We start from the raw sequence: 57671 nt of genomic DNA on the forward strand, positions 1-57671 counted from the left end.
TTTTACCCAATTTAGTTTTCGGTAGCATACCGCGTACCGCTTTCTCGATTACACGTTGAGGGTGTTTCGCCATTAACTCCTTAGGAGAAATAAAACGTTGACCACCTGGATAACCAGTATAAGAAACATATTGCTTTTCGCTGAATTTGTTTCCTGTCAATTTAACCTTGTCTGCATTAATAACGATAACGTTATCTCCGCAATCTACGTGTGGGGTGTACTCAGGCTTGTTTTTACCACGGATGATCATAGCGATCTTCGATGACAAGCGCCCCAAAATCTCGCCTTGCGCATCAACAACAATCCACTGTTTGTTAACAGTTTTCGCATTGGCCGAGACAGTTTTGTAACTTAACGTATTCACTTGCTTGTATTTAATTTATTAAACAATTTATTATTCCCATTAAATTTGGGACTGCAAAGATAGATAGAATACTTTTATTATCAAATAGTTGAAGAGAAAAATTTTGATATAAAAATATCGTCATTGCGAAGAGCGCAGTGATGTGGCCATCTAATTGTTGCTATTTGTAAAGCGCAACTTGTAGTTCTTGGGGTGGTTCCAGTCGGGCTTTACGCTAAATCTTTTTTGTTTTTTTAAGCTTTAACAAATTTCTTGCCTAGGTGCTATTAATTTGTCAAGGCAAAAAACAAAAAAGGATATCGCTGCAATCCCGTTTAAAACTCCGGGCTAGTACAATTATTAAAGGTTAGGAGTAAAGTGCATAGATATTTACTACTATCTATTACAAATCATCAGGCATATAACCAATCCTTTTTCTTGGTCCAATTTTTTTATCAATGAGTTTATCCAGATAGGTAAAAACCAATTCGATGTTTTTATCGTGATTATTTAGCTTCTTTTTAATCTCTTCGATTTCAAGTTTGAGCTCGCCATTATCAATAATAAATTGACGGATACGAGATAAAATCCTTACAATTTGAATATTCACTTGAATCGCTTGCTTACTATTTAATACACTCGAAAGCATCAGTATGCCATGTTCGGTAAAAACAAACGGAGGTTTTCTTCTTCCTCCCCAACTTGAAGTCGCAAATTGCGACTTCAAGTTTAACCATTCCTCATCAGTAAGTTGAAACATGAAATCTTCGGGAAATCTATCTGGATTTCTGCCAACTTGCTCATTGAGGCGTTTAGTCTCTACACCATAAAGCGCTGCCAGATCACTATCGAGCATCACTTTAAGACCTCTTAGCTCGTAAATTTTATTAACTACAATATTGTCAGGGATGATAGGAAGCACTTTTTTAGCTGTCATATCATTTTTGGATTTAAATTGAAGATACAAAAAATAGATTCTTTAAACCAAAATTGAATCTATAATCTTTTTGATCTTTTCTTCCCGCTCTCTATAATTGCCACTGATTTGAATGTAATTTATTCCACGTTTTTCTAGCTCTGCCTTAAAAAGCTTAAACATTTCCGGGCGCCTGTCTCCAAAATCACGGAGATGATCGGCTACCCATTCTACATCAATATCTAACAGGAAATATAAATCGTATTTGATTTCATTTTCAAGATCGTTTAGGATATCCGGAATCTCATTTAAATAGTATAGTGAGTATATTTTTGTAGTAATTAGATCAGTATCACAAAAAATGATCTTATTCGCAACATTGGTTTTTTCTTTTACCCTTTCAGTTTGTGCTCTCCCGATTTTGATAATGTCATCGACAGTAATATCGTTCGAGGTAATTAATTCGCGTGCAACTTCAGGTACAAAAGTAGTATGATAATGCAAAGCCATTTTCTCTGCCATTGTCGATTTTCCTGTGCTTTCTGGTCCGTAGAGGCAAATCTTCTTTACAAAATATGGCCGGACTTCTTTTGGGATAAATTCCCAATGTTGAAACGGATGGTTTCTGATTAGGGTTGCTGAAACGGGGGTGGATTTCCGCTGCTCGTCAAATAAGATGTGTTCAGCTTGTAAATTGAAGGCAAATGGTTCTCCATAAAACTCGGAGCTAAAAAGAATATCAATTTTTGGATATACCTCCCGCATCCTGATCGCCCAAATATTTGTCCGATTATTTAAAGCGAGTGTTTCATCATCAAAATCATCAGCAATGATAGCTGGTTTGATGCCGGGCCGATCCTTAAAAATCTCTTTGATCCATTCAAAACGTAAAACCGGATCAATCTTGTCGTCAGGAGTAAAACTCATTGATACAATCAGCTCATCACACTGCGAAGCTGCAAAATCAATAAGTGCAATATGCCCATTATGAATAGGCATAAATTTGCCAATCACTAAACCTCTTTTCATGCCGTTTTAGCGTAGCTTTTATATTCTTTTATCCAATGCCACAATGCAAAAGCAGCAATAATGGTGAAGATGAAATATTCTACCCCCATAAACTTGATGCCTTTTAAAAAGTACAGGTAAGTAGCCACTACATCAATGAGCAGCCAGATAATCCAACATTCTACTCTTTTCTGGATCATCAGAAAAGTGGTGATTACACTCATTACAAAAATAAATGAATCGACAAAAGGATAAGCACTTGGCAGGTTGAAGAGTAGCGGAAGCCAATTGTGGAGCTGACTAGCCAGGGTACCCATTAGCAATGTACCAACAATACCTATAGCCAGTAAGATTAAAAACTGCCTTACAGGCATAAAACTGATTTTAAGTTCTTTGTTTTTGTCTTCTTCTTCTGGTTTTGGATTCGTCCATCGCCACCAGCCCATAATGTTGGTTATAAAAAAGAAAGCCATCAAAAACATATCGGGGTAAAGCTGGTTTTGGTAATATAAAAAGGCCGATAGAAATACATTAACAATGCCAGCAGGCCAGCTCCAAACGCTGGCTTTTGCTGAAAGAATAACTGAAATAATCCCCGTAATTACCGCGAAGAATTCCAGATAGCTCATTTTATATTCAAGAACCGTGAAAAATATACTTTTGGCATCGAAAAAATCCATCTTTTCTTTTTTGAAAATCTACAAAATGCTAATGTAAATAATTTATTTGCGGCTCTTGGTTTTCTGTTGGCAAACAATCCAAAAATCTAGCTGTTATAAGAATATCCATTGGCTGATCGCCGTATTTATTAACCACAAATTTCGTTTATGCAGTATATCGACCAGATTTTCGGTTATCCCATCCCTTTATTTCTTAAGAACCTGATCATTGGCTTAATAGCGGTATCTCTTGGTATTTTAATCAAGTTTATCATTCATAAAACTTTCATCCTGCTTTCGCGTTGGTGGGATTTTATCATTATAAAATCGACAGTAAAGCATTTGAGGAGACCTGTAGCTATTTTTATTCCCTTATTGTTCCTTAATTTCTCGTTAACGCTGATGGAGATGGCGCCAACATATCGTCTTCCAATAACGAAAATATTAGAAATTGCCCTGACGATTACTTTTGCACTTATTTTGGTGAGAACAATTAACGTTTTGGAAGATTATTTCTACCTGAAATATGATCTAAACAAAGAAAATAATCTAAAAGAACGTAAAATCAGAACACAGTTACAGTTTGTTCGAAAGTTTATTATTTCGCTTATTATTTTAATTACTGCTGCTATTATTTTATTGAGTTTTGAAAGTATGCGCAAAATCGGAGCAGGGCTGCTTACCGGTGTTGGCATCGGTGGAATTATTATAGGCTTTGCCGCGCAGAAATCGCTTGGAAATTTATTAGCCGGCTTTCAGATTGCCTTTACCCAACCAATCAGGATTGATGATGTTTTGATTGTGGAAGGCGAATGGGGTAAAGTAGAAGAGATCACCTTAACCTATGTGGTGGTTAATATTTGGGATCAACGGCGGTTAATCTTGCCAATTACCTATTTCATCGAAAAGCCTTTTCAAAACTGGACCCGTGTTTCTGCCGACCTGCTCGGAACGGTTTTTTTATACCTGGATTATACGATCCCTATTGAACCAATGCGGCAAGAATTATCCAGGTTATTGGATGCTAATCCACTTTGGGACAAGCGCGTAAATGTAGTACAGGTTACCGATAGTACAAAAGATGGCGTCATTGAAGTCCGATTTCTGATGAGTGCTTCTAATTCTTCAAGGGCTTTCGATCTACGCTGCCATGTTAGGGAAGCTATGATTGCTTTTATCCAGAATAATTATCCTGATAGTTTACCTAAAACAAGATTAGAACATCGGGATAAGTTTGTGGGTTTGTAGTTTTTACAATCTAAGATAACTGTAGAACTTTCTGAAAACTGATCACCCGGATGTTGCGATAAAGGAATTTGTGTCGCAGATATAGGCCCCTTAAAAGGATAATTTTAGCACACCAGCTTTCAAAAACAAATAAAGTATTCTAAAACTACCTAAAAATAGGTAGTTCTTTTTACCTGAAATATAGTATTTTGAGTATAGCCACAGGTTTTGGCATTTTCTTTGGTCCCTGTAATAATAAAACAACTAAAAATCTATGAAAAAAGGATCAAAATTATTATCTCTTGCGCTTGTTCTAACGTTATTATTTTCTTGTAAAAAAGATTCAGAGGGTACTCCTGCAACAAGTGGCAAAACTGCAAAATTTACTATCACAGCAAACGGCGTGAATTCATCTGATGACTATGTTTCTTTCGTGATTGTAGGTGGTGATACTAAAGGCACTAAAACCATCTGGAAGGTAAATGGTGTGACCAGAAATAATGAAGCTGCTATTTCTTTAGGGAAAGACGATTTCACTGGAAGTACGAAAACCTATGTAATTGAGACTGTATTGCCAGTTGATGTAATTACTACCAGCGTGCAGTGCATTAACTTTAATGCCAGTTATCAGATCAGTTATAAAGCAGAGATAGATGGTAAAGTGATTACTAATGATGATGGTGTTACAATAGATGTTAATAAAGATTACACCCATCAATTCGACTATTAATCGCTCATAATTAAATCCCCGTACTGAACGGCACAGGCCAGGCTTTGTGTCGTTCAGTACTATGGAATTACTATTTGAACATCCCCTTCAGTTTTGCTAATTTCTCTTGTAAATCGCCATCCGCATCTTTTGGTTCATTACGAGGCTTGAAGTTTTGTTTACTGTTGTTCGATTTGAAATCCGGCTTAGGTTTCTGCTCCTTAGTCTCCCGACTGCGGACTTCCGACTTCGGATTAACTTCTGTTTTCATCGATAAGGAAATCCGTTTGCGGGCAGCATCAACTTCCATTACCGTTACTTCTACTTTTTGATGTACTTTAACGATGTCATTTGGATTCGCTACAAAACGATTTGCAAGTTGACTGGTATGCACCAGACCATCCTGATGGACACCAATATCTACAAAGGCACCGAAATTGGTAATGTTGGTTACAATTCCAGGAAGTTTCATACCCACTCTTAAATCTGAAACTTCGTTCACACCATCTGTAAAGCTAAAAGCTTCAAATTGTTCACGTGGATCGCGGCCAGGTTTTGCCAGTTCTTTTAAAATATCTGTAAGTGTTGGCAAACCGATTTCATCCGTTACATATTGTTGTGGTTTAATCTGCTTTTGCAGTTGCGTATCTTTCATTAGGGCAGAAACAGTAGTACCCAAATCTTTTGCCATTTTATCTACTACGGCATAACGCTCAGGGTGTACACCACTGGTATCCAAAACATTTTCCGCATTGCGGATGCGCAAGAAACCTGCTGCCTGCTCGTAAGCTTTATCGCCCAAACGAGGTACTTTTTTCAAGCTTTCACGGTTTTTAAATGCTCCATGCGTATTCCTGTAGTCTACAATATTCTGTGCCAAAGTTGGCCCCAAGCCAGAAACATAGGCTAAAATCTGCTTTGAGGCGGTGTTTAATTCAACACCAACAGCATTTACCGCACTGATTACCGTATCATCCAAACTTGCCTGTAATTTATTCTGATCAACATCATGTTGGTATTGACCAACACCGATAGATTTTGGATCTATTTTTACCAATTCTGCTAATGGATCCATTAAACGGCGACCGATAGAAACTGCTCCACGTACGGTAATGTCCTGTGTAGGGAATTCTTCTCTGGCCACTTCCGATGCTGAATAAATCGAAGCGCCACTTTCGTTAACCATTACTATTGTAATGTGTGGTAAATTCAATGCTCTAACAAAAGCTTCAGTTTCTCTTCCTGCAGTACCATTACCAATGGCAATGGCTTCAATATTATGTTTTTCACAAAGTTGTTGAATGGTAAATTCGGCATTTTTCACATTCCCTTGTCCGGTATGTGGATAAATGGCTGTATTCTCTAACAGCTGACCTTGTTTATCTAAACAAACCACTTTACAACCGGTACGGAAACCAGGATCGATTGCCAGTACATTTTTTTGCCCCATTGGAGCTGCCAATAACAGTTGACGTGCATTTTCGGCAAAAACCCGGATGGCTTCCTCATCTGCTTTTTGTTTGGTGAAAACCCGAAGTTCGGTTTCCATTGCCGGTTCCAGCAAACGTTTGTAGCCATCTTCCAAAGCCTGCTGAACCTGCTTTGAAGCCGCGTTATTGCCTAAAATAAACTGGTTCTCTAAAATGGCAATGGCATCTTCTGCTGGTGGAAGGGCGTCTAATCTCAAAATAAGCTCCTTTTCGCCACGGCGCATAGCCAGAACACGATGTGATGCAGCTGTTTTAACCGGTTCGCTCCATTCGAAGTAATCTTTATATTTAATGCCTTCTTCTTCTTTTCCTTTGATCACCTCTGATTTAAAAACAGCTTTTTCCTGAAAATAAGTGCGCATTTTGGTCCGCGCCTCCACATTTTCAGAAATCATTTCGGCAATGATATCCCTTGCGCCTGCTAAAGCTTCGTCAAGTGAATTTACACCTTTCTCAGCATCGATAAATTTATCAGCTGATGCCTCTAAATCAAAAGCATTTTGCTCAAATATCTGCAAGGCCAAAGGTTCTAATCCTTTCTCTTTTGCAACTGATGCCCGGGTTTTACGCTTAGGTTTAAATGGCAGGTAAATGTCTTCTAAAAGTGAAATGGTTTCGGCTTCGTTGATCTTTTTTTCCAGTTCGGGAGTTAATTTGCCAAGCTCGGTCATTGATTTCAAAATCGCTTCCCGGCGCTTGTCTAAATCGCGCAACTGCAAAACCCGATCACGGATTGCGGCTACTTCAACCTCATCTAAACTGCCTGTGGCCTCTTTGCGGTAACGCGAAATAAAGGGTACAGTTGCACCTTCATCTAACAGATTTATGGTTGCTGTTACTTGTTTTTCTGCAACTTTTAATTCGGCTGCAATTATTTTATGGTGGGTTAACATATCCTAAAGGTAAAAATTAAAGGAAGCAAAGCTAATCAGGATTTGCGGGATTTCAGGATTTTTAAAATGAAGTTTTCCACCGAAATTTGTGAGTAAGTTTTTGAAAAAAGTAACAACTATATTTATCAGCGATCGACCATTTTTCCATTTATAATTAGCCAGTTGTCGGGGAACAGTTTTGCAAGCCTTTGCTTTTCAGTATCTGTAATCTTTCCGGTAAGCTCTAGTCTTCTAATTGGAACTTTACCCAGTTCATCGGGTATAACAATATTTTTAGTGAATTTGATCCTCAGTGTGCCTATGCTTTTTAATGCATACAGTTCTTTTGGGATCTCGCTAATGTTACTCATTGAAAGATCATCGGCACTGGTTCTATTGTCGAAAACAGAGGTTTTGGATGGTGCGCCATCTTTATTTACAATAGCCCAGCTCATTTCCGGTTTCATAGTGAAATCTTTGTTGTTTTGGGATAAACCAATAAACCCTGCCCAGATTTCCATATTGTGCTTTATATGGTGCTGCTCGTCTTCCAAAATAAAAGGAACTTTTACAATTTCAGAAGCCAAACTGTTTACGCTCGTAATCGGCTTTGAACCTGTTTTATTTCCTTCTTTGGTATAAGGAAAGAACTTTACAATCCAACCGTCGATTGTGTTTACCGTTCCATATTTCTTTTCGGTATGGTATTTTACCATATTCATCCAGAAATCTTTATTCACTTTTCCTTTTTTAGCTGCTATGATTTCTTCGATAATCGGGATGAGCTCATTTGTCCACCACTCTAATTTATACTGAGAGAGATGTTTTGTTTTCTCCAGTAATTTTTTCCAATCATGGATGGTACCTTCTATGGTGATTTTCGGAATTCCACAACCAATCATAATCACCTTAAATTCGAAATAAGATTTTACAGCTTCCATAATCGTAACCTGGCTCACAATTTTTGAAGTTGGTGTAGTTGTAGTAAAATCGGAAGTTAAAATGCCAACCAATTTTTTGCCGGTATAATCGTTAATCTGCTCGTTAAACTGAGGGAAAATTGAAGCCCAATCGGATTTGGGATCACCAAGCTGAATTTTATCTGAAATAATAGTCAAGGTTTTTCTGCCCTCAAAGTTTACCATCTGCGGCCTGAGTTCTTCTGCATTTTGAGTGATATGTCTCGCAAACCCCTGACTAATCAGTAACCAGAGAATATCGGGAGAGATCACAAACGGCCTGTGATCTATGTATGAATTTAAAATGCCCGTTAGGAAAGGGTGCTCACCATAATAAACTAAACTGTCGGGTAGATTTTCAACGTTTTTTTCTACATCAGCTTTCAACACTTTGAGTATTTCAGATGTAGGAACAACAGGAATAAGTTTTGCTGGTTTCGAAAGTGTTTCAATTTCTACTACTGTTGTTTTCTGGCAAAATGATTTGGTAGAGATAAAGAGGACTAGAAGTAAAAGTATTTTTTTCATCTGGTTGGCGTCGATTTAGTAAGATTTTACTAAACAGATGCTTTTTTGAACTGTTTTCCATAATTTACACCTCCATTTTCCCAGATAGGAAATCAGAAAATATTATGATTTCTTCTTTTTGGCTTTCTCCAAATCTCTTTCTGCTTTAAACTTGGTGATTCTGGTAATCAGATCCAAAGGCAAAGGTTTATTTAAAGGAAACTGTACAGCTCCTTTACTCCATTTATACTGGGCAAATTCTTCTTTAAATGCTTCAATTCCTGAACCGGTTGGATAAAAGCCAATGTGTTTAGCATAACCAGCAAAATAAATCAGCACCGTGTTTTGTTTAAAGGCGGGCATGCCATAACTGATTACTTCTTTGGCTTCTGGTACGGCTTTGTGTATAGTTTCACGGATTTGCTGTAATAGCTTTTGTGTTTCTATTGGGAAATTAGCAATGTATTGATCAATGTTTTCTGGTTTCGGTTGTTCCATAACTGAGGATTTGTAAAATAAAATTACAAAAAATCTGAAAAACCTATTTACTGATCTGGATGTCGTATTTGTGTAATTAGTCATGCAAATTCAGATTTTGAAGCTCTTGCTATTTCTTGTACAGGCCATAGTTAGCTAAACCCGAGAGCAATGGAAATATTTTTTGTTGCTTTCTACGGGAAAAGAATGCTTCGACTTTCCTCTCGCAATGACGATAAATGGAGTAGGTAACATGCAAAAAAGATTGAATGGCGGGGCTGATGAAACCGAAGAATTATTGAAGTTGATTTTCAAATTTTTATTAATACAGCTATCTCTGGAAGGTATAGCAGAATGTTACTAATACACCCCGTCCTGCGGACAGCCCTCTGAAAGAGGGGAATAAAAAAAATCCCCCAAATTGCTTTGGAGGATTTATATGTTTTAGTCTTCGACTAACTCAGACTGACAATTTATTTTTTAACGTACATTACTTCTTTTACCGCTTTAACCACGCGTTCAGCATTTGGTAAACTTGCTGCGATTAAAGTTGGTGAGTATGGAAGTGGAACGTCGGCACAGGTGATACGTAAAACCGGTGCATCTAAATAATCGAATGCATGTTTCTGTACCATGAAAGCAATCTCTCCAGAAAGAGATGCCAAAGGCCATGCCTCTTCTACAACAACCAAACGGTTTGTTTTCTTAACAGAAGCGATAATGGTATCATAATCGATAGGACGTACAGTACGTAAATCGATCACTTCAACATTGATTCCTTCTTTTGTTAATTCTTCTACAGCTGGGTTTACAACGCGGGTTAACATTTTACCAAAGGTTACGATGGTTACATCAGTACCTTGTTTGGTTACGTTTGCTTTTCCTAATTCGATATAATACTCTTCTGCAGGAACATCGCCTTTATCGCCATACATCACTTCAGATTCCATGAAAATAACTGGATCCTGATCTATAATTGATTGCTTTAATAAGCCTTTTGCATCGTAAGGAGTAGCTGGAACTACCACTTTTAATCCTGGAGTATTTGCAAACCAGTTTTCGAAGTTTTGAGAGTGTTGTGCCCCTAATTGACCTGCGTTACCTGTTGGGCCACGAAAAACCATAGGGCATGAGAACTGACCACCACTCATTGATAAAATTTTAGCAGCACCGTTGATAATCTGATCGATAGCTACTAATGAGAAGTTAAAAGTCATAAATTCCACAATCGGAATAAGGCCTGCTGTTGCTGCACCAGTTGCAATACCTGCGAAACCTAGTTCGGCAATCGGGGTATCGATAATGCGTTTCGCACCAAATTCATCAAGCATACCCTGACTTACTTTGTACGCACCGTTATATTCTGCTACTTCTTCACCTAATAAAAAAACGCGGTCATCTTTACGCATTTCTTCGCTCATGGCTTCGCGTAGTGCTTCTCTAAATTGGATTTCTCTCATTGTAAATTTTAATAACGGTGGCAAATATAATTATTAATCGCTTTGAAACCAAAGGCTAAAATGCCTATGTTTTGTAATAATTATAGGCAATCTGCCTAATTATTCAGCCTTTTTGAAGCTGTATTTTTTGTTTATCTGTTAAAAGAAGAAATAATATTGGGCAATTGTGTTTTTGATTAGCTTAATGTATCAAAGCTTATGCTTTTTCCAAAATATCTACTTAAAAATGAATAATATCCATCTCCATACTTAAAAAATAAGGTGGGGTTCATCTTTACTGGATAATATTCAAGGCTTAATGCTTTGGGTTTATTAAACCATAAATTTCGCTATCCAGAAACTGGCCCCTAAAATAATAATCTTGTTTAAAATGTGCTTCTTTTACAAATCCGTGTTTAATCAGCATTTGCCTTGAGGCATCGTTTTCGACATTAATATTGGCGCTGATGGTATGTAGATTAACCTCTTCAAAGCCAAATGCAACTGATTTCTTTAATGCTTCCGAAATAATTCCTTTTCTCCAATAATCGGGATGGAGCATGTAGCCAATTTCAGCCCTGTGGTTGGCAAAATCAGTGCGCCAATAACCTACAGATCCGATCATTTGTTCAGGGTTTTCTTTTAAGGCAATTACCCAGGCCAGGTTATCGCCATTTTCGTAGCCATTTCTAAAACGTGAGATGAAATCTTTGATCTCAAAAATATCTTTGGGCCTTTCTCTGTCAATATATTTCATTACCGTTTCATTGGTACGCATGGCAAAAAGTGCTTCGGCATCAGCAAGATCGTGCTCACGGAGAATTAAACGTTCAGTTTCGAGTATGGGGAATTTTGTGAAATTTAAGGTTAGCATTTTTAAATTTAAGAGATTAACCGCAAAGCACGCAAAGTTTTTTGCAAAGAACACAAAGTTTTGTTTTACCACAGAGCACACGGAGATTTTCACGGAGAACACGAAGTTGATATTTTTCAATCCAGCTCTGGGTACTCTGCGGCTTACTTTGTGTGCTCTGTGGTTAGTTTACTAAGCACTTGGAGCTCTTTGCGATTTACTTTATTTCTTTGCGGTTGAAACTACTTTCCAAACAAGGTTTTATAAATAGAATATTTATAATTATCCTCAATGGCACTGGCAACAAAATAAGGCGCTTCGAAAAGTTCGGTTAACTTTTTTCTTAACTCAGCAAGAAATTCCGGTTTAATTTCTTCTAAATAAGCTCCAGATAGGTTTTGCCTGCCTGACTTAAACCAAACGCCGTCTACGCTCATTGTTTTTACTACATAAAGATTGGGCTCTACAAAAGTTCTGCCCGAGAATTGTTCGTAAGCATAGGTGTACAAAAGCGTTTGGATTAAAGCTTTGTTGATATGTTTACCATCAGAATTGAATAATTCAGGGATGTCTTTAAAGGTTAACTTATCACTTCCGGTTTTGTAATCAATAATTTTAGTTATCCCATCTTTTACATCAACACGGTCTATAAAACCAAATATTTTAACGCTGGCTTCTCTTCCCTTAAGCGGGAAACTGATTTCAGCTTCTACTTTTTGCTCTAGGCTGATGATCGTAAACGGCGTTTGGGCTTCGTCTTGATTTAAAATGATGTTTACATAAGCATCAACAATTGATAAAATTACCTTTTGCATCCCCTTATATTCCATTACTGTGTCGGGGTTTTTAAACATCACGGCGTTAAAACCTTTTTGTATCAGCGTTGGAATCTGTTTCCGTTTCTCTTTAATCCGCTCTGCCGTAATTTCAGCCGACCTTAAATCCTCGTAAAAATACTCCATCACTTTGTGTAAAATCGAACCTATTTCGTTGGCTTCTACCACTGCACTGATCTCTTTAGGCTCTTTAATCCCTGCAATGTAATTGAAAAAGAAATCTATCGGGTTGGAGATATACTGGGTAAGTGCCGATGGCGAAAGTATCTTCTTTTTATCGAGGTATTTCTGAAGTGTTTCCTGGATAAAGGCATTATTGGTTTTCTCGATCTTTACTTCCTTAAAAGGCTCGGTTTTTACCTCCAGATTAAGTTCATTATATGCAAAATCGAAACCGCTTTCGTACTCAAGCTGTTTTAAGATTCTGCTGGCTTCGCCTGAAGTCGACTCGTCGGTTAAGCTATTATAGACAAAATTGATATTCTTAGCCCTATGTAATAGACGGTATACCATATAAGCGGAAATGGCATCAAGATTTTCGAGAACCGGAAGGCCGTAAACACGACGTATAGAATCGGGAATAAAACTGTTACCAATGGATGATTTTGGAATAATACCTTCATTAAAACCTAAAATCACCACTTTATCGAAATTTAAGTTCCGGGTTTCGAGTAATCCCATTACTTGTATCCCATTTAACGGATCGCCTGAAAGCGGTACGGCGATGGCCTGAAGCGATTTTTGAACGAGGTAAATTACAAAAGGAATTTCCTCTTTACCGATGTGGTTGCTAAAAGTATCGTGTAGTCTATTTAGCTCCTGTATGGTTTTTACAAACAGTTCTGCGTCGATTTTTTTTAATGTTTTCGCATTCGATAATCTTGTTAACACATAATCCAATACATCGAGTAAATTGGTTACTACATGTTGTGGATCATCGATTTTTTTATAAAAAGTTTCAAACAGCCCACTTTGGCGTAATAATCGTTTATGATCAATCTCTACCTGGTTTTCTTCCAACAATGCGGTTAAAATTTTATCCCGCATTTTTTGGGTAAGGCCTGTTAAGGGATGGGTTAAAAAAGCTTCTACATTTTTATAGCTTACTTTATCCCGCTGTAAAATCTCCAACTGGCTGCCTAGCCATAAATCGACCAAGCCAAAAATGCTTGATGTTGACAGCGCAAAACCCATCGTTACATTAAGATCGATTTCTTTCCCGTTAAATGTAGTTGGAATCGTCTGTAAAGTTGGGATCAACAGACTCTCATCTGCTAAAACCACTACTGTTTTGCCAACAGTTTCAGTATCTGTATAATCTTCTTCTAAAATATTATTCAGAATTTTGGCCTGGGCCGATTGCCCCTGAACTTTGAAAACATTCACTTGGTGTTCTGCAGATTTCATTAAACTTTTCTGCTCAGCAAATACATTTTTTAAGCCTAACTGATTGATGTTTTTGCGTAAAAACAAACCGGCTTCCTGCGATACATCATCTAAATAATAGGTATCGGCATCAAAATAAAACAATGCTTTATCGGCTTCTTGTAGCTGGGTAAATATTTTGGCTTCAGCACTACTCAGAGCATTAAAACCCACAAAAATGATCTTACCCTTATCAAAATTCGAAATAAACTGCTGGTGATTGGTAATGTCATCGGCAAGGTGGCGATAAACAGAGCCATTGGTTAAATATCCCTGTTCTTTAAGGGTTGCGTGGAATTTATGGTAAAGCTTGGGCATCCTGCGCCACATCCTGATGAACAGTTCCTGCTGTTTTTTGTGTTTTCCCTCAGAATAGGATGTCCAGAACTGGGAAAGAAACTCGTACTGCTCTGGACTTAAATAATCGAAATCTTTATTGATAACCGAAATATCTTCCAGATCGCGGTATAGTTTCTCTGCATCAACCAGGTCGGCATCAATCTGATTAAAATCGCTTAAAATGATCTTGGCCAATGGAAAAAACTTATGGCTGTAAATGCTTTCCAGTTGCTCTTCGGCAAGCAGTTGGTTATAAATACGGTGTAAAGTAAAAAACTGGAGGTAAAAATCGGCTATTTTATAACTTGTAGAACTGGCGAAAAATTCTTGTATGGTAAAAAATGAGGGGCTGAAAAAAGGCTTGCCAATGATATCGGCGAAGTGTTTCTGTAAATAGGACGATGGCCGTTTGTTGTTAAAAACAATGGCACAGTTTTCAAGCTGATTTCCAAATCTGGTAACTAAATCTTCGGCAACTTCCTGTAAAAATGGTTTCATGTATTGCGTTTTAATCGTTGCCCTGGTTTTTTAATTGCAATTCAATAATTGCTTTATCGTTTTCAAGCCACTCTGCTAACTGTTTCTCTGTGGGTAAATACATTTGATATTTTGAAGCGAACAATTGTTTGCTATCCTTCAACATAGAATATTTAACGACTGTTTCTTCTTTGTCGGTGCAAAGAATTATTCCGATTGTTGGATTATCGTTTTCCTGTTTTTTTAAATCATCAAACATTTTGATATACATATCCATTTGGCCAACATCCTGATGGGTAAGCTTATTGGTTTTTAAATCAAATAGGACAAAACACTTTAGGATATAGTTGTAGAACACCAGATCAATATAAAAATGACTGGTTTCGGTGCTTATTCTAAATTGTCTGCCTACAAAAGAAAATCCTTTCCCTAGTTCTAATAAAAACTGCTGTAGGTGATTAATTATCTTGGTCTCTATTTCTTTCTCGTTTAATATTGAAGGCTGCTCGATTTTTAGAAACTCTAAAACGTACGGATCTTTAATAAAGGTTTCAGAAAACCGCATGCTATTTTCAGATGTGGCTATTTCTTTTTGTTTTGATAATAATCTTTGAAAATACGATGAATTAATATTTCTTTCCAGTTCTCTTGAACTCCATTGTTGACTTTCTGCTTCACTTAAATAGTATGCCCTTGCATGCATATCATCAACTCTCATTATTAATCGGTGGTGTGTCCAGCTTAAATTGCTACGCAGTGCGTACGATATTTCATTTGATTGATCGCCAGTTGTTTGAGAAATGCTACGCAGTGCGTAGCAAATTTGCTCATCCGGATAAGTCAGATAAAATTGACGGAAATTTCTCAGGTTAGAATAAGAAAAGCCCTTGCCAAATTCAACTGTTAGTTTTTTGGATAGTGATTGTAAAATCTCATCTCCGTACGACGCCTTTACATTCCCTCCCTGTTCGTTTTCAATTATTTCTTTGCCAATCTGCCAATATGAAACTACCATAGCAGTGTTAATTGCTTTGTAAGCATTAGTTCTGTACTTTTTGAGTATGCTTAAAACAGTACTGTATAGATCATTTTTCACTTTCATATTATACTAATTTCAACTTGCCTTTAACTGCGTAGAAAAGATAGGTTCTGATATTTTGATAACCCATTTCAGTAAGCAATATTCTGTAAATATTTACCTGCTCGATGTGCTTGTCGCTTTCTTCCAAGGTAAATTTATAATCCAGAATAATTACCTCATTGGCATTGATCAAAACCCGATCTGGCCGATGAAGCTTACCATGGGCATCAATAATATTTTTTTCTACGATGCTTTCGCTTGCTTTATCCAAAATGGCCTTAAGTTCGGGATTGTTTAATACTTCAAGTGCCGAATCGATTAATTTCTGCTTTTCTTCTTCCTTGATGATGCCTTGCAAAACCAGATTGCCTGTATAATCATTTACCTCTTTTGAAGTACTTGCACTGGCCAGGATATCATGTAACAACGAACCTTTTCTTCCTGATTTTTCAATATTGACCAAATGCTTTAAATGTTTGTCTTCTGAAGGGATGTATAGCGCTGATAATCGGGTTGTGGTTGGATAACTATTTAAATCGATAAAATTCGAATCCTCTGATTTGCTTTCAACGGATACATAATCAACAATTTCGTACACGCCATTTTCATCAAACTGCTCATCGAAAGTAAAATTAATTACATCGCCCATATTGGACAACTTTAGCTCTTTTTTTGCCATGGTGGCGATGTACAAATAATCTTTTGAACGTGTGGTAGCAACATAAAGCATATTCAACGCATCCATATTATTATAAAGTAACTCCTCATAATATGCTTTCGCGATCGCCGAATCGGCCAGGGCTTCATTGTATTTTAATGGAATGCCCTTAAGTTCTTTGTATACTGTTTCTTCAGAAGAGACCCAGAAAGTGCCATTCGGTTTACCTTTAATTTCCCAGTTGCAAAATGGTACAAAAACAGCCCTAAAGGCCAGTCCTTTAGATTTATGTATGGTGATAATCTGTATGGCATCTGCGCCCTCTGGCGACGGTAGTGATTTTTTGATACCATCTTCTTCCCACCAGGTTAAAAAGGAAATAATACCTTTTTCGCCAAGTTTTCCGGCAGAAGCGGTGAGATCTCTAAAAGCCAACAAATAGGGTAAATTGGCGGTCAGGTTTTTTAGCCCATAGCTTTCAATTAAAATTTCAACCAGCTCAGCCAGGGGAAGCTGTAACCAGCTTTGCCAATTCTCGCATAAAGCTACAGGTAAAACTTCCGTGAGTGTGTTTAAAGGCTTATTGTTAAGGTTTAAATAATAATTGGCGTTAATCTCTTTCTCATGCAAGGAATGATACAGCGCAATACAATTGGCTTTGTATAATGCTGTTTGCGATTCTAAACCGATGAGCACTTTCAAGGTGTTGATGATGAGCTGTATAGCCGAGTTGTTCGAAATTAATAAAGCATCGCCCGATAAAACGGGTAAATTATGCCCCATTAATTTCTTAACCGTTAGTAAGGCTTCACTATTCGAACGAACCAAAATGGCAATATCTTTTAGTGCGTACTGCTGTTCGTTTTTGAGGTGCTTTATTTCCTCAACGATATCGTCTAAAGCAATATCCCTGAAAACGGTTTCGGTAAAACGCGCTTCATTGGGTGCATGATCTTTGCCGAACTTTTTAATTTTGATGGTTCCGCCCTTTAAGGTATTGGTGGCAAAGTTCTGGGTTGAGCCACTATAAATATCGGTAATAATCTGCTGGTATTGCTGTTCCTGCCACCATTTAGAGATGCTTTCAGGTTTGCTTGCCAGGTTTTCGTTCAGTTCGTTCTGCAGCGTTAAAGGGATAGCCTTGTAAAGGAAGTTGTTAAAAGTGATGATGTTTTCGGCACTTCTGTAATTTTCTTCTAAACTTTCCTCCAATACATTTTCTGCACCAACATCCAGCTTGGCATGTTTATGCAGGATGTTCCAATCGCCGTTGCGCCAGCGATAAATAGATTGTTTGGTATCGCCAACAATCAGGTGATCGATCAGATCCTGACTAGGCGTGGCCATCGCGTTTGTTAAGAGCGATTTAAAACTTCCCCATTGGCTGGTAGAGGTATCCTGAAATTCGTCGAATAAAAAATTACGGTAGCGGTTGCCAACTTTTTCCCAGATAAAAGAAGGATTATCGCCTGCATCTTCGGTAATACCGGAGATCAGTTTTTGTGCATCGCTAATGAGCAGGTTGTCATTTTCAGCCCGGTACGCTTTCAATAGTACGGCAATTTCCTGCATCAACCTTAAATAGTAAAGATTTTTATTAAAAGCGATGGCCAGGCTGTAATTTGGTAAATGCGCTAAATAATGCGTTTTTAATTTCTGGAGGATCGGATTTACCGTATCGTAAGCCTCTGGAAAATTCGCATTTTTTTGAAACCACTCATCGGGTTCGTCAATTAAATTGAAAAGCGGCTCAATCTTAGAAAAATCGCCTCTGGCGACCAAAATAATTTTAGCGAGCGGACTTCTTGATTTTCCTTTGAGGTGTTCGGTTTCTACACCGATTACATTTAAGGCTTCATTCGCTTCGGTTGCTAATGCAACCAGCTCTTCTTCAAAATTTTTAATTTCTGCCTTGGTAACACTGATATATTTTTTAAATAATTCGTCGATGTTTTCCAAACCGAGGGTGCTTACTGCATCTTCGAAAATCTGAAAACGTTCAGAAAAAATCTCTCCAATTAAATTATAAAGTTCGAATTTATAGTTCCAGCTTTTATTGTCACTAATGCGTTCGATAGCCAGATCGATGATCCATTGTAAGAGCTGTTTATTATGGTCTAAAGCCTCGTCTAGTTTATTTACGAGATCATCCTTTACCTTGTCATAATTCATTTCTAAATTATAATCGGCATTTAGTCCCAATTCGAAAGCAAACCCACGGATTACTTTTTGCACAAAACCATCAATGGTGCTTACCGAAAAACGGCTGTAATCGTGCAAAATTTTCCGATAAATCTTATCTGCTTTAAACTGTAATTCCTGTGGGCTTAATATCGGATAGGCGAGTAAAATGAGTTTCCGATAGTCTTCTATTTTTTTCGATGGATTGCCTTTTGCCAGCCCGAGCAACACCTCGAGAATCCTGGTTTTCATTTCCTCTGTAGCCTTGTTGGTAAAGGTGACCGCTAAAATTTCCCGGTATTTGTTCTCTCCGCTAAAAAGTAGCGTAAGGTAATGAGCGGTAAGACTGAATGTTTTACCGGAACCTGCGGAGGCCTGAAGAATTTTGAGGGGTTGGGGCATAATATGATTTCTCTGGAATTTTAAACTTACAACAATTTAAAATTTTCTCGAAATCATGATATCAACAATTCATTAGGCTTTTTTACTTTTCCGTTTATTGAGTGTTTTGTGACTGATCCTTGCAGGACGTTCGGCCATTTCGATTGGCAGGCCAAGCAGATCGCGGATTACAACCGATGCACACGCACCGCCAAATGCTGCAGGTAGGTAAGAAACTGTACCATAAGCGGAGCGCTTGAAATTACTTCCATCAGTCATGATCATTGAGTTTTTATCCATTTCTTCGGTTGAGAAAACAGCTTTTATTTTTGCTGCATTGGTAAGTTTATTAAGCCTTTTACGCACATAACTGGCAAAAACGCATTGATAAGTATCAGGAAGCAATGTAATCCTTATTCTGGTAGGATCCATTTTACCACCTGCACCCATTGAGCTAACAATAGGGATATTCTTTTCAAGAGCAGTTCCCAATAAAGTGATTTTTGGCATTACACTGTCAATGCAATCCATAATGTAATCAAAGCCAGATTCTAAAATTTCCCTGCATTTCTCGGGGGTAAGAAAAGTATTTACCACATGAAGTTTTAATTCGGGATTAATGGCCAATAAACGCTCTTGCATTATTTCTGCTTTGCTCACACCATGATTGGTCGCCAAAGCAGGCAGCTGTCTGTTCCGGTTGGTCGGGTCAACTACATCCCCGTCAACGATGGTCATTTCGCCAATGCCAGAACGGCATATAAATTCGGCAGCAAAAGAGCCTACACCGCCCAAACCGATCACCAAAACATGTTTCAATTGGAGTTTATCTATTCCATCATTCCCAACAAGGAGGGCAGAGCGTGAAAGCCAGCTAACATCAGACATATCATTTTTTTATATTTAACCACAGATGAAAAGAATGAACACAGATTTTGGGTTTTTAATCTGTGTGTATCTGTGTTAATCTGTGGTTAGTTTTTTACTATATTTTTTGCCACGGAGACACGGATAACATGAAAATATTTTTTCCCATGATTCGTGTCTCAGTGGTTAACTATTTAAATTGTTCCAGTCTGCAAAAATACGAGCTTTAAGCTCATCAATGCTACATTTTTTTAAAATGGCTGCTGCCTGGTAAATTTCTTCAATTGAGATATCCGAATCATCAGTTTCCAGGAAAAATTGATCTGTACTTTGAATCAGCTTGGCTGCCCCCGAATTTTCTTTTAAAGCAGCTATTCCAAAGGAAAGAAGGAAGCCTTTATCCAGTAGCTGTTGGCCGAGCTGCTCATTTTTATTAAAACCATGGATAATCATCGGTACTTTAACTTTTAATCGTTCTTTAATTGCAATTAATTCTGAAAAGCATTTAACACAATGTACAATCAATGGTTTCTTAATTTTTTCTGCCAATTCGATTTGTTTTTCTAAGATTATGGTCTGATTTTCAAGGTTTTCACCCCTCAGCCGATCTAAACCGCACTCTCCAATCTGTTTCACATTTGTTTGATTGGCCACAACGCTTAGATATTTCATCTGTAGTTCGAGGTGATCAATTTTAGCAAACCAGGGATGCAGCCCAACAGAAATTGGCTTGGTTTTAGGCATCGCTAAAAAGATATCGCTGGTTAACGACAAACTTTGAATGCTGATTACCCCAGGTTGGGTGGCAACTTTGTGGGTATGTATGTCTAAAAAATCCATTGGAAAACAAAGATATGTAAAATGAAGATGGAGAATTGGGATGGATAATGTAAAAATTCATTTTTGATTAAACCTTCATTTTAATCCCTTTCCATTCTACGGACTGTTTCCGCTCTGTAAAGAATTCGAGAATAATCCATTGTAACCTTAGACTTTATTACATTTGCTATTATTCATCGAAAATCATGAAAAAATTAATCATTTTATTAACTGCTGCATTAATTTCGACAGCGGCGTTTAGTCAGGCGAAAAAAGAAGGCGTTCATATCTATAACCCTCAAGCAGACGCTAAAGCTGAAATTGCTGCTGCAGTTGCAAAAGCAGCCAAAGAAAATAAACATGTTTTGTTGCAGGTTGGCGGTAACTGGTGCAGTTGGTGTATTGCATTCCATAATTTGGTTGACAGCACAGCAACGCTGAAAAAATACATTAACGATAATTTTGAAACCGTTCTGGTTAATTATAGCCCTGAAAATAAAAACGAAATTGTTTTAGCCAGCTTAGGCTACCCTCAACGTTTTGGTTTTCCGGTATTTTTAATTTTGGATGGGAAAGGCAAAGTATTGCACATCGAAAATTCTTCTTACTTAGAAACTGAAGAAATTGGCGCTAATGGTAAAAAGAAAGTTGGGCATGATGTAAAGAAAATCACTTCATTTTTAAAAGGATGGACAAGCACCGCGGTTAATCCCGAAACTTATAAGCCGAAAGCTAAATAGTGGTTTAAGCTAGAGGGTGTAAGTTTAATACCCTACGACAATAATCGAAGCCTAAAAAAGTAAGAAAGCCGTCCTGATGTAAAAATCGGGATGGCTTTTTTGTTAATCGTCTAAATCATCTTCGTCTAGCTCATCATCGAGGTTTAACTCATAAGAAGCCCTTGATGCTTCATCGGCTTGTTCCAACAGATCTTTATCGTGTTCAATGCTGGTGTCGTCGCCATTAATTTCATTGATATTTTCAACATCATCCTCTCTGCGTAAAGCATCATTCGGATCGTTTGAATAATTGTCGTCTTCTGGATCTATCATAACATTTAGATTTTATATTAGATAATCGTTTTGAGCGTGAAATTGTTTTAGGAAAGCTAAAAGACTAAAGCTGAAAGACCAAAGACCAAGCAATTGATTGATTATCTGTAAATGCTGTATTTCCGGAGCTAAAATATATAAATAAAAAATGCCGGATGATTTACTCATCCGGCATGCAATTCTTTTTTGAATTAACGCCCTCCCTTTTAGGGGAGAGTGGGGAGGGCTTTAAAGGCCATCTCCAAATTTATAGAACGGCGCCACGCCTACAGGCAACTTTCCTGTTGGTACCAATCTGTTATTAATTACAGCAGCAGCTGAAATTTGCATATAATCTTCTTTTTGATAGGCAACAACCAAACCTTTACTGTTTTCTAAACCCGATAAACCAGCCAGATTATATGGATTTGCAAAGAGCGCAAAAACAGCATTCTTTGCCGATAATTCTTTAATAAAATTCTTTACGCCTGCATTTAGCGGAATATTATTGGCTGGTCTTGCACGACTATCGTGAATACCCACAATCACTTGGTCAAATGCGCCGATTTCGCGGGCAATGTTCGAAATCTGGGTAGCGCTGGCATCTTTATCCAGTACATAATAAACAGAGTTATAATAACCTTTCGAAACCTCTTTTTGGAAAGTGGTAACCGAAGGTACACCGATGCTGATAATGGCCGTTCTTCTAATCGGGATGAGGCGTTTGATATAATCTTTACCTTTTAACAGCGTTACCGATGCATTGGCAAGTTCCTGCACCAAAGCGTTGCTCGACTTGCGGTTTACACCTGCAACAACACCTTGGGTTACAATGGTATCGCGTTTGGCTAGGCCTGCCCAGTATTTTGCAGTCAATATTTTACGCACACTCTGGTCTATTTCAGCCATGCTTACACGATCTTGCCTTACGGCTTTACGCACCAATTTAATGGCCCTGTCGCTGTTTTCAGATAGCTCAATAATATCGTTTCCGGCAATGATACCCATTAAATCAGCTTCACCACCTTTAAAATATTTTACCACACCTTTCATATCCATCGCGTCAGAAATAATCAAACCTTTAAAGCCCAATTTCTGCTTCAAAATCCCTGTAACAATCGGTTTAGATAGGGTAGAAGGTAGGTTTGGTGTAGCATCTAGCGATGGGATATTCATGTGGGCAATCATCACGCCCGATGCACCTTGTTTAATCAGCTCTTTAAAAGGATATATCTCCAATGTATCTAAACGTGTAGCAGAGAAAGTAAGCTGTGGTAAATCGTAGTGCGAATCTACATCGGTATCGCCATGACCGGGGAAATGTTTCAACGTAGTTAATAAACCGCCATCCTGCATACCTTTCATATAAGCGGCAACCTTACTGGTTACGTTATATTTATTTTCGCCGAAAGAACGGTAATTGATTACAGGGTTTTTGGGGTTGTTATTGATATCGGCATCAGGAGCTAAATTCATCTGCATCCCCATGCGCTTGTAATCTTTAGCCACTTCAAGCCCCATTTTATACAGTAATTCTTTGTTTTGGATGGCACCCAATGTCATTTGATAAGGATAAGAAATGGTACTGTCCAAACGCATGCCCAGACCCCATTCACCATCATTTGCCACAATTAACGGCACCCGACTTAGTTTTTGATAAGCGTTTGTGGCTAAAACCTGCCTACCGGGGCCTCCCTGAAAAAAGATAACCCCACCCAATTGTTCTTTTTTTATTACCTGACCAACTGAATCGGTATATTTTTTACCCAGATTGGTATGCGCTCTAACAAAGAACATCTGTGCAATACGTTCTCTGCGGTTAAGTTTGTTAAAAACCGAATCTACCCATTTAGGTTGATTGGCCAATAATTCTAAATAGGTTTTCTGTTGTGCGCTTGCCGAAAATGCAGCGCCACAAAGGGCAATGAATATAAATAAGTTTTTTTTCACGTGTTTTGTTGTATCTGCTGCCGCTAAATTAGTAATCAAAAGGCGAATTAAACAAAAACCAATCCAAGTAATCGATTTAATACAATATGTTGTAAGCCTGTTGTTTTTTTAGGTGCTGTATAGGTTAGAAATATTGATCGCTGCTATTTATACATTCCCTTGCCTTCAATAAAATCGATCACTTTATCGGGCAGAAAAAACTGAACATTCTTTTTCTCTTTAATGGCTTTGCGGATAAAGGTTGATGAAATTTCCATTAAAGGGGTTTTGGTAAAAGTGATGGAAGGATGATTTTCCCATTCACTTACATTTGCCTCTGGGCGTGGGTAAACATAAATATGATAGTTTTTTAAAAGCACCTCGTAGTTTTTCCATTTTTTGAATGATACCAGATTATCGGCACCCATAATGAGTACAAATTGCTTTTCAGGATATTTCTCGTGAAGATAGGTTAAAGTATCGATGGTATAAGATGGCTGCGGCAATGCAAATTCGATATCGCTCACCCGGATATGTTCTGCATTTTCGGTCGCCAACTTGGCCATTTCCAAACGGTCGTACATATTGGTTAAGCCACTCTTATCTTTTAGCGGATTATGTGGCGAAACGACCAACCATACTTCATCAAGCTCGGTATAGTTAGCCATGTAATTGCCAATAATTAAATGCCCGGTATGGATGGGGTTGTATGAGCCAAAGAAAAGACCAGTTTTCATGTTTGCCGTTTTCAGTATTTATGATCAGTCATTGCGAGGCTGGGCTGAGGGAGCCGAAGCAATCTATTTTGCAAAAAGATTGCTTCACCCTTATGCGCTTTTTCCGTCGCTGCGGTTCGCAATGACGGATTAATTTAAATAAAAAATCTATTTTTTTGAGAAACTATTTCTTCAAAAAATCACCTACCAACTGCTCTGCTTCTGCACAAGCTGTAGCCAGATCGTAATTTTTCAAAATCACATCAAACTTATCTGCATAAAGTAATTCTTTTTCAGCTTTGATAAAACGTTCCTGTAATTTTTCCGGACTATCTGTTCCGCGACCGCTTAAACGTTCTTTTAAAACATCTAGTGATGGTGGCTGAACAAAAATAGCCAAAGCATCTTCTTCATATTTTCTTTTCAGACGGATGCCGCCCTCTACATCAATATCGAAAATAACATGTTTGCCATCATTCCAGATACGCTCGATCTCGGAGCGTAAGGTGCCATAAAAAGTTCCGTTATAAACTTCTTCAAACTCCACAAATTCCTGGCGGGCAACTTTGTGTAAAAACTCTTCCTTACTAATAAAATAGTAATCGTTTTCATGTGTTTCAGCGCCTCTCAATTCGCGGGTGGTTGCAGAAATAGAAAAGCTCAGCTCAGGAAATTTCGTTAATAAATGGTGTACTATAGTGGTTTTACCTGCTCCTGATGGTGCCGAAAATATGATTAATTTGCCTTGCATTTTTAAAAATTTTGCGATTGGCGTCTGGCGTTAAGCGCTTATCGCTTTCCGCCTAACGCTACAACACATTCAGTAACTGTTCTTTTATCTTTTCTAATTCTTCTTTCATACCTACAACAAATTGTTGCATCTGGGCGTCGTTTGCTTTAGCACCCATGGTATTAATTTCTCTTCCAATTTCCTGAGAAATGAAACCCATTTTTTTGCCGTTTGCCTCTTTGCTTGCTAAAGTTTGCAAGAAATAATCGCAATGGCTTTTTAAACGTGTTTTTTCCTCGGTAATATCTATTTTGTCGATATAATAGATCAATTCCTGTTCGAAACGGTTTTGGTCTATATTTACTTTGCCTACCGCATCGTCTAAAAACTGGGTAAATTTATCGCGGATTGCGGTAATTCTTTTAGGCTCTAATTCTTCAACAGATTTGAAATAAGAAAGGATATTTTTAATTCTCAGTTCTAAATCGGCCTTTAAAACTGAGCCTTCATCTTCTCTGAATTTATTGAAATTGGCCAAAGCCGAGGTAAAAATCTGAAACAAATGGTTCCACTCATCCTCGCTTACACTTTCTTCCTTGTAACTGATTACATCAGGAAAAGTTAATGCTGTTTGCAATAAGTTGCTACTATCAGCGCCCAATTCGTTGTTAACGGCAATAAGCTGTTTGTAGTAGTGGCTTAATAGCGCAGTATTGATGGTCGCACCCGTAACTTCACCGTTGGTGCGTTCTACATTGATGCTTAAACTTACTTTTCCTCTTTCGATGTCTTTACTGCAGATGTTGCGCAGGATCAGCTCTTTATCAGAAAAAGCTTTAGGATATTTTAAATTCAGCTCCAGGAATTTACTGTTGAGCGATTTGATTTCGACACTATACTTCGCATTTGCATAATCGGCTGTTGCCAAGCCGTATCCTGTCATGGATTTTATCATGCGCAAAGATAGGGTTTTAAGCCGAAAGGAGAAATAATAATGGGCTGGGTGTTAGAATTGCAACGCATGCCAGTTAAGAAACATTTATTAATATTTAGAAAACCAGCGTTCAGTGTTTCTTTGGTAATTGCAGCCCCGCTTTTCATTCCAAGTCCTCGCTGCGGGCTTTTCATTCAATCGGGTTTATGTACAACGGGGAATAGCTTTTGGCAAGGCATGATACCTACAGGGAGCAGAACCTTTGTTCCTAAACCTGATGGGAGTGAGCATCCCGATTCTTCCATCGGGATAAAACGGACAGCAGGGCGGATTTAGCCAAGAGTACCGAATCCCTCATTTTCAAAAAAAGATTAGTTATTTATTAACAGCGCTAAAATTGCGTTGAAAGTTTTTTGCTTTAACATTTCCAGATCATCAGTAACCAATCCCTTCGCCTCAATGGCTTCTCCAAATACTGTTCTAATCATTCCGGGGTTGAGTAAAAGTGGATTTGTTCTTGGTAAATGTGCCTTACTGTTCAATATCGCAAAAGGTAAAATCGGTGTTTGGGTTTCTATGGCTAAGCGAAAGGCGCCATCATAAAATGGATTTAAAGGCTGATTGGATTTATTCATTGTCCCTTCAGGGAAAATCAGGATCGATTGTCCATCGGCAAGGTCTTTTCTCAGTTCGGCTACAGAATGGTCGCGGCTTTCTCTGCTGCTTCGATCAATCATCACCACCAAACGTTTGTAAATCCATCCAAATACCGGGATTTTAAGCATTTCGATCTTGCCCAGCGGACTGAAGGCTTGTGGAATGCAGATTACAATGGCAACAGCATCTAAAAACGAACTGTGGTTGCCTACGTAGATATAAGCCCGCGAAGTGTCAATTTTTTCTCCACCAGCGGTAAACCATAAAAAAGTAAAAACGCTAAAGCTCCATGCCCAGAATTTTAAAAAATAGAATGAAATTTTTCTTCCTGTTTTTTCCTTAAAAATACCTGTACTGATCAGAATAAAGGGGCAAACGATTACCATGAGTATGAAAAATACCATTGCCGAATAGCCTAAATAAAATCCGCCCAATAGCTTTCTCATGGTTATTAACGTTTCTTTAACAGTTTGCAAGGTTAACAAATGTTAATTTTACAAAAAATATCTTATAGATATGAAAGCATTTTTAATCACACTATCACTTTCATTCCTATTGTTCTTTTTGCCTAAAAAAACGCTCGCTCAAATTACCTCTGCCAAAGGCGTTATTTTAGAAAAAGGAACGCAGATCCGTATTGCATTGGCTGTAGTAACCAATATCAGTAACAAACAAGCGGTTGGCAGTAATGATATGGGTTTTTTTCAGATCAAGGCCAAAATTGGCGATACCCTAGTTATCAGTAAAAGGCACTTCGATAATATTACTATCGTGCTAATCAATGATCAGGATTTGGTTATAAAACTACTCAGGGCCGATATGCTGTTGGAAGATGTAACAATTAAAGCAGAAAACAAACAACAAAACTTATCTGCTGTTAGGTTAGAACACCGTAAGAAAACTTATTTTTATGGTAAGAAAAGAAATCCGCTTTATTATGCACGTTACCCATTAGCAGCCATCATGGAGCTGTTTAGTGCTGAGCGGAAAAATGCCAGGCGGTTTGATCGTTATTATGATAAAGAAACAGAAGAATTAGAGATAGACCGTTTTTTTAACGTTAGAATTGTTAAAAATAATACAAAATTAACGGCTGGGCAAATGAATAAGTTTATGTTGGATTACAGGCCGAAATATAAACAGATTAAAGATTGGAATACTTATGATGCCGCTGGATACATTAAAAAATCAGCAAAACAATATTTAGATACTTTAAGTACACCATGAATCATTTAAAACGCTTTCTTTTACTGATCATCTTAACACAGGGCTTAAAGATAAAGGCCCAGGATTTTGAGCTGAAAGGTGTAGTGATTGAAAAAGGCTCAAATATACGGATTGCTTTGGCCGGGATTACCAACATGCGCAGTAAAATGGGTGCCACAAGTAACGATATTGGCCTATTTCAGTTAAGTGCCAGGCCTGGGGATACGCTGTTAATTCAAAAAAGAAACCTGAATGAGCAAAAAGTGGTGGTTAAAACAGATGATGACCTGATTGTTTATCTGGTCAGAGGAAGTACTATGCTAGAGGAAGTTACGGTTAAAGGCCAGACCAAAAAGCAGGAAATGGAAAGCATAAAAAGAGACTTGAAGAGAAATGGTTCATTTTATGCCGGGAAACCGCCATTAATTTTGTTAAACCCATTTGGAGGAAATCCGATAACATTTTTTTATGAGCTTTTTGGCAAAACACCGGCAAGAGCGCGTAATTTTAACCGTTACTATAAAAAGGAGCTAAGTTTGGTCGAGGTAGACAAGTTTTTTAATAAAAGTCTAGTCTCGAACAATACTACATTAACTGGGAAAGATCTGGATAAATTTTTGCTAGATTATTACCCATCGCGCAGTATGACCATTAATTGGAACAATTACGATGCGGTGAAATACATCAAAGAATCGGCTAAAAAATATACCGATACTTTGAAACATACAAATTAGCACACCATGAAAAATTTTAAATTTGCCGTTATACTCTTCGTTTTTACCTCAGCCAGCTTTTTCGCAAAGGCACAGGATTTTATTGTGAAAGGTGTGGTGATCGAAAAAGGTTCGAATATCAGGATTGCCTTATCCGAAATTACCAATCTGCGCACCGGAATCGGCGTGGGCAGTAACGATATTGGTATGTTCCAGTTAAAAGCCAGAATTGGTGATACACTACTCGTAATTAAAAGAGATCTGATCGATCAGCGTGTGGTGGTAAACAGTGAAAAAGACCTGGTAATTTATCTGGTTAGAGGAAGTACTACGCTAGCCGATGTTACCATTAGGGGAAATACCAAAAAAGAGGATCTGGACGAAATTAAGCGCGAGTTTAAAAATAAAGGGGTGTACAATGGAGGTAAAACAACCGTTTTGTCTGCTATATTCAGTCCTTTAAATGCACTATATAACTTATTTGGCACTGACCCTAAAAATGCACGGAGATTTGGCAGGTATGCCGATAATGAAATCAAACAATCGCAAATTGACGTATACTTCAACCAGAGCATCATTAAAAACAATACCGAACTAAGAGGTGATACCTTGGAGAAATACATGTTAAACTGTCGTCCGGAATTTGATAAAGCTCAATACTGGAATAGCTACGATTACATTAAATACATTAAAGAATCTTCTAAGAAATTTACAGATACATTAGGGAAGGGAAAATAGGTTTATCTTGAGGCGGAAGTCCTGAATCATGCAGGCACTAACCGATTAACCAGTTGCTTTCTACCCAATAAACCAATGACTATTGAACCAGTAAACTTTTTATATACTCAATGCTTCGCAAGCCTTCTCTGCGGCTAGTTTTTCAGCGTTTTTCTTGTTATAGTCACGTCCGGTACCCACTTTTTCGCCTTCTACTACAGCACTAATGGTAAATAATTTAGCGCTTTCGCCTTCGCCATTCTCTGCCAGTTCGAACATTACATCCTTACCATGGCGTTGGCACCATTCGATCAGTTTACTTTTGAAATTGGTTTCTGTAAGTTCTAAAGTGTGAATATCGATATGAGGTTTCACAATTCTACGCAATAAAAATTCTTTGGTAAAGTTGTAGCCCTTATCCATGTAGATGGCACCTACTATGGCTTCAAAAGCATCGCCCAGCATCGAATTGTGCTTGGTTTGTATGCTCACCGAACGTTGATCGAACTGAATAAGTTTATCAAAACCAATTTTCTTTGCCAGCTGATTTAAATTAGCCCGGTTTACAATCTTCGAGCGCATTTCGGTTAAAAAACCTTCTTCTTTGTAGGGGTAATGTTTAAAAAGCAGCTCTGCGATCACCGAACCTAAAACAGCGTCGCCTAAAAATTCTAAGCGTTCGTTGCTGCTCCTGCTTCCATTTTTTAAAACTTTTGCTACAGAACGATGCCTGAACGCCATTTTATAGAGCGTAACATTGCCTGGAACAAAGCCTAAAATGTTTTTCAGCTTTTTAACAAACTCCTTTTCGGGAGAGAGGTAAAGTTTATATAATTTTAATATCGGCATTAAATAAATAACACAATTAACGGCTAATTAGCATATTTAACTAAGTTATCTATTTTTAACTAGCATACAAAATTATATAGCAGGGCTGTTTTAAATTAATCTTCGTATTTCTTAAAAATAACAGAAGCGTTATGGCCGCCAAAACCGAATGTATTACTTAGAGCAGCTCTAACGGTACGTTTTTGCGCTTTGTTAAAAGTAAAATTCAATTTAGGGTCAAATGCAGGATCATCTGTAAAGTGATTGATTGTTGGAGGAACAATATCATTTTTAACAGAAAGAATTGCTGCAATAGCCTCAATAGCTCCAGCTGCACCCAAAAGGTGGCCAGTCATCGATTTGGTTGAGCTGATGTTTAAACGATAAGCATCTTCACCAAATAATGTACCAATGGCTTTGGTTTCACTAATATCACCCAGAGGCGTAGAAGTACCGTGTACATTGATATAATCTATATCAGCAGTTGTTAAACCAGCATCTTTTAGTGCATTGGTCATTACCATTCTAGCGCCTAAACCTTCAGGATGTGGTGCCGTGATGTGATTAGCATCAGCACTCATTCCACCGCCAACAAGTTCTGCATAAATTTTTGCACCTCTTGCTTTTGCATGTTCAAGTTCTTCTAAAATAATGGTTCCTGCACCTTCACCGGCTACGAAACCGTCACGGTCTTTATCAAAAGGACGTGATGCCGTTGCCGGATCTTCGTTACGTGTTGATAAGGCATGCATGGCGTTAAAACCACCCATCCCCGCTTCATTAATGATCGCTTCAGAACCGCCACTGATAATTACATCAGCCATACCCAAGCGGATATAGTTAAATGCATCAATCATTGCGTTTGTTGAAGAAGCACATGCAGAAACAGTTGCAAAATTTGGCCCACGTAAGCCGTATTTGATCGAGATATGCCCTGGAGCAATATCAATAATCATTTTAGGGATAAAAAATGGATTGTATCTTGGCGTACCATCTCCCTTGGCAAAATTCGAAATTTCATCCAGGAAAGTTTTCAACCCACCTATGCCTGCGCCCCAGATTACACCGATCCGGTTGGTATCTAATTTTTCAAAATCAAAACCACCATCCTTCACAGCCTCATCTGTTGCTACAAGAGCATATTGTACAAACGGATCTAGCTTGCGGGCTTCTTTTTTCTCCAAAAAGTCTTCCGGATTAAAATTTTTAACCTCGCATGCGAATTTGGTCTTGAACTTTTCAGTATCAAAACCCTTAATAGGAGCAGCGCCACTCACCCCGTTAGTCAATCCTTCCCAAAAATCGGGAACATTATTGCCTATAGGAGTGAGCGCACCCAACCCTGTTACTACTACTCTTTTTAATTCCATTTATACTGAAAAAGCGTAATTCTATTTAACGTTTTTTTCCAAATAAGCAATCGCTTGACCAACTGTACCGATGGTTTCAGCCTGATCATCAGGAATAGCTACATTGAATTCTTTTTCAAATTCCATAATCAATTCTACGGTATCTAAAGAATCTGCACCTAAATCGTTGGTGAATGAAGCCTCTGGCGTAACTTCGCTTTCGTCAACACCTAGTTTTTCTACGATAATAGCCTTAACTCTTGAAGCAATATCAGACATAATTTTATAATTTAATGGTTAAATAATTCTGTGCAAAGAAAAATAAATTCTTACAATTTTCAAATGTTTTTATTTCGATACGTAATTTTGGTATCTCAATAACACAGCGAATATAGAATTAGTTTTTTAATTTCGTTCTGTAAATAATTTATTTCGCTTTGAATAAGACTTACCTAAAACTTACCTTAGACCTTGATTTTATACTAATTGCGATCACAGCACCCTTAAAAGACTATGTGCTTTGCCACAAAATTAATACCCGGTTAAATACTCAATTTGAAAAAATAGAAGACCATGAAATATTTTTTAATATCGACGAACCAGCCTGGTGTTTCTCGAAATATTACTTTTTTGTAGAGCAAGGGGAGGTAGAATACTACTTAATTTGCAATAAAAGCAGCGATGGGTTTCTAATTCCGGAGATGAACAAGGTAGATTTTTTTATTATTATTAAAGAATTTATCGATAAGGAAGATTTGGATTATTTAATCAATGGTTTAAATAAACTGCCTGATATACAGGTGGCTGCAAAGATAGATCCGGCCAAGTTAAAGAGCCGTGAGAATTTGGTAATATAAAAATTATATACTTGGTGTATTAAATACACTATATTTGACGGTTACAAACAAAGAACAAAAGAACAAAATATATAAAATTTGATGCAGTTTGATTATTTTAGATAATAATTAATGCTTTAAACTGCATTGCTAAAATCAATTAATTAAATGAAACCTTTTCATTCGAGAACTAAAATTGTTGCCACGCTTGGGCCTGCATCAGCAAAACCAGATGTATTATATAGTATGTTTAACGCAGGTTTAGATGTTTGCCGCTTAAACTTTTCGCACGGATCACAAGCAGATCACCAGGCGGTTTTGGATACCATCCGCGATTTAAACAAAAAATACGACTATAATGTAGGTATCCTTGCCGATTTACAAGGTCCTAAAATCCGTATCGGTTTAGTAAAAGAAGGAGGCATTAACCTGATCAATGGTAAAACTACCGTAATTACCACTACCGAATGTGTAGGTAACGAAGAACGGATTTACATCACTTACCAAAGCTTCCCTCAGGATGTTCAGGCAGGCGAAATTATCCTTTTGGATGATGGAAAGCTTCAAATGAAAGTAATTTCTACCAACTTAAAGGATGAAGTAGTTTGCGAGATTGTTCACGGTGGTATTTTAACTTCAAGAAAAGGTGTAAACCTGCCAAATACTAAGGTTTCTATCCCTTCATTAACACCAGAAGACCGCGAAAACTTAGAATTTGTTTTAGAAAATGATGTAGAATGGATCGGTTTATCTTTCGTGCGTAAGGCTGATGACATTATCGAACTTAAAAAGATTATTGCAGAGCGTGGCAAAACTGCCCGTGTAATTGCTAAAATAGAAAAACCGGAAGCTATCGCTAACATCGATGAAATTATCGCTGTTTCTGATGGAATTATGGTTGCCCGTGGCGATTTAGGTGTTGAATGTCCGATGGAAGAAGTTCCATTGTTACAAAAAATGATCGTTGCTAAATGTAGAGCAGCTTCTAAACCTGTAATTGTGGCTACACAAATGTTAGAGAGTATGATCACTACACCTCGCCCAACACGTGCAGAGGTGAATGATGTGGCGAATTCTGTTTTAGATGGTGCTGATGCAGTAATGTTAAGCGGCGAAACCTCAGTTGGAGAATTTCCGCTGATCGTGATCGAAACAATGCAAAAAATTATCCAGAACATTGAGCAGAACAACTATCCTTTCAATCCTGATAAGTTTTTAAAACCAAAATCGCCATCTTTCTTAAGCGATGCCATTTGCGATTCAGCTTGTTTCTTAGCGAAACAAACTAACGCGGTAGGTATTGTGTCGATGACATTAAGCGGTTATACTGCTTTCGAAATCTCAAGTCACCGTCCGGAAGCTTTAACTTTTATTTTTACCAGCAACAGGGCTTTATTGAATGCAGTAAGTTTACTTTGGGGTGTAAGAGGTTTCTACTACGATAAGTGGGAAAGTACCGATAACACCATCATCGAGGTTAACGAATTCTTGAAAAGCAAGAAATTGGTTAAACAAGGTGATATCATCATCAATACTGCCGCTATCCCAATGGAAGCAAAAGGTAAAACCAACATGTTAAAAATTACAGTTATAGATTAATTTCTAATATCATATTTATAAAATGCTCCTGATTTTAATCGGGAGCATTTTTTTTATCAATAAAAGATATACTTTTGCAATCCAGCACGGAGAGGTGTCAGAGTGGTCGATCGAGCACGCTTGGAAAGCGTGTGTACTGCAAGGTACCGCGGGTTCGAATCCCGCCCTCTCCGCAAAATTTATATTCTAGTTGTGATTCTGGAATATCTCTGGTTACCAAAGTGCTTTTTTATCAAGTGTAATTGCTCCTATGTTGTAAGCATATACTGCCGCGGGCAAAAAAGTCAATTCTAGCTCGTCAACCGTTTTATTACCTAAGATATCCATGGTAGTTACAACTGATGCCTTGAAACCATTTTTCTTGCAGAAGAATAACAGGCTTTCCAAGTCACGGGATTTGTCGTAATATCGATTGCTCCATTTAATTTCTACACACCATTGTGGTTTGAAGAGTTTATTATCAATTGATACCATATCAACCTCTCCTTCTGATCGGCCCATTTTCCATCGGGCATATTTAAGATCCATATTATCCCGATGCATCCATTGTGAAAATATTGCCGTTTCGACCATATTGCCTGTCTCCTGATCGGATTCCTCAATAGGCGAAAACAGTGCTGTTCTCAATGATGGATTAGTAAGGTAAACTTTAAAACTTGTTATCCTTTTGAACTTTTTTGCATTATCATCAACCTTATTAATCACCTTTATTAAAAAGGCTGCTTCTAGGTATTCAAGGTATTTTTTAATGGTTTCCTTTTGAATTCCGCTATCCTTAGATAGCCTTTCAAATGAAAATTCGTTCCCTGTATTATAGGCTAAATAACTAAAAAAGCTGTTCAATTCCTGAACATCCTTGATGCCGTATAAGCTTGGTAAATCCGTTAATAGAACTTTATCTACAATATCATTCTTTATATACCTGCCCATATCGCTCTGGATTTTTTCAGACAATACTACCTCGGGATAACCTCCAAAGTTTAGATAATGGAAAAATTCCTTATTCAGTGCCTTGTTGTCGTGAGTAGTATAATAAGGGATTTTCTTTCCGCTATATAAGATTTCTTTTGATTGAATTAAATTGTCTAGTCCTTTAAGGTGGATATATTCATGAAAAGTTAGTGGTGGGAGCATAAAGTCGGTAAATCTTCCTGCACCACTCTCTGAACTCTGAAGCCTTAAGGCGGCGGCCGCCGAGCCTGAAACAATGAATTTCGTAGTGGGATATTGATCAACCAGTACCTTTAAGTGTCGTTCCCAGTCTTTGAGATATTGTATTTCATCAAAAAAAACAAAGCAGCCTGACAAAGAATCTAGCTGTACAGCATTTTTTGCTAATATGAGCAGATCTTCCAAGCCCATTTGCATATATATAGGATTATCAATGCCTACAAAGAAAATCTTTTGAGGATTTACCATTTCTTCGATCAATTTTTCGATAGCATGAAACATCATTACCGTTTTGCCAACGCGGCGCGGGCCCATTAGCACAACAGCTCTTTTTATATCGGTTTCATTAACGTGAGGATAAAATAGATCAAAATATAATCTTCTTGACATTTGTCTGTAAATTTCCTGTACCTCGCTTGTTGTCCACCAGGGGTTTTCATACTGAAGGCGCTCGATTCTTTTCTCAGTAGGAATGTTATTAAAATCCATAATTCTCCTTATTTCTACATAAATGTAATTATAAGTATTTTAAAAACATCTTATTTTTACAAAAATGTAATTATAAGAATAAAAGATATGATTTTATTGCTTGTTTTAACAAAATATCTTTTTGTGATATCTACTAAGATTACAATTATTTGACAGCAGCATTTCCCAAACCTGTAGAAGCTCCTGTAATAAAAATTGTCTTTTGCATTTTCTATTGTTTTAAATTAACAATACAAAGTTGCGGCAAAGCGCAGATGCTGACGTAGCCAAATTGAGTTTGCTTGTAGTCTAAATGACGGCTGTTTTTTTGAAAGGGGGGAAGTTAAAAGCGCCTTATTGGGAGAAAAACAGGAATAATTTTTTCTTAATTATTGTCGCTTTGTTGTAAGGATAACGCCAATGCTTCTACCATTATTGCGTTTAGAAAATTATAGTTAAAAAACGTTGTTTTCCAGTACTATAGCCTATATTTTTGGATCTGTTCCTTAAAAATGTGCTTAAAGAGGAATGAATTTCTACCAGATAAAAACAGCAAAAATATGGGTAAATATGTAATTGGTTTTCAGAAAATCGACAGGTCTGCTATTTTAGAAGTAGGGGGCAAGGGCGCCAATCTAGGCGAACTATCAAAAATTGAAGGGATACAAGTGCCCGATGGCTTTTGCATAAACACAGAAGCCTATAAAGAAATAACCGCAGGCAATAAGGAACTTAATGGTTTACTGGATGAATTATGCCAGCTTAAAACAGAAGATTTGCAGGCGGTTAGTAAAACGAGTGCAAAAATCAGGGCGCTTATCGAAAATATATCCATTCCGGATGATATTGTCCAAGAGATTGGAAGGTGTCTGGCGAGTTTTGACAAATATGAGGCCTTTGCTGTGCGGTCAAGTGCTACCGCCGAAGACCTTCCATCAGCATCTTTTGCCGGACAGCAGGACACCTACCTGAACGTTATCGGAGAGACAGCTATCCTAAAACACATCAGCAAGTGCTGGGCATCATTATTTACCGATAGGGCGGTAATTTATCGCCTCCAGAATGGCTTTGACCATCGGAAAGTGCAATTAGCTGTCGTTGTGCAGAAAATGATCTTTCCGCAGGCTGCAGGAATTTTGTTTACTGCCGATCCGGTTTCAGGAAATCGGAAAATGTTATCTATTGATGCCAGTTTTGGGCTGGGTGAAGCACTGGTTTCAGGCCTGGTAAATGCCGATAATTATCAGGTGTGCAGTGGCAGGATTATCAATAAAAAAATATCAATTAAGAAAATGACTATTTATGCCTTAAAAGATGGCGGTACAAAATCTCAAGCACTTCCAGTCGAAGAGCAAAATAGTCAAGCGCTTACAGATGAACAGATTTTACAGCTTGGGCAGTTGGGTAGAAAGATTGAGGAACACTTCGGCCATCCGCAGGACATCGAATGGTGTTTGGTTGATGGTAGATTTTATATTGTGCAGAGTAGGCCAGTTACCACTTTATATCCCATCCCAGAAACAAATGATGCTGAAAATCATGTGTATATATCTGTAGGCCATCAGCAAATGATGACTGGTGCCATGAAGCCACTGGGGCTATCGTTATGGCAGTTAAGGGCTGCCAGGCCAATGTTTAAAGCCGGAGGAAGGTTGTTTGTTGATGTAACAGATAGTTTGGCCACTGCAACCGGCAAAAGAAATTTATTAGATGCGATGGGACAACATGATCCGCTCATTAAAGACGCATTGATCACCATCACAGAAAGAGGCGACTTTATAAAACAACTACCAGATGACGGAAAAGGACCGGTGCTGGTTAAAAGTACTAAAGGCCTGTCGGCTGCCGATATTTTAGCGCAGATAGGAAACGATCCTGCTATCGTTGCTGGTCTGATCAAAACTAATGAGGCATCAGTAGAAACACTGAAACAAAATATCCAAACGAAATCAGGTGCAGATCTTTTTGATTTTATCCTGGAAGACATCGGGCAATCAAAGAAGATGATATTTGATTCGCAACATATGGGGGTGGTCATAGCCGCAATGAATGCTTCATCCTGGCTCAATGAAAAGATGGAAGAATGGTTGGGAGAAAAAAATCCCGCAGATACATTGTCTCAGTCTGCACCCAACAATATTACTTCAGAAATGGGCTTGGCACTATTGGATGTTGCAGATGTAATCCGCCCTTATCCGGAAATCATTAATTATTTACAAGAGACGCGGAAGGGTAATTTTTTAGATGACCTGATTCAATTTGATGGCGGAAAGAAAACGCGGAATGCAATCTACACATATCTCGAAAAATACGGAATGCGGTGTGCTGGAGAAATTGATATTACGAACACACGCTGGAGCGAAAAACCATCGATATTAATTCCCTTAATCCTTAGCAATATCAAAAACTTTGAGCACAATGCTGGTAAGCGAAAATTTGAGCAAGGGAAACAGGAAGCTTTAAAAAAGGAAAATGAACTATTGGATAGATTGGCTCCATTGCCAGATGGTGAACAAAAAGCCCTGGAAACAAAACAAATGATCGGCCTGCTCCGAAATTTTGCGGGTTATCGCGAATATCCAAAATACGGCATAGTTAACCGCTTTTTCGTTTATAAGCAGGCTTTACTAAAAGAAGTCGATAAACTCGTAGATGCTTATGTTTTTCATGAAAAAGAAGATAGCTATTACCTCACTTTTGAAGAACTTCGTGAAGTGGTATGCACACATCAAATTGATTACCAGATTATTGTTAAACGAAAAGAAGAGTATGGTAAATACGAAAAACTTATGCCGCCGCGGGTAATTACCTCTGATGGCGAAGTTATTACCGGTAAGTACAATCGCGAGAACCTTCCTGCAGAGGCCATTGTAGGTTTAGCGGTTTCTTCGGGAATGATTGAAGGACGGGCACGTGTAATCCTAAACATGGAAGATGCTGATCTGGAAGATGGAGATATACTGGTTACCTCATTTACCGACCCCAGTTGGACGCCATTGTTCGTCTCAATTAAAGGCCTGGTTACCGAAGTTGGCGGATTAATGACGCATGGTGCTGTGATTGCAAGGGAATATGGACTGCCTGCGGTGGTCGGCGTAGAAAATGCCTCCAAACTGATCAAAGACGGGCAGCGGATCAGGTTGAACGGACCGGATGGGTATGTGGAGATTTTATAACCTCCTTACTGCTCTTTCTGGCGACCAACTGCTCACAAGAATAACCTTGTTTACACATTTCTATTATCAAAAATATCTTTTAGGTAAACGTCTGGGGTAACAAAAAGGTAACCAAAGGGTTAACATGGTGCAAAATAAATTGTATGATAAAAAAATTGTGGAAAGCTATGCTCCCAGCTCTGTGCCCTTCGCGCCTTCTCTCCATGTTCTTTGTGGTTAAAAACGATATAACACCTAAATTTGTATCATGATTAATACCAATCATTTCCTAAAACAGTCTTATTTTTATCGCAAGATTAACTAACATGATGAATAAACATTGGCTTACCGTAACGGCTTGTACTTTGGCCATTACAGCAAATGCTCAGCAGAAGGCCTTAACCGTTAAAGATTACGAAAGGGCGGAAAGTTTTATGGGCTATAATACTGCAAAGTATATCGATAATGCCAGCGTACAACCTAACTGGCTGGACGGCGATAAATTCTGGTACACTACAAAAACGAATGGCACTGAACAGACTTTTTTGGTAGATCCGGTAAAGAAAACAAAAACTGCAACTACCGATTATAATGGCAGTGCAACACCATCACGTCGTGGGGCCAGCCGGAACGAAGTTCTATCTCCCGATGGGAAAAAAGCTATTTTAATTAAAGATTATAACCTTTTTGTTAAAGATGTGGCCACGGGAAAATTAACACAATTGACTACTGACGGCATTAAAGATTATGGTTATGCTACCGATAATGCGGGATGGAAACATAGCGATGCGCCAATTTTGCGCTGGTCGCCTGATTCGAAAAAGATAGCCACTTTTCAGCAAGACCAAAGAAACTCGAAAGACATGTACCTGGTAACCACAAATGTTGGTGCGCCAGTATTAAAAGCCTGGAAATATCCTTTACCTGGCGATAAGCAGATTGCAACCATTAGAAGAGTTGTGATTGATGTAGAAAACGCTAAGATGGTTTCGTTAAACATCCCTGCAGATCAACACCGTGCTACCTTAAGCGATGATATTTCGAGCAGTGGTACTTTTGATGATATCGATTGGAAAGCAGATGGCACTGAAGTGGCATTTTTGTCTACCTCCCGCGATCATAAAAATGAAAAATTCCGCATTGCCAATGCCACAACGGGTGCCGTTCGCGAAGTTTTCGAAGAAACGGTAAAAACACAGTACGAATCTGGTCAGGGAGCCATTAACTGGCGTTACCTTCCAGCGTCTAAAGAGATTATCTGGTATTCGGAAAGAGATAACTGGGGGCATTTATATTTATACGATTCTACCAACGGAAAACTGAAACACCAGATTACCAAAGGCGATTTCGTGGTTACCCGTTTAGTTAAAGTAGACGAAAAAACACGTACGCTTTACTTCATGGCTAACGGCCGCGAAAAAGGCAATCCTTATTTCAGTCATTTATACAAAATCGGTTTCGACGGAAAAAATCTAGTATTGTTAACCCCTGAAGAAGGTAACCATCAGGTGGTATTTTCTCCATCGTTCGAATATTTTGTAGACACTTATTCGCAACCAGATGTACCAGCTGTTACGGTTTTAAGAAGTATCAGCGGAAAACTGATCAATACTTTAGAGAAGACAGATGTATCTAGATTAACTGCTACAGGCTGGAAAGCACCTATCCCGGTTTCTGTTAAAGCCAAAGATGGTAAAACCGATATCTACGGATTGGTTTTCACACCGACGAAAATGGATGCAGGGCAGAAATATCCGGTTATCGATTATATTTATCCGGGTCCTCAGGGCGGTAGCGTAGGCAGTTGGTCTTTCGCTGCCTCACGTGGCGATAATCAGGCTTTGGCCGAACTGGGCTTTATTGTTGTGGTAATAGAGGGGACCAGTAATCCAGACCGCTCTAAAAGTTTTCATGATATGAGCTATGGTAATATGGCTGAGAATACTTTGCCTGATCAGATTGCGGCCATCAGGCAGCTCTCTGCCAAATACCCTATCGATACAACAAAGGTAGGTATCTGGGGGCACTCGGGCGGAGGTTTTGCCACTGCTGCGGCCATGTTCCGTTATCCGGATTTCTTTAAAGTAGGAATTTCCGAATCAGGAAATCATGATAACAGAAACTATGAGGATGATTGGGGCGAGCGTTACAATGGTTTGGTAGAAAATTCTGATTACGAAGCACAGGCCAACCAGAACTATGCTAAAAATCTAAAAGGGAAACTGATGTTGGTTCATGGTATGATGGATGATAACGTGCCGCCTTACAACACATTATTGGTTGTAGAGGCATTAGAAAAAGCAAATAAATCTTTCGATCTGGTTATTTTTCCAAATAGTGCCCATGGTTATGGTGAATACTCACCTTATATGACGCGTCGCCGTTGGGATTACTTTGTACAGCATCTTTTAGGAGCAGAACCACCTAAAGATTATCAAATGAAAGGTCCTTCAGCAAGATAATTTTTTTGAGGCTGTATGTATAACTACATATAGCCTCAATGTTTTTAACATCCCTCAGACCCGCTCTCCATTAAAATAGATTCTTCAGTTGTGTTTTGTATAACAGAATTTCCTGAAATATATCCATCGCCATTTTAAAGAACCATTTATAATTTAAATGCACAATTAAAGAGGTACCCAAATCTCCCCCGATCAGCCAATTGGCCAATACGCTCCTTTCTCAACCATCGACTAAGCTTTTTGATCAGATATTTCTTGAGTTGTAATTTTTGTAGTTTTAAACAGCTCTATATATATCATTTAACTGTTGTTCTCGGCTAAAAAGAGGCGCCATGTTGCAATCCTTATATCAGTTTCTTTCGGCTCTTAAGAGATGTATTATGCAATTTATAGCTAGAAATAATTCAATTTTTATGGTTTTATATGATTTATAAGTTATATTCATACTATAAAGTTAATATTGCGCGTAGATTTAACTACTTGCTGTTGACGATTAATCATTACATTAACCAAATACTAAACTAAATCACAATAGCTCAGGTTCCTATTCGTAGGGATTCGATTTATTGTACCGAAAATTATGAGACAATTCAAACTGTTTATCATTTTATCCCTCCTGCTTTCTTTCATTACCGGCCAGCCGCTGCCTATTGCCAGCAGTTTTGAAAATAAAGGAAATGATCTTTACAATTATCAAAATATGCCAACAAAATGTCTTTCGCTTGTAGATATGAATAAATATGAGTTAAAAATGCTCAATCATATTGGCATCATAAATATCGGGAACGATCCCGTAAATTTTGAATTGTCCCATCTGCACAAATATTAAAGGTATAATCGACTAATACGAACATAAAAAGTAGAAACTATGAAACATACTCCACCTTAAATCAGAAAATCCTGAATCCTTAAATACTCCTATTTTCTAACCAATTAATTAAATCAATTATGAACATTACTTTAACCAGCAATTGGTCTGTTCTATCCCTAAAACAGAAATTGCATTCATTAAAGAAACTGATAGGCTTTAGTCTCCTGATGCTACTATTGAGCACAGCAGCTTTTGCCCAAATCACCGTAAAAGGTATAATATACGATAGTGATAAAACGCCTTTAGCGGGCGCAACTGTACAGTTAACCGGTACTAGTACAAGAACCCAAAGCGATGCTGAAGGTAAATATCAGATTACTGCTCCAACCGGAACAGCCCGGCTAACGGTAAGTTTTGTGGGTTATGAATCACAGACTGTAAATATTAATAATCAAACCCTGCTAAACATTACCTTAAGTTCGCTGAATAATTTAGAGGCCGTTGTAGTTATCGGTTATGCATCCGTTCGAAAAAATGATTTAACAGGAGCTGCAACAACCGTATCGGCCAAAGATTTTAATAAAGGCCCGTTAAATGCGCCCGATCAATTGATACAGGGTAAAGTTGCAGGTGTACAGATGATCAATAACAGTGGGCAACCGGGCGGTGCCTCTACCGTTCGGATAAGGGGTAATTCTGCCATTACCGGAACAGGGCAGCCCCTTTATGTAGTAGATGGGGTAGCACTTGATGGACGATCGGCCAGGCCATCAACAAGCGCCGGTATCGGTACAGCGCCCGATGGCAATCCTTTAAACTTTATCAATCCGGCCGATATCGAGTCGATGGAGATATTAAAAGATGCATCGGCTACAGCAATTTACGGTTCGCGTGCTGCTTATGGTGTTGTTTTGATTACCACGAAAAGAGGAAAGTCGGGCGAAACTAAAATGGATGTGAGCGCATCAGCAGGTGTAGGTAATATTGCCCGGAAAGTTGATGTACTTAGTGGCGATGAATACCGGGCGGCACTGAAAAAGTACAATCTTACCGCAGGCGATTTTGGTACCAGTGTTAATGCATTGGACGAAGTGTTGCGTACGGCTTACAACCAAAACTATTCTGTAGGAATTAGCGGTGGCACCAACGGCAATACTTTCAGGGCCTCACTAGCTTACCAAAATCAACAGGGAATTATTAAAGCATCCGACTTTAAAAAATACAGCGCAGGTTTTAATGGCAACTTTAAATTTTTAGAGAGCAAAAAACTGGGTTTAGATGTAAACATGATCAGTAACCAATATTTAGAAAATATTGCACCAATTACCACCGATGCTGGTTTTACAGGCAGTTTAATAAGTCAGGCACTATCCTGGAACCCTACCCAATCTTTTTATAAGCCCGATGGCAGTTTATTTATCGATTACGGTTCTACCACCATCAATCCATTAGCGGCTTTGGCTGCAAACAGTGATAAGGCAAAGGTTTCAACTATTTTGGGAAGCGTTTCTCCTTACTATAAAATTACGCCGTGGTTAGAATATCGTATGCTGGCCAGTGTTAATTACAGCACAGGTATCAGAAGAGCATCAACCAGAAGTACTTTAAATCTTCAGGGTATTCAGCCTTCTGGAGATTTCTTAGGCGGATATGCGAGTTATTCCAATACAGAACTAGTAACACAACAATTTACAAATACTTTAAATTTTAATAAGGAGGTTGTAAATAAACTAAATGTAAATGTAGTACTCGGATATGAATACTCAAATTTTATAAATAAAACCGCAGTTAACACTGCAACTGGATTTGGTGATCTTCCTCTTGACTATACTGATGCATTTGAAGCTACGCTAAAGTCGAACAGAACATTTGTAACAAGCTACGATCCTACAACTGAATTGCAATCATATTTCGCTAGGGGTATTTTTAACTATGATAATAAATACATATTAACAGCAACAATTAGATCTGATGGTTCAACAAAGTTTGGTGCAAATAATAAATATGGGTATTTTCCTTCATTTGCAATAGCCTGGAACATTAAACAAGAAAGTTTTTTTACCGATGTGAAGTGGGTAGATCTATTAAAAATTAGAGCGGGTTATGGTAAAACAGGTAATCAGGATTTTCCTTCTGGCTCTTCCCAACAGCGTTTCGTGTATAGAACACCTAGTAAGGCGGGAGATCCTATACCTCAGGTAGGTATAAATAATCAAAATGATAATCTAAAATGGCAGGAAGATAAACAAACTAACGTTGGTGTAGATTTTGGACTATTTGGAAATAAAATAACGGGAAGTATCGATTATTTTAACAAAACAACAAAAGATCTATTATATCCACAGACAGCATTTGCTCCTGCAGAGCAAGGAAATGTAATTACATGGAAAAATTTGAATGGTGAGATTATCAACAAAGGCTTGGAGATGAATCTGAATGCCAATATCATCGAAAAGGATAACGTATCATGGTCCTTAGGTGGTAATGTAACTTATATCAAAAACACAGTCAAAAATTTAAATGATTTAATAAAAACTGGTTCATTAAGCGGTCAAGGGTTAAGCGATGTAACTACCGAGGTTATTCAAAATGGCTTGCCATTGTTTGCTATGGTAACCAGACAATACAACGGTTTAGATGCGAATGGCTTCTCCTTATATACCGATGATGGATTTACAAAATATTATGTTGGTAATCCTAATCCAAAATTTATTATGGGTCTGAGTACAAATATTAGGTATAAAAAAATATCTTTTACCGCGAATTTTAATGGAGCATTCGGACAAAGTATTTATAATAATACCGCAAATTCTGTATTAGCGATTTCAAACTTGGGTAATAGAAATGTCTCATCAGGATTATTAAATTCAGAGATTCAGGAATCACTTGCTAATCCTATTGCAGCATCATCTAGGTATATAGAAAAAGGAGACTACCTAAAATTGGCTAATGCTACAATTAACTACAATATCGGTAACATTGGTAAAGCAATCAAATCGCTAAATGTTTATGTTAACGGGCAAAATCTTTTCGTGATTACCAAATACACAGGCTTTGACCCAGAAGTCAATATAAATAAAAGTGTTAATGGTGTTCCTTCAGCGGGTATAGATTATACTGCTTATCCAACAGCAAGAACGTTCAATTTTGGTGTTAATTTTTCTCTATAACTTAATTTTTTTCAATATGAAAAATAAATATATTTTTTGCTTGGGAGTAATAGCTATTACTTTTTCAGCTTGTACAAAACTTGATGAAGATCTGCACGGGCAAGTAAATTCGGGCACACTTTCTCAGGGAAATGTACCAGGATTAATTTCTGCAGCTTATATTGCTATGCGAGGCCCATATCAAGCGCCATGGAATTGGTCTGCATTACAGGAAGTTACTTCAGATGAAGCAATTGTCCCTACCAGAGCTGGTGATTGGGATGATAATGGTGCATGGAGAGCGCTTCATTTACACAAATGGGCTGCAGACGATGGAAGAATATCCGGTGTCTTTAGGGATTTAAATAGCATCAGTTATGCCGCTACAACTGTTTTAAGATTTAATCCTAATGCAGCACAAGCTGCGGAAGCTCGTTTTCTTAGAGCTTTCGCTCAATTTTCTATTTTAGATGGCTGGGGACAAGTTCCTTACCGTGAAACTGGGGAAGGTGTAACACTTCCTTCTAAGGTTAGAAATGCAGCTGATGAAATTGCTTATTTAATTACCGAATTAAATGCTATTATTCCTGATTTACCAAATGGGCCTGCAAATGTGGCGAATAAGAATGCCGCTAAAACACTTTTAATGAAAATTTACCTTAATAAAGGTGCTTTCTTAAATCGCGCTGCGCCAACTTTCGATGCTGCAGATATGGCGAAAGTAATCGCTTTAGCTGATGAGATTTCAACTGGTGGGTACGTATTATCTGCAAACTATTTCGATAACTTTGCACCTACGAACAATGTTTTATCTAAAGAAAATATTTTTACTGCTGAAAATACTGCAGGAAATGATGGTAGCGATTTAGATGGACAATGGAAATGTACTTTACACTATAACCAAAATCCTAATGGCTATAATGGCTTTTCTTCATTATCTAACTTCTACAATAAGTTTGAGGCGGGCGATAAAAGAAGGGGTGGTAGTTACACCGGACAAACAAACATTTCTGGTATCAGGGTTGGTTTCCTTGTTGGTCAGCAGTTTGATCAAAATGGTGTTGCTTTGAAAGACAGAAAAGGTAATCCTTTAGCCTTTACACCAGAAGTCTCAATTATTGAACGTGATCCAAACCACCTAGAAGTTGCAGGCATTAGGGTAGTTAAATACCCAATTGACTATGCGAATGCAGGTTCAAGAAAACCGGACAACGACTGGGTTTATTTCCGTTACGCCGATGTATTATTGATGAAAGCCGAGGCCCAGTTAAGAACATCGCAACCGGCTCCTGCCTTAATCATTGTAAATTCGATCAGAACCGTTAGGGGCGCTTCAATTTTGCCAAATTTAACATTGGATATTTTATTGGACGAACGTGGACGTGAGTTATACTGGGAAAGCTTTAGGAGACAGGATCTAATCCGTTTTGGTAAATTCCTTACTGCATGGCAGGAAAAACCGGCAAGTGAGACTAAATGCCTGCTTTTCCCTATTCCCGATAATCAACTTGGTAACCCTAACCTTATACAAAATCCAGGATATTAAAATTTAATATCCAAACCAGGGGCCGTAACGGTTAACAGTCTGATTATATGCTGCTGACGGTACGGCCTCTTTTATTTTTATAAAAATCGATTTGAAAAACAATGAAAAAGAAATACTTACTTAGTTGTTTTTCATCAGTTTCAAGAGTACTCCATTTGTCCAACCGAAGCCATCCTGAAGTGGATATTCCCCGCCACCACCTTTACTGTCCGTTTCTACCACATTATACTTCTCCATTAATTTGCCGGTGCCTTTAAATACAGAAATATTAAGGTTTATCCATCTCATACTAATGGTATCGGCCAGTTTATTGTATCCATAATTGCGCAAGCCCGTAATGCTGATGTATTGCAGCGGTGCCCATGCATTTGGCGAATCCCATTGCTCTTTTGTGGTGGTTAATGTGGTAATTAAGCCACCTGTTTTAAGAAAATTCCTTTCCAGTTTTTCTTTAACAGCTTTGGCCTGTACCAATGTTGCTAATTTAAAATACAATGGAAATGCTGCTGCAAGTGTAAGCTGGTTAGAAAGTGATCGGTTTTTCCAATTATAATCGGTAAAAAAGCCCTGTTTTTTGTTCCAGAAGTATTTTAGGATAGCCATTTTACGCAGATTAGCTTTTTTATTAAATAGAGCAGCTTTTGTTTTGTTGCCTGCCTCATTGTTTGCCGTAGCAATGGCAGTTTCGAGATTATATAATAAAGTATTTAAATCAACCGGAAGCAGATCCGTGGTAATAATCTGGTTGTAACTTTTACCGTCGGCAAACCACCTGCTGCTAAAATCCCAACCTGATTCTGCAGCAGAGCGTACATTTCTAAGAAATGTGGACGGAACCTTTTTGGTTAATTTAGCGGCTTCAAAATCCTCCCTGTACGATTCTTCGCGGGGCTGATCGCCGGCATCATAATAACGGTTTAAAATAGTGCCGTCTGCAAGTTTTACCACATGGTTTATCGCTTTGCCATTGCTTAACTGGCTAGCACCTTTCATCCAAAAATTATATTCTTTTTCCAGAACGTCCTTATAATCTGCAAGTTTTACATTTTTATTGTGCTGGGTAAGCAGCTGAACCATAGCAGCAAAAAACGGGGGCTGTGAACGTGTTAAATAATAAGTACGGTTTCCATTAGGAATAAAACCATATTTATTAATGAGGTAAGCGAAATTGTCAACCATATCTTTTATGGTTTTTGATCTACCGGCCTTTTGCAAACCAAGCATTGTAAAATAAGAATCCCAATAATAAATTTCCCTGAACCGGCCACCGGGAACAATATAGGGCTTCGGTAATGGCAGCAGTGATGTTTGGTAGGTGGAAGCCGTATCAGGATCTCTTTTTAAAACCGTCCACAAGGTATCCAGGTGTTTTTCTATACCTGCGCTAATATCTGATTGGTAACTCGCATGATGGCTTTCTGGCATATTAAAATATTCATTTACGAATGCCGTTAAGTTAAAATTTTGGTTGTTTTTTAGTGTGTTATAAGCCTTCATGATTTCTGAAGGACTCTTTTTTGGAATGGCATCTGCAAAAGACTTACTATCAGGATAAATTCTTGCCATTTGAACTTTCTCAAATAAATCGGGATAGGTTTGCCTCGGACTTAATTCGTTTTGCGCAAATAACTGGCTAGAGATAAATAATAAGCAAGTAAGCACTATCATTTTAATGCTTAACAAATTTTGATTCATCATATTGCTGTTTTATTAAATATAATTAATTTATCATAAAATTTACCCTCTTTTACCTTCACGAAGCAAAATGAAACCCAACCGGCTTATTTAGCAAACAAAGATTAACTATCTTCGTTTTGATTATTAAATAAACTTCCGATGGGAAAAACCAGAAATCAGAATAACGTAATCATAACCGGTGCCACCGGAATGGTAGGTGAAGGGGTATTAATACAATGCCTAAACAGCCCTGAAATTGATACTGTTTTAGTGATTAACCGAAAACCTTGTGGTTACACCCACGCAAAGCTAAAAGAGATTATCCATTCCGATTTTTTTGATTTTTCGCCGATTGAAAATCAGCTTTCGGGTTATAATGCCTGTTTCTTTTGTTTGGGGATTACTTCAGTAGGCGTTGATAATGACACCTATTACAAAATGACCTACACGCTAACCATGCATGTTGCCGAAACGTTAAGCAAGCTAAATGAGACGATGACTTTTTGTTATGTTTCCGGTGGTGGAACCAATGAAAATGGAAGGTTGAAATGGGCGCAGGTTAAGGGTAAAACCGAAAATGATTTAATGAAGTTGCCTTTTACGCAGGTGTTTAATTTTCGCCCGGGTTTTATTAAACCGCTGCCAGGACAGAAATACGCGCACAAATTTTATAAATATATCAATTGGTTATTTCCTATTGGAAGGGCCGTTTATCCAGGTGGGTTTTGTACCATGGCCGAACTGGGCAAAGCCATGATTAATACTTTAAGCCACAATGGCGAGCGAAGGATTTTAGAAGGAAAAGACATTATTGCCCTATCAAAAGAATAAGCCCGGGTGCTACAATGAGTTCCCGGGCTTATTAATTATCAGCTCCTTATAGACCAGTTTAGGTTTGTTTAGTTGTTTTTAACAAATTTAATATAATGCTGCAACAGCATTTTTATCTTTTGTTGATAATACAGTGGCACCTGATCCGCATTGGCCACCATTCATAAGAGATAAGGCATCTGTTCCGGTAACACCAGGAACATTTGTCGCCGTCGATTCGCCCTGAGCTGACCAATTTGTATGACGCAAGGAAATATTATGACCAAATTCATGGCAAATGGTTCTTGCACGTTGCGCAAATGAATTGCCTGCAATATAGTTTTTATTGATTCTGACCAAAGCACCTGCGCTTCCGCCAGATGGGAATTGTCCTGAGCCACAAACACCATTTCCTAAATTTTCATCTTTGATCAGGATGTCATAAGGGGCTGTAGTTACGGTGCTAAAGCGCAAAGTGGAATTTGGAACAGCGTTCCATTGCGCAATTGCACTATTGATCTCGCTGCTCATAGAAGTCATAGACGGATCTACAAAAATTCTAATGTTTAGCTTTTTAGTGCTGTTTACAATGCTTCCGGTATAATACTGCTCAGTTTTAGCTCCGGCGCCATTAGCCGGGATTTCCATGTTTTTAGGGAATGTAATATCTTCTTCTACGATAAATTCATTCCCATTATCAACAATACTTGTTGCAGGGAAGCCCAGGTCTTTAATGTACTGCAAAACTTTGTCCGAATTTTTTACCGTTTCTTGTGGTTCAGTGATCGATTCCTGATTTTTTTTACAGGCTGCAATTACCACTGCCACCATGGCAACGATGGCAATCTTTTTTAGATTATTTTTCATGAAGTTTAAGTTAGTTAAGTCCTTTCGGAGCTGATAAACAAATGTAACAGAACTTGTTACATAAATTTTTGGCTGTAGGATAATTTTACACGAAAACTTTATCAATATGCTTTGTAATGTTATAAAGTTATGTGTGTATTTAAAAATTTACATCAATAATCTGTTTTGTCGATAATATTTCAGTTAAATAAGAGTTGTTAAAGAATAACAAGATTAATTCTGTATCGCTTACCAACCAAAAAAAGGGTACTACCAGTTAATTCTTCTTACCTTGCCAAATTATGGCCAAAAAAGCCCAAATTTTATAATATGCAAAATGAGAGTATAGCCTTACAGGCGAAAGTGTTTTTATACCATTTAAATAATGCCAACAACGAAAATGGTTTCCGGGCCAAAGAATCGTGGAAGTTTAGCCAGGTAAGTGAGCAGGGAAAGGCCGAAATAGAGCACGATTTCTTCCCTACGGTTTCTGTTCAGGTAGACCCAAAAAAGATACACGATTTTGCAGCAAGTGTATTATCGCAGCTTAAAGAGCAACCTAAAATTAATGTGCCAGATCTTAATGTTAGTATCCAAACCGGATCGGAATATTTCATTGCTTTTTCTCCCGACAGGATGATTAGGTAAGTGAAAAAGGCATGATGAGAAGTATAAGCTGAAATAAAGAAAACACTTTATTTTAAAAATATTTTATGTTGTTTTTTACACTGCCATAGGGTTGTCAGTCACCTGTATTTTCTTTGTGTAACTAAAACAAAAAAGACATGGTACAGGAACAGTTATTCGCAGAAACAATGGAAGAAACTTCCCTTGTGTATTTAATGAAAAATTATGCAAACTATAATTTCTGGGCAAATTTAACTCTGGTAAATTGGTTAAAAAATCATCCGGAAGAATTATTGGAGCAAGAAGTATTATCGAGTTTTAAAAGTGTAAAGTTAACGCTCGCCCATATTTTACAGGCACAGGAGTATTGGTATTCAATTCTCACTAAAACCAAATTCGAATTTCGTGAATATGGAAGTTTGAACGATATTTTTGATGCACTGTTGAAACAGTCAGAAAACTTAGCCGTTTATATTACTGCAATTAGTGAAGATAGATTTAACCAGAAAACGGAGATTCAAAGTCCTTGGTTTACTTCCGATTTTCAGAATTTTGAATATGTGTTACATGTTTTCAACCACAGTACCTACCACCGTGGCCAGATCATTACCATCTGCCATAATTTAGGAATAACGGGTGCCCCTATGACGGATTATAATTTCTATAATGTAATGGCGAAATAAAATACCGTTCGTTAAATAATGGCTTGTCGAAAAATCTCATGCAATGAAGATCTTCCGACAAGCCTTTCTGGTATATTAAGCACCTACTATTATTTTTTATTGTCGTATTTTCTTTGATTGTCCTTATTGGAAGTTTGATCAGACCGTTGGCCGCCACCATTGGTTATTCCCTGGATTTTTTTATCCGTTTTAACATCATGGTTAGCCCGATCAGCTATTGAACTGCCTTGAACCGTTGGATTGTTTTTGGGTGTGCTTGTATTTTTCATAACTCTAAGATTTAGTGAATAAATTGCAGCGCGCTATGATAACAACCAATGTGGGATTGGATATGTTTTGATTTTTTGAATTTGCCCGTCATTTCGAGCGGACCCGAGCTATCGGGTGCAACGGAGCCGAGAAGTCTAACTGGAACAGATCTTTCCATTCCGCTGCGCTTCATCCGGTAGCTATCGGATCGAGAGGACGACGATCTGAAAGGCATGAATGACCAGTAATCAAATTACAATTATCAATGAATCAACAACTCATGAGAAATGGCAATGACATACTAAACTGAGTTCGGTTAATTAGCATGCAAAAACTTTGTTTGAGGATATTTTTTTTGGCAATTGACCGCCGGTTTTCAGGGAAGAATGAATAAGCAATTACTTCCGCATTTGTAAAAAACAAGATCACCCGGTTGCTCATTAATTTTGATTATTCCATTCTGGAGCGCCATAATTTTAGTATATTAGATTAAACAAAAGGGATGATCACTCAATTTAGTCAATCAGACTAAAAATCCCCAAAAATATTTCAAACCCCACCTTTACCCCACGTTTACTCCGGCTTCCGGCCAGGCTTGGCTGCACCCTGCTTCGTATGTAGTTCGATACTGCCTCGAAGCTACTTTAGTAAAAGCTAAGCCCCGTTGCAGGTGGGCTATGCATGAAGTTTGCATTACTTTCGGTTAGCAGGTTAACAATAGCTAAATAAAAGCCAAAAAAAAACATAGCTTAGGGTTATTTTGGGTCACAGCTGTGCCGATATTGGGGTATGGAAAATGGTGGGGAAGGCAAAATACAAAAGCACGAATATATTAGCCGCTTATGGCTTAAGGTTTCCACCTGCGCGGGATCCGATAGCTCCTAAAATCCGCATGTCTGTCGTAATCTGGATATTACTAAGTTCTAAAAATGAATATCACCTGATTTTATTCCGTGATAATTATATTTATAGGCGGAAGTTCATTTTTGATTGGCATTTCTGAACGGATTTAGGACCGAAATTTTATTTTGGGCATAAAAATGAAATAGAGATCCCCTCCCGGCTATATTTCAGGTAACATATTAGCGCTAAGTATCTCTTTTAGTGATCCTGATGCTATGGGTAGCTATGATCTATTGAGTAAATTCTTAATTTCAGCTGTCTGCCCTGCCTAACCCATCTTGCTGGCCGGATGATGAATCTAAAAAGAAACTTTTTTAGTCTGAAACACGGCTTCAGCGTTTTTACCTTTTGTGAAAAATAATCAATGATTTTATTATATATATTTCTGCAGACCGCTGTAAAATATAGGAAAACCAGGTTTTTGTTCAATGTAGAGAAAGGCATGTTATTCCATCCAAAATCATTTTTAAGGATATCAAACTGCCGCTCCATCGTCCCTCTCTGGTTATAAAAATGGACAAGGGCAACAACATCCGTTTCGAAGTTGTTGGTCAGGATTCCCCTGTATTCATAGGCATCCTGGGTAATCAAATCTACCTGGCCATCTTTTTTCAATCTTCGTTTGACAATTAGCCTATATCTCTGTGGCTGTTGATTTTGTTCCCTGGCCTGATTTATAAAGGGAAGAATGTCCGTGTACCCTACTTCCAGTAGGCCATTTTTGTCCTCCATCACTTTCCAGTTGCAAATTTGCGGAAAATATTTCTCGACATAGCTGTTTCTGCATCCTATGTAAAAGTGTTCTACCTTCTGTTGTAGGAAAGTTACCACATCATACTGGTAGGATGCTGCATCTGCCCGAAAGTTTTTAATCTTTTTTACTTTCTTTGTTTCAAGTAGATTAAAAATTCTTTCCAGCGTATCCCTTTGAAATGACTTTGCATCAGAATTTCCATTTCTGTTTTCGATATAAAGTACAAATTGCTCATTGACGGTACAAACACCTGGCTGATAGCCATAATCTCTTTTGTAGGTCATTTTACTGTCCTGTTTTTCATTGAAAATGATCGTGTTGTCATAATCAAGGGTAAGTTCCCGGGAATCAAGAACCCCGATCTTTTTGAGGACTTCCAGATTAAAGTTCTCCAGGGTCCGGTTGGTACAATATTGATGTGTAGCCACGCCCCGCTTGGTTACACAGGTTTTTGTTTCTTCGGCAAGCCCGGAGAGTCTTCTCAGAACAGTATCGGGGCTTGCCAGTCTAAGATAAGGATTGTCGACAAAATGACTTTTTAAGTGGGTATGAAGATCTTCAACACTATCGCCGCCGCAGAGAAAAACAGATTTAAGTGAGTAGAAAACATCCTTCCAGGAATACTTGCTTTGGGCAGCAACGCAAGGCAGATATGCATGGCAAAGTTTATCGATTTCTAATTTGTTTAAGTAGTCGAAAACAAAATTTATGCCTCCGAAAGAGGATATTGGATTTGAATTTATTATTTTCACAGCAGTAATATTGGTCAACACTAATTTAAGTGAATATTACCTTGCTGCAAAACATTATTTATCAAGGTTTTGCAGCATTTTTTTTAATAACCTGCGGACATTAGGAGCTATCGGATGATGACCGTAGTATATCTCATAACCACCACCAGCCCCTCCTTGAAAATAAGGAGGGGAGTTCCCCTCAAAGTTCCAAATATATCAGGCCGCACCAAACAGTAAGCAAACAGAAATAAGTACTCAACACTTGCTAATAAGCCTATAAAATAGTCGAAATCAGGTTACTAACCATCAACCATTAACAAATGAACCAATAGCCAATTACTAGTACAACAAAAATATAGTCGGCTGTTTATGGAGATCTATTTCCTCTTTGCGCCAATTATAAACACTTTGAGTTTTAATAAATTCATCTTCTGCAGTAAGGTTGCTCGCTACACAAACCTGCGTATTGGGTTTGCAGCTCTTCAGCACTTCTTCAAAAAGTTGGTTGTTGCGGAAAGGTGTTTCGATGAATATCTGCGTCTGTTTGTAACGGCTTGCCGATAAATCTAAATCTTTAATCCGTTTGGTGCGTTGCTCTTTATCAATCGGTAAATAACCCCAAAACGCGAAACTCTGGCCGTTAAAACCTGAGGCCATTAAAGCCAATAAAATTGAACTTGGGCCTACCAAAGGCACCACTTTAATGCCGCGTTTATGTGCTTCGGCAACAATATCAGCTCCAGGATCGGCAATGCCCGGACAACCGGCTTCGCTCATTAAGCCCACATCTTTTCCGGCAGCAAGCTCAACAAAAAACTGACCTAAATCTGTCCGGTTATGTTTGCCATAATCGTGCACGATTAAATCTTTCTGTGGTGTTTTTAAACCAGCCTCTTTCAAAAACCGACGGGCTGTCTTACTGTTTTCTACAATGTAGGTATCAATCTGGTTAATGGTATCAACCAAATAAGGGGTAAAAGTTTTATGTGCTACCTCTTCAGCCAATGGTACGGGAATAAGGTATAAAGTGCCTTTTTGCATGCTACAAAAATACTTACAATAAATAGAATTTAAGTTCTAAAGTTTACGGTATTGGCAATATAATCTCTTTTGTGAACAAAGGTGTAGCAAATTTTATTTCTAACTGACTTATTTTCTGCACAATTAAAATGTGCTTAAAACGTTAAATATTAGTTAAATATGCCTCATAGGGCAATATTTGAAGGAAAACACGGAAACTATGCATGCATATTAAACCTTCTGCATTTTTGGTTCTCTAATTGATACACACACATTAGGTTATTAAAATAAAACACACAAATGAAAACACTGAAATCTACGGCACTTGTGCTGGGGCTATTTGCGCTCCTTGCCGGAACCACAACCCTTGTCAGGGCACAAGACTATCAAAACGATTACCAGGACGATGGTTATAGCACTGGCAATGTTTCTTTACAGACTTTTTACGATGAACTTTCGCCTTATGGCACCTGGATACAAGATCCTCAATATGGATATGTTTGGCGCCCGGATGTAGATCAAAGCGAATTTCGTCCATATTATACAAACGGACGTTGGGCGATGACCGAATACGGTAATACCTGGGTTTCCAATTACGATTGGGGCTGGGCACCTTTCCATTACGGTCGTTGGGTAATTAACAGTTACAGACAATGGATCTGGTTACCTGATACCAATTGGGGACCAGCCTGGGTAGATTGGAGAAGCGGCGATGGTTATTACGGATGGGCTCCAATGGCGCCAAGTATTAGTATTAACCTAAGTTTTGGCCGTCGATATTCGGTGCCAGAATTCTGCTGGAACTTTATTCCACAACGTAATATTTATATCAATACTTTCCCAAGGTATGATTACGGACGCAATAATGTATATATCCGCAATACCACCATTATCAATAATACTTATGTTTATAACAGAAGAACCTATTATGGTGGCCCGAGGGTTGAAGATATCAGACGTGCAACCAATAGAGATGTAACCGTTTACAGGTATGCGCAAAGTTCAAGACCTGGTGCGAGTAGGGTTGGTGGTAGAGAGGTTTCTATTTATAGACCTAGACCAGAGCGTAATGCTGATAATCGTAGTGCAGCACCAAGAAAATTTGAGCAAGGTAATGCTGGCATTAGCAGGGGTGGAAGGAATGAAGGTTATACCAACCGAGATCAAAGAGGTGGTAATAGCAATAATAACGATAACCGTTTCGGGTCGAGAGGAGATAACCGTACCGGGCAACCTGATAGGAACAACGGTGCCATAAGCAGAGATAATAATAATCAGCCTAATAACAGAGGTGAAGTTTATAATAGAGATGCTAATGGGCGTGTTAGCCGTGGCAATACCAATGGTGTAGACGGAAGAAACGGACAGGAAAATGTAAACCGCGGTCAGGATCAGCAACGTTTGGAGCAGATGAGACAACAGCGTGCACAGCAAGACCGTATGAGCCAGGATCAGCAACGTACACAGCGCGATGCTCAAACACAGCAACGTGGTCAGGCAGACCAACAACAACGTGCGGCTCAAATGGAGCAACAAAGGGCACAGCGTAACGAGCAGTTTCAACAACAGCGTACGCAACGTGATGCTCAGGCACAGCAACAGCGTAATGAGCAGATGCAACAGCAACGCGCGCAACAAGCCCAGGCCCAACAACAGGAAAGGACTCAACGGGATGCGCAGATGCAACAGCAAAGAAACGAGCAAATGCAACAACAACGTGCGCAACAGGCCCAGGCTCAGCAACAAGAAAGAGCGCAACGTAATGAGCAAATGCAACAGCAACGTGCGCAACAGGCACAGCAACAGCAGCAGGAACGTGCACAGCGTGATGCTCAGGCTCAACAACAAAGGGCACAACAGCAGCAACAACAAATGCAACAAAGACAAGAACAAAGAAGAACGGAAGCACCACAACAACAGCAACAAAGAGGTGGTGAAAGAAGCGGCTCTGAAGGAGGAAGACCATCAAGAGGTGGTAGAGGATAGATTGATAAGTCCCGATGAAAATCGGGACTTTTTTATTTTAAATACTTTGTTATCCTAAAATAAGAATTAAGGATTTTGTTCACTCTACTGTTTTGGAAATGAACATTCAGTATTGCTTCGGGAACAGCAGTCCCGTTATCCGCTATAGCTCCGATAAAAGATCGGAGGCTGCCGCTGCTACCGGGTTTAGAAACAAAGGTTTGTGCAGCTAAGCACCCAGCCAAAAATAGCACCACTTCACAAGCTACCTAGACCTGATTGGAGTGAACACGAAGCCGCAGGCAAAGTAAAACGGAAAGCGGGGTGAAACTGAAATAGTTGCAGAAAACCGCTCTCCTAATAGATAGGTTGTCACCTGATAGCAATCATGCGAGGCATGAAGCAATGTTGAAACTATTGCTACTAGCAAACGCATTAAGATTATTCATAAGTTTCCCTTGTTTCAAAGGCATTCATGAGCACTCCGTGGTTCCCGATCAAGTTGGGAATGACGATACCTTCCAGGGTTATCATCTCCTTAATTTCAATTTCATTTATATTGATTTTTATGAAATAATTATCCCTTAGGAGACAGCACGAGAAAAAATGCGGTTATATTACTGCCCAGCCGCTGTATGAAGGTTACTTAAATCGGTTCCCCTAAAAGTGCTTTCGGCATTGGGGTGCAGGTTTTCGGGATCGAGTAAAAAAGTAGTGATTCCCAGTTCCAACCCAAATTTAATTTCCGATTCGGCATCATCACCTATAATTAAAATATCATCTTTGTTTAAGTCGTATTTGTCAATAAGTAGTTTAAAAGCTTCCTTTTTGTTGGTGGTTGAAACATCAACAACATGTACGGCTTCAAAATCAT

48 protein-coding genes and 1 tRNA gene (2 of these 49 cut by a window edge) are annotated in these 57671 nt (G+C 38.3%); 19 read left to right on the forward strand and 30 right to left on the reverse strand.

Annotated features, from left to right (window positions below; all coding sequences use genetic code 11):
- The 4 genes from rplM to pnuC form a co-directional block, all read right to left on the reverse strand.
- Nucleotides 1–364: the 5' portion of a 50S ribosomal protein L13 gene (gene rplM / locus ACTJKN_RS25295; RefSeq protein ID WP_010602007.1), read on the reverse strand. It extends 80 nt beyond the left edge of the window; 364 of the gene's 444 nt are visible here — the first part of the coding sequence; it begins with the start codon at nt 362–364; its stop codon lies beyond the left edge, outside the window.
- Nucleotides 365–746: 382 nt separating this feature from the next.
- Nucleotides 747–1280 (reverse strand): ORF6N domain-containing protein, encoded by a 534-nt coding sequence (locus tag ACTJKN_RS25300; RefSeq protein ID WP_440828416.1) that lies wholly within the window; start codon nt 1278–1280, stop codon nt 747–749.
- Between the two features lie 42 nt (nt 1281–1322).
- Nucleotides 1323–2288: an AAA family ATPase gene (locus ACTJKN_RS25305; RefSeq protein WP_440828417.1), complete on the reverse strand. Its 966-nt coding sequence runs from the start codon at nt 2286–2288 to the stop codon at nt 1323–1325.
- Complete coding sequence (gene pnuC / locus ACTJKN_RS25310) at nt 2285–2947, reverse strand: nicotinamide riboside transporter PnuC (protein WP_440828418.1); 663 nt, start codon at nt 2945–2947, stop codon at nt 2285–2287. Before pnuC ends, ACTJKN_RS25305 begins: the two co-directional genes overlap by 4 nt.
- 147 nt (nt 2948–3094) lie before the next feature.
- On the opposite strand from pnuC, the gene ACTJKN_RS25315 reads away from it, so the two are divergent.
- Both ACTJKN_RS25315 and ACTJKN_RS25320 read left to right on the forward strand, forming a co-directional pair.
- Complete coding sequence (locus ACTJKN_RS25315; RefSeq protein WP_440828419.1) at nt 3095–4174, forward strand: mechanosensitive ion channel family protein; 1080 nt, start codon at nt 3095–3097, stop codon at nt 4172–4174.
- 253 nt (nt 4175–4427) lie between these two features.
- Complete coding sequence (locus ACTJKN_RS25320) at nt 4428–4883, forward strand: hypothetical protein (RefSeq protein ID WP_440828420.1); 456 nt, start codon at nt 4428–4430, stop codon at nt 4881–4883.
- A gap of 70 nt (nt 4884–4953) precedes the next feature.
- Here the strand turns inward: ACTJKN_RS25320 and ACTJKN_RS25325 are convergent, their stop codons facing one another.
- The 10 genes from ACTJKN_RS25325 to ACTJKN_RS25370 all read right to left on the reverse strand — a co-directional run bounded on the left by ACTJKN_RS25325 (nt 4954) and on the right by ACTJKN_RS25370 (nt 20544).
- The gene (locus ACTJKN_RS25325) at nt 4954–7245 is read right to left on the reverse strand and encodes a Tex family protein (RefSeq protein ID WP_440828421.1); all 2292 of its coding nucleotides are present in this window, start codon (nt 7243–7245) and stop codon (nt 4954–4956) included.
- A gap of 125 nt (nt 7246–7370) precedes the next feature.
- Entirely contained in the window at nt 7371–8711 is a 1341-nt protein-coding gene (locus ACTJKN_RS25330) for a DUF4419 domain-containing protein (RefSeq protein WP_440828422.1), read from the reverse strand.
- Between the two features lie 102 nt (nt 8712–8813).
- Nucleotides 8814–9188, reverse strand: a complete 375-nt coding sequence (locus tag ACTJKN_RS25335) for an iron chaperone (protein WP_440828423.1) — start codon at nt 9186–9188, stop codon at nt 8814–8816.
- 452 nt (nt 9189–9640) lie between these two features.
- A complete protein-coding gene (locus tag ACTJKN_RS25340) occupies nt 9641–10627 on the reverse strand; it encodes a pyruvate dehydrogenase complex E1 component subunit beta (protein WP_029275017.1) in 987 nt (328 codons plus the stop codon).
- A gap of 295 nt (nt 10628–10922) precedes the next feature.
- Nucleotides 10923–11480: a GNAT family N-acetyltransferase gene (locus ACTJKN_RS25345; protein WP_440828424.1), complete on the reverse strand. Its 558-nt coding sequence runs from the start codon at nt 11478–11480 to the stop codon at nt 10923–10925.
- 221 nt (nt 11481–11701) lie between these two features.
- Nucleotides 11702–14557: a PD-(D/E)XK nuclease family protein gene (locus tag ACTJKN_RS25350; RefSeq protein WP_440828425.1), complete on the reverse strand. Its 2856-nt coding sequence runs from the start codon at nt 14555–14557 to the stop codon at nt 11702–11704.
- A 10-nt stretch (nt 14558–14567) separates the two neighbouring features.
- Nucleotides 14568–15638 carry a PDDEXK nuclease domain-containing protein gene (locus ACTJKN_RS25355; RefSeq protein WP_440828426.1) on the reverse strand — a complete coding sequence of 357 codons (1071 nt, stop codon included), beginning with the start codon at nt 15636–15638 and terminating at the stop codon, nt 14568–14570.
- 1 nt (nt 15639) lies between these two features.
- Nucleotides 15640–18858: a UvrD-helicase domain-containing protein gene (locus ACTJKN_RS25360; RefSeq protein WP_440828427.1), complete on the reverse strand. Its 3219-nt coding sequence runs from the start codon at nt 18856–18858 to the stop codon at nt 15640–15642.
- 72 nt (nt 18859–18930) lie between these two features.
- Entirely contained in the window at nt 18931–19725 is a 795-nt protein-coding gene (locus tag ACTJKN_RS25365) for a tRNA threonylcarbamoyladenosine dehydratase (protein ID WP_440828428.1), read from the reverse strand.
- A 165-nt stretch (nt 19726–19890) separates the two neighbouring features.
- The gene (locus tag ACTJKN_RS25370; protein ID WP_440828429.1) at nt 19891–20544 is read right to left on the reverse strand and encodes a TatD family hydrolase; all 654 of its coding nucleotides are present in this window, start codon (nt 20542–20544) and stop codon (nt 19891–19893) included.
- Between the two features lie 185 nt (nt 20545–20729).
- Here ACTJKN_RS25370 and ACTJKN_RS25375 point away from each other — a divergent pair, with 185 nt between their 5' ends.
- Nucleotides 20730–21263 (forward strand): thioredoxin family protein, encoded by a 534-nt coding sequence (locus tag ACTJKN_RS25375; protein ID WP_440828430.1) that lies wholly within the window; start codon nt 20730–20732, stop codon nt 21261–21263.
- 102 nt (nt 21264–21365) lie between these two features.
- Here the strand turns inward: ACTJKN_RS25375 and ACTJKN_RS25380 are convergent, their stop codons facing one another.
- From ACTJKN_RS25380 to ACTJKN_RS25400, 5 genes are all read right to left on the reverse strand, one after another.
- Nucleotides 21366–21575 carry a hypothetical protein gene (locus ACTJKN_RS25380; RefSeq protein ID WP_057931859.1) on the reverse strand — a complete coding sequence of 70 codons (210 nt, stop codon included), beginning with the start codon at nt 21573–21575 and terminating at the stop codon, nt 21366–21368.
- Nucleotides 21576–21803: 228 nt separating this feature from the next.
- Nucleotides 21804–23504 carry a glycoside hydrolase family 3 protein gene (locus ACTJKN_RS25385; RefSeq protein WP_440828431.1) on the reverse strand — a complete coding sequence of 567 codons (1701 nt, stop codon included), beginning with the start codon at nt 23502–23504 and terminating at the stop codon, nt 21804–21806.
- 143 nt (nt 23505–23647) lie between these two features.
- Entirely contained in the window at nt 23648–24220 is a 573-nt protein-coding gene (gene nadD, locus ACTJKN_RS25390) for a nicotinate (nicotinamide) nucleotide adenylyltransferase (protein WP_440828432.1), read from the reverse strand.
- A 163-nt stretch (nt 24221–24383) separates the two neighbouring features.
- Nucleotides 24384–24950 (reverse strand): guanylate kinase, encoded by a 567-nt coding sequence (gene gmk, locus ACTJKN_RS25395; protein WP_029275003.1) that lies wholly within the window; start codon nt 24948–24950, stop codon nt 24384–24386.
- A gap of 58 nt (nt 24951–25008) precedes the next feature.
- On the reverse strand, nt 25009–25872 hold the full coding sequence (locus ACTJKN_RS25400) for a YicC/YloC family endoribonuclease (RefSeq protein WP_057931857.1): 864 nt from the start codon (nt 25870–25872) through the stop codon (nt 25009–25011).
- Nucleotides 25873–25950: 78 nt separating this feature from the next.
- On the opposite strand from ACTJKN_RS25400, the gene ACTJKN_RS25405 reads away from it, so the two are divergent.
- Nucleotides 25951–26199, forward strand: a complete 249-nt coding sequence (locus ACTJKN_RS25405; protein WP_440828433.1) for a hypothetical protein — start codon at nt 25951–25953, stop codon at nt 26197–26199.
- A 35-nt stretch (nt 26200–26234) separates the two neighbouring features.
- On the opposite strand, the gene ACTJKN_RS25410 is transcribed toward ACTJKN_RS25405, so the two are convergent.
- Nucleotides 26235–26966: a lysophospholipid acyltransferase family protein gene (locus tag ACTJKN_RS25410; protein WP_440828434.1), complete on the reverse strand. Its 732-nt coding sequence runs from the start codon at nt 26964–26966 to the stop codon at nt 26235–26237.
- 70 nt (nt 26967–27036) lie between these two features.
- On the opposite strand from ACTJKN_RS25410, the gene ACTJKN_RS25415 reads away from it, so the two are divergent.
- The 3 genes from ACTJKN_RS25415 to ACTJKN_RS25425 are packed head-to-tail and all read left to right on the forward strand — an operon-like array spanning nt 27037 to nt 29177.
- Nucleotides 27037–27747 (forward strand): hypothetical protein, encoded by a 711-nt coding sequence (locus ACTJKN_RS25415; protein WP_440828435.1) that lies wholly within the window; start codon nt 27037–27039, stop codon nt 27745–27747.
- On the forward strand, nt 27744–28460 hold the full coding sequence (locus ACTJKN_RS25420) for a hypothetical protein (protein ID WP_440828436.1): 717 nt from the start codon (nt 27744–27746) through the stop codon (nt 28458–28460). Before ACTJKN_RS25415 ends, ACTJKN_RS25420 begins: the two co-directional genes overlap by 4 nt.
- Before the next feature lie 6 nt (nt 28461–28466).
- A complete protein-coding gene (locus ACTJKN_RS25425; RefSeq protein WP_440828437.1) occupies nt 28467–29177 on the forward strand; it encodes a hypothetical protein in 711 nt (236 codons plus the stop codon).
- Between the two features lie 99 nt (nt 29178–29276).
- Here the strand turns inward: ACTJKN_RS25425 and rnc are convergent, their stop codons facing one another.
- The 3 genes from rnc to ACTJKN_RS25440 form a co-directional block, all read right to left on the reverse strand.
- Nucleotides 29277–30005 (reverse strand): ribonuclease III, encoded by a 729-nt coding sequence (gene rnc / locus ACTJKN_RS25430; protein ID WP_025145353.1) that lies wholly within the window; start codon nt 30003–30005, stop codon nt 29277–29279.
- 95 nt (nt 30006–30100) lie between these two features.
- Complete coding sequence (gene fabF / locus ACTJKN_RS25435) at nt 30101–31354, reverse strand: beta-ketoacyl-ACP synthase II (RefSeq protein WP_029274997.1); 1254 nt, start codon at nt 31352–31354, stop codon at nt 30101–30103.
- A 21-nt stretch (nt 31355–31375) separates the two neighbouring features.
- Nucleotides 31376–31612 (reverse strand): acyl carrier protein, encoded by a 237-nt coding sequence (locus tag ACTJKN_RS25440; protein WP_008508386.1) that lies wholly within the window; start codon nt 31610–31612, stop codon nt 31376–31378.
- Nucleotides 31613–31770: 158 nt separating this feature from the next.
- On the opposite strand from ACTJKN_RS25440, the gene ACTJKN_RS25445 reads away from it, so the two are divergent.
- The 3 genes from ACTJKN_RS25445 (at nt 31771) to ACTJKN_RS25455 (ending at nt 33941) form a co-directional block, all read left to right on the forward strand.
- Entirely contained in the window at nt 31771–32190 is a 420-nt protein-coding gene (locus ACTJKN_RS25445; protein WP_230144333.1) for an IPExxxVDY family protein, read from the forward strand.
- A gap of 147 nt (nt 32191–32337) precedes the next feature.
- Nucleotides 32338–33768 carry a pyruvate kinase gene (gene pyk / locus ACTJKN_RS25450; RefSeq protein ID WP_029274995.1) on the forward strand — a complete coding sequence of 477 codons (1431 nt, stop codon included), beginning with the start codon at nt 32338–32340 and terminating at the stop codon, nt 33766–33768.
- An 88-nt stretch (nt 33769–33856) separates the two neighbouring features.
- A tRNA-Ser gene (locus tag ACTJKN_RS25455) sits at nt 33857–33941 on the forward strand.
- A gap of 40 nt (nt 33942–33981) precedes the next feature.
- Here ACTJKN_RS25455 and ACTJKN_RS25460 read toward each other — a convergent pair.
- Nucleotides 33982–35427 carry an ATP-binding protein gene (locus ACTJKN_RS25460; protein ID WP_440828438.1) on the reverse strand — a complete coding sequence of 482 codons (1446 nt, stop codon included), beginning with the start codon at nt 35425–35427 and terminating at the stop codon, nt 33982–33984.
- A 491-nt stretch (nt 35428–35918) separates the two neighbouring features.
- Here ACTJKN_RS25460 and ppsA point away from each other — a divergent pair, with 491 nt between their 5' ends.
- From ppsA to ACTJKN_RS25485, 5 genes are all read left to right on the forward strand, one after another.
- On the forward strand, nt 35919–38582 hold the full coding sequence (gene ppsA / locus ACTJKN_RS25465) for a phosphoenolpyruvate synthase (protein ID WP_440828439.1): 2664 nt from the start codon (nt 35919–35921) through the stop codon (nt 38580–38582).
- Nucleotides 38583–38887: 305 nt separating this feature from the next.
- Entirely contained in the window at nt 38888–41023 is a 2136-nt protein-coding gene (locus ACTJKN_RS25470; protein WP_440828440.1) for a DPP IV N-terminal domain-containing protein, read from the forward strand.
- Nucleotides 41024–41603: 580 nt separating this feature from the next.
- Nucleotides 41604–41852 (forward strand): hypothetical protein, encoded by a 249-nt coding sequence (locus ACTJKN_RS25475; RefSeq protein ID WP_440828441.1) that lies wholly within the window; start codon nt 41604–41606, stop codon nt 41850–41852.
- Between the two features lie 119 nt (nt 41853–41971).
- A complete protein-coding gene (locus ACTJKN_RS25480; protein ID WP_440828442.1) occupies nt 41972–45004 on the forward strand; it encodes a SusC/RagA family TonB-linked outer membrane protein in 3033 nt (1010 codons plus the stop codon).
- Nucleotides 45005–45020: 16 nt separating this feature from the next.
- Complete coding sequence (locus ACTJKN_RS25485) at nt 45021–46529, forward strand: RagB/SusD family nutrient uptake outer membrane protein (protein WP_440828443.1); 1509 nt, start codon at nt 45021–45023, stop codon at nt 46527–46529.
- A 120-nt stretch (nt 46530–46649) separates the two neighbouring features.
- Here ACTJKN_RS25485 and treF read toward each other — a convergent pair whose 3' ends face one another.
- Nucleotides 46650–48227, reverse strand: coding sequence for an alpha,alpha-trehalase TreF (gene treF / locus ACTJKN_RS25490; protein WP_440828444.1), 1578 nt, complete (start codon nt 48225–48227; stop codon nt 46650–46652).
- A 138-nt stretch (nt 48228–48365) separates the two neighbouring features.
- Between treF and ACTJKN_RS25495 the strand changes: the two genes are divergently transcribed.
- Nucleotides 48366–49037: an NAD-dependent epimerase/dehydratase family protein gene (locus ACTJKN_RS25495; protein ID WP_440828445.1), complete on the forward strand. Its 672-nt coding sequence runs from the start codon at nt 48366–48368 to the stop codon at nt 49035–49037.
- Nucleotides 49038–49124: 87 nt separating this feature from the next.
- Here the strand turns inward: ACTJKN_RS25495 and ACTJKN_RS25500 are convergent, their stop codons facing one another.
- Nucleotides 49125–49883, reverse strand: coding sequence for a M57 family metalloprotease (locus ACTJKN_RS25500; protein ID WP_440828446.1), 759 nt, complete (start codon nt 49881–49883; stop codon nt 49125–49127).
- A 309-nt stretch (nt 49884–50192) separates the two neighbouring features.
- Here ACTJKN_RS25500 and ACTJKN_RS25505 point away from each other — a divergent pair, with 309 nt between their 5' ends.
- Both ACTJKN_RS25505 and ACTJKN_RS25510 read left to right on the forward strand, forming a co-directional pair.
- The gene (locus ACTJKN_RS25505) at nt 50193–50510 is read left to right on the forward strand and encodes a hypothetical protein (protein ID WP_147303081.1); all 318 of its coding nucleotides are present in this window, start codon (nt 50193–50195) and stop codon (nt 50508–50510) included.
- Between the two features lie 137 nt (nt 50511–50647).
- Nucleotides 50648–51172 (forward strand): DinB family protein, encoded by a 525-nt coding sequence (locus tag ACTJKN_RS25510; protein WP_440828447.1) that lies wholly within the window; start codon nt 50648–50650, stop codon nt 51170–51172.
- 89 nt (nt 51173–51261) lie between these two features.
- Here the strand turns inward: ACTJKN_RS25510 and ACTJKN_RS25515 are convergent, their stop codons facing one another.
- The 3 genes from ACTJKN_RS25515 to ACTJKN_RS25525 all read right to left on the reverse strand — a co-directional run bounded on the left by ACTJKN_RS25515 (nt 51262) and on the right by ACTJKN_RS25525 (nt 54853).
- Complete coding sequence (locus ACTJKN_RS25515) at nt 51262–51441, reverse strand: hypothetical protein (protein WP_057931837.1); 180 nt, start codon at nt 51439–51441, stop codon at nt 51262–51264.
- Nucleotides 51442–52537: 1096 nt separating this feature from the next.
- On the reverse strand, nt 52538–53830 hold the full coding sequence (locus ACTJKN_RS25520) for an IS1380 family transposase (protein WP_440828448.1): 1293 nt from the start codon (nt 53828–53830) through the stop codon (nt 52538–52540).
- 321 nt (nt 53831–54151) lie between these two features.
- Nucleotides 54152–54853 (reverse strand): SAM-dependent methyltransferase, encoded by a 702-nt coding sequence (locus tag ACTJKN_RS25525; RefSeq protein ID WP_029274984.1) that lies wholly within the window; start codon nt 54851–54853, stop codon nt 54152–54154.
- A 279-nt stretch (nt 54854–55132) separates the two neighbouring features.
- Between ACTJKN_RS25525 and ACTJKN_RS25530 the strand changes: the two genes are divergently transcribed.
- Nucleotides 55133–56818 (forward strand): DUF6600 domain-containing protein, encoded by a 1686-nt coding sequence (locus tag ACTJKN_RS25530; protein WP_440828449.1) that lies wholly within the window; start codon nt 55133–55135, stop codon nt 56816–56818.
- A 596-nt stretch (nt 56819–57414) separates the two neighbouring features.
- Here ACTJKN_RS25530 and ACTJKN_RS25535 read toward each other — a convergent pair.
- Nucleotides 57415–57671: the 3' portion of an HAD family hydrolase gene (locus ACTJKN_RS25535; RefSeq protein WP_440828450.1), read on the reverse strand. Its footprint extends 367 nt past the window's final position; only the last 257 of its 624 coding nucleotides appear in the window; its start codon lies beyond the right edge, outside the window — the gene reads right to left on this strand; its stop codon occupies nt 57415–57417.

It is taken from the genome of Pedobacter sp. 22163, from assembly GCF_052045595.1.
Taxonomy (GTDB): Bacteria; Bacteroidota; Bacteroidia; order Sphingobacteriales; family Sphingobacteriaceae; genus Pedobacter.

Excerpts from the sequence above, each read along its gene's own strand:
- ACTJKN_RS25300 (WP_440828416.1), bottom strand. The coding sequence starts at position 1,280 with ATGACAGCTAAAAAAGTGCTTCCTATCATCCCTGACAATATTGTAGTT.
- ACTJKN_RS25305 (WP_440828417.1), bottom strand. The coding sequence starts at position 2,288 with ATGAAAAGAGGTTTAGTGATTGGCAAATTTATGCCTATTCATAATGGG.
- pnuC (WP_440828418.1), bottom strand. The coding sequence starts at position 2,947 with ATGGATTTTTTCGATGCCAAAAGTATATTTTTCACGGTTCTTGAATAT.
- ACTJKN_RS25315 (WP_440828419.1), top strand. The coding sequence starts at position 3,095 with ATGCAGTATATCGACCAGATTTTCGGTTATCCCATCCCTTTATTTCTT.
- ACTJKN_RS25320 (WP_440828420.1), top strand. The coding sequence starts at position 4,428 with ATGAAAAAAGGATCAAAATTATTATCTCTTGCGCTTGTTCTAACGTTA.
- ACTJKN_RS25325 (WP_440828421.1), bottom strand. The coding sequence starts at position 7,245 with ATGTTAACCCACCATAAAATAATTGCAGCCGAATTAAAAGTTGCAGAA.
- ACTJKN_RS25330 (WP_440828422.1), bottom strand. The coding sequence starts at position 8,711 with ATGAAAAAAATACTTTTACTTCTAGTCCTCTTTATCTCTACCAAATCA.
- ACTJKN_RS25335 (WP_440828423.1), bottom strand. The coding sequence starts at position 9,188 with ATGGAACAACCGAAACCAGAAAACATTGATCAATACATTGCTAATTTC.
- ACTJKN_RS25340 (WP_029275017.1), bottom strand. The coding sequence starts at position 10,627 with ATGAGAGAAATCCAATTTAGAGAAGCACTACGCGAAGCCATGAGCGAA.
- ACTJKN_RS25345 (WP_440828424.1), bottom strand. The coding sequence starts at position 11,480 with ATGCTAACCTTAAATTTCACAAAATTCCCCATACTCGAAACTGAACGT.
- ACTJKN_RS25350 (WP_440828425.1), bottom strand. The coding sequence starts at position 14,557 with ATGAAACCATTTTTACAGGAAGTTGCCGAAGATTTAGTTACCAGATTT.
- ACTJKN_RS25355 (WP_440828426.1), bottom strand. The coding sequence starts at position 15,638 with ATGAAAGTGAAAAATGATCTATACAGTACTGTTTTAAGCATACTCAAA.
- ACTJKN_RS25360 (WP_440828427.1), bottom strand. The coding sequence starts at position 18,858 with ATGCCCCAACCCCTCAAAATTCTTCAGGCCTCCGCAGGTTCCGGTAAA.
- ACTJKN_RS25365 (WP_440828428.1), bottom strand. The coding sequence starts at position 19,725 with ATGTCTGATGTTAGCTGGCTTTCACGCTCTGCCCTCCTTGTTGGGAAT.
- ACTJKN_RS25370 (WP_440828429.1), bottom strand. The coding sequence starts at position 20,544 with ATGGATTTTTTAGACATACATACCCACAAAGTTGCCACCCAACCTGGG.
- ACTJKN_RS25375 (WP_440828430.1), top strand. The coding sequence starts at position 20,730 with ATGAAAAAATTAATCATTTTATTAACTGCTGCATTAATTTCGACAGCG.
- ACTJKN_RS25380 (WP_057931859.1), bottom strand. The coding sequence starts at position 21,575 with ATGATAGATCCAGAAGACGACAATTATTCAAACGATCCGAATGATGCT.
- nadD (WP_440828432.1), bottom strand. The coding sequence starts at position 24,220 with ATGAAAACTGGTCTTTTCTTTGGCTCATACAACCCCATCCATACCGGG.
- gmk (WP_029275003.1), bottom strand. The coding sequence starts at position 24,950 with ATGCAAGGCAAATTAATCATATTTTCGGCACCATCAGGAGCAGGTAAA.
- ACTJKN_RS25400 (WP_057931857.1), bottom strand. The coding sequence starts at position 25,872 with ATGACAGGATACGGCTTGGCAACAGCCGATTATGCAAATGCGAAGTAT.
- ACTJKN_RS25405 (WP_440828433.1), top strand. The coding sequence starts at position 25,951 with ATGCCAGTTAAGAAACATTTATTAATATTTAGAAAACCAGCGTTCAGT.
- ACTJKN_RS25410 (WP_440828434.1), bottom strand. The coding sequence starts at position 26,966 with ATGAGAAAGCTATTGGGCGGATTTTATTTAGGCTATTCGGCAATGGTA.
- ACTJKN_RS25415 (WP_440828435.1), top strand. The coding sequence starts at position 27,037 with ATGAAAGCATTTTTAATCACACTATCACTTTCATTCCTATTGTTCTTT.
- ACTJKN_RS25420 (WP_440828436.1), top strand. The coding sequence starts at position 27,744 with ATGAATCATTTAAAACGCTTTCTTTTACTGATCATCTTAACACAGGGC.
- ACTJKN_RS25425 (WP_440828437.1), top strand. The coding sequence starts at position 28,467 with ATGAAAAATTTTAAATTTGCCGTTATACTCTTCGTTTTTACCTCAGCC.
- rnc (WP_025145353.1), bottom strand. The coding sequence starts at position 30,005 with ATGCCGATATTAAAATTATATAAACTTTACCTCTCTCCCGAAAAGGAG.
- fabF (WP_029274997.1), bottom strand. The coding sequence starts at position 31,354 with ATGGAATTAAAAAGAGTAGTAGTAACAGGGTTGGGTGCGCTCACTCCT.
- ACTJKN_RS25440 (WP_008508386.1), bottom strand. The coding sequence starts at position 31,612 with ATGTCTGATATTGCTTCAAGAGTTAAGGCTATTATCGTAGAAAAACTA.
- pyk (WP_029274995.1), top strand. The coding sequence starts at position 32,338 with ATGAAACCTTTTCATTCGAGAACTAAAATTGTTGCCACGCTTGGGCCT.
- ACTJKN_RS25460 (WP_440828438.1), bottom strand. The coding sequence starts at position 35,427 with ATGGATTTTAATAACATTCCTACTGAGAAAAGAATCGAGCGCCTTCAG.
- ppsA (WP_440828439.1), top strand. The coding sequence starts at position 35,919 with ATGTGCTTAAAGAGGAATGAATTTCTACCAGATAAAAACAGCAAAAAT.
- ACTJKN_RS25470 (WP_440828440.1), top strand. The coding sequence starts at position 38,888 with ATGATGAATAAACATTGGCTTACCGTAACGGCTTGTACTTTGGCCATT.
- ACTJKN_RS25475 (WP_440828441.1), top strand. The coding sequence starts at position 41,604 with ATGAGACAATTCAAACTGTTTATCATTTTATCCCTCCTGCTTTCTTTC.
- ACTJKN_RS25480 (WP_440828442.1), top strand. The coding sequence starts at position 41,972 with ATGAACATTACTTTAACCAGCAATTGGTCTGTTCTATCCCTAAAACAG.
- ACTJKN_RS25485 (WP_440828443.1), top strand. The coding sequence starts at position 45,021 with ATGAAAAATAAATATATTTTTTGCTTGGGAGTAATAGCTATTACTTTT.
- treF (WP_440828444.1), bottom strand. The coding sequence starts at position 48,227 with ATGATGAATCAAAATTTGTTAAGCATTAAAATGATAGTGCTTACTTGC.
- ACTJKN_RS25495 (WP_440828445.1), top strand. The coding sequence starts at position 48,366 with ATGGGAAAAACCAGAAATCAGAATAACGTAATCATAACCGGTGCCACC.
- ACTJKN_RS25500 (WP_440828446.1), bottom strand. The coding sequence starts at position 49,883 with ATGAAAAATAATCTAAAAAAGATTGCCATCGTTGCCATGGTGGCAGTG.
- ACTJKN_RS25505 (WP_147303081.1), top strand. The coding sequence starts at position 50,193 with ATGCAAAATGAGAGTATAGCCTTACAGGCGAAAGTGTTTTTATACCAT.
- ACTJKN_RS25510 (WP_440828447.1), top strand. The coding sequence starts at position 50,648 with ATGGTACAGGAACAGTTATTCGCAGAAACAATGGAAGAAACTTCCCTT.
- ACTJKN_RS25515 (WP_057931837.1), bottom strand. The coding sequence starts at position 51,441 with ATGAAAAATACAAGCACACCCAAAAACAATCCAACGGTTCAAGGCAGT.
- ACTJKN_RS25525 (WP_029274984.1), bottom strand. The coding sequence starts at position 54,853 with ATGCAAAAAGGCACTTTATACCTTATTCCCGTACCATTGGCTGAAGAG.
- ACTJKN_RS25530 (WP_440828449.1), top strand. The coding sequence starts at position 55,133 with ATGAAAACACTGAAATCTACGGCACTTGTGCTGGGGCTATTTGCGCTC.